Genomic DNA, 57,671 nt, shown 5'->3' on the forward strand with positions numbered 1-57,671 from the left:
GAGAGAATGAGCCTGAACATCCTTCAATCCGACTTCACGGAAGATGCCAGCCAACTCATCCCTTCCTGGAAAAAGCGCCAACGAATCAGGGAGCCATTTATACTGCTCATAACGTTTGGCGAACAATTTGCCGAGCATGGGCAAGATGTGTTGAAAATATGTGTAGTAAATTCCCTTGAACGGCTGCCAAGTAGGTTTGGACAATTCCAGACATACGACCTGCCCGCCAGGTTTGACGACTCGTTGCATCTCCTGTAACACGTGGCGCAGATCAGGCACGTTGCGCAGACCGAAACCAATCGTCGCATAATCAAATGAATTATCTTCAAAAGGTAGTTCCATCGCGTTGCCCTGAACAAGCTTAATTTGCTTTTCACGGGATTCTGATGTAATCTTACGCTCGCCAACATTGAGCATGTTCTGACTAAAATCGAGTCCTACGATGTGACCACTTTCACTTGCTCGTGCCATCGCAAGCGTCCAATCACATGTACCACAGCAAAGATCAATTGCCGTATCGCCGCGATGCATGTTCATTTTTTTCATCGTAAATTTCCGCCAAGCCTTATGTCTGCGAAAGCTCAGTATATCGTTCATCAAATCGTATTTACCTGCTATGCTTTCAAACACGCCATGAACGAATTGCTCTTTCGGCTTGGTGTCGCTTGATCCCATCACGTTCACCTAACCTTCCCTCACAACTGGGTGCGGACTATTTAGCAGCTTCTGGAAAGGCTCAAGCATGCGTTCAAATTCCTCGATCCCTGTATTTTGATCATCTGACAGGATATGCCTGATGTGTGTAACAGCCGTGCGAAGCTTGTCCAGTATCGCATCCTCGGCTTTGTATTTCAGAACAAGCTTACGCCATGCTTCAGTGTCAGTACCACTCCCTGAAAGCAATGCCTGCTCGTTCCGGTCCCCGTTACCATAAATATGCCAGAACATATATCCGAAACGGGACTTGTCCGGTTCTGCCCGCTTGCCCCATTCCTCCACCAAGGTATCACAGAGAGCAAATTTGTTGAGAAGCTGCTTCCAAATTTCCTGATCCTGTTCTGCTACAAGTGAAGTGAATGATAAAAAAAGCTCCTTTTTGAAACGAACCATCTGAGTTAAATACTGAGTTGCATCCAATCGGAATTGCTTCATTCCCCAGTACAGATTCATTTTCCCTGCGTTCACTTCACATACAGCATCACTCAGCTTCGAAATGGCCGTGATGCGGCCTGCCAGTGCAAGCAGCTGATAAAAACGACTGCTAAAATAGTCCCCAGCTAACACTTTCAGCTGTCTGGAACGCATCTCCTCCGGGCTCCGTATACCGGATAAAGTATCAATCATATCATGCGTATCCAGCCCCATCTGCACAAGCGAGGTTACCAATGCGTACAGTTCGTCCTCACTGGCATGCAGCTCCTGCGCATTCCGGTTCAAAAACACAAACATCAAACGGGTACGGCTGTCAGGAAAAGCCGGCATTTCCGTATGTTGTTGAATCATGTCGTATTCCACATATTTCCTTGCTAATTGGGGTACGCGATACGGTTTCATCCTAAGCCTCCGAGACATGACTTTCTGCTATACTCAAATAATTGCAATGCCTTATATTATATCACAATTTAAAATGATTCGCGACTAAAGTACTGTAGGTCCACCAGCAGAAACATCTAATCTGTATATACACCGTTAAACCTGTTTTGCCACATGGGCGTTACCGTAATGCGGAAACGGGACTTCAAATCCTCTGGCAATTCCGCGCCTTCCCGGCTTCTCAGCTGTTCCAATGCCTCGTTCGTCCACTCGTTCCGGCGTATATCGGATGCAAGCAGCAAATGACGTTCTCCTGACCATTCGTCCTGTGTCACCACCCGAAGCAGCAATTGCCGTACATTCGTCGTTCCGTAAAAGCTAAAAGCGGCAAGCTCCGCCATGTTTTGATAAATCTCTAGTGGGGCAGTTTCTTCCTTGGACAGCTTGACATCCAGGGTCAGGACTGAATGTTCCCAGCTTGCGCTTGCAATCGGTGTGGTCAACGGCAGCTCATTCAGCGTATCCACCAGATTGTCATCCGACAGCAGCACCCGTTGCTGAGGCGAAATCGTCGCCTGTGTCTCACGAACTGCTGCGGTTCCTGAGTCTAGCACCTGTAAGGACGGCAGCAACACAGCTGCTGCGATGGTTATGAGAATGGAGCCACCGAATACAATCCAAGGTTTCATCAGAGCCTCCCCTGACCTCTACCTCATAATGTGGGTTTGCTACGGTAAAGGTCCTCACTCTCATTCTACAACAAAAAAAAGCAGGCTATGCCTGCATTTTAATCCTCCGTATCTACTACCCCGTGCTTGGTCATCACAACGGCTTTGCCGCGAATTTTAATAGCAGAAGTATGATCCGTAAATTGGACGATCAGTACTTCGCCCTTGTCCAATTTTTCTGAATGATGCAAGCGTGTATCCTGACCTCTGGTCAGACCAAAAACCTGACATCCGTTGCTTTTCGCTTTAATTACGACGTACTCACTACTACCCGTCACGTTATCTTCCATGTCCTTTTCCTCCCTGAGAGCCGAAGCTATACTTTTTATGATGGAGATTCAAGCTTGTTTTGTCAACTACATGCTTCCTTCGCTACCTGCAACAATTAGCGTGTCCCGAGCCATACTATCCGTGCAGTCCCATCCATTAAAGAAAGGAACGGATCTGATGAAAAACTATCTTCCCGCCAATCTCAGTCCTGCCCAAATCGAACGACTTCAACAGCTGGAGCATGAATTTGCTGAGCTAACAGGTGAACCCCTAGTGCTGATCGCTTATGCCTCGCGAAACGGCAGAACAGCTTCCTCTTCTCCAGTCCATAGCACCTCTACCACGAAGTAAACAGGACAAAAAGAAAAGGCCGTGAATCAAATTCACGGTCTTTTCAGCGCATTGGGAATATGTAAGAAATCTTATTTAATTCCGTCTTTGAGCGCTTTACCCGGTTTAAATGCCGGAATTTTGCTCGCAGGGATTTCGATTTCTTCTCCTGTTTGCGGGTTACGTCCTTTACGTGCGGAACGTTCACGAACCTCAAAGTTCCCGAAACCTACCAGTTGCACCTTATCTCCGCTTTGCAGCGCTCCAGAGATCGCCTCAAATACTGCATCGATTGCTTTGGTTACGTCCTTTTTGGACAATTCAGTGCTTTCAGAAACCTGATTGATCAAATCCGTTTTATTCATAATATTCACCTCCCAATTCAAGTGTAGTCCAGCATTAAGGTTATCGGTGTTAATGACCGATATGAGGTCGCCTGTATAAAATAACCCGGGCGGCGTACTGCCTTCCATAATGTTATCATCTGTTTCCGTTTCGTCGTTAAATATACATAGAATATACCTAACCTCCGCAATATAGGCCGAAACTGGCGTTTTATGGCACCCTTCTTGCGTGGAACAAGGTTTATAGTAATACAGTCCACAGACAATTTCAAGTACGACGACGGTTTAACACGTAAAAAGTAACGGCCAGCGCAAGTACCAGCACTACTCCTTTGACAATATCATGGGCAAAATATTGCACATTCATCATCGTTAGTCCATTAACCAACACACCGATCAACACCGCACCAATAAATGTACCAATGACATTGGGTTTACCAGCACCAAAGACCGAAAAACCGACGAATACTGCAGCTACCGCCTCCATCAGCAAGGGGGAACCCGCGTCAATTTGGCCTGAGCCTACTCGCGAGGCATACAAAATACCGGCAATCGCCGCAAATACGCCTGAAGCAACATAGGCTAGAGTACGGACTTTTTTTACCCGTATGCCCGACAGACGAGCAGCTTCCTCATTTCCACCCGTTACATACATTTGACGCCCATGCTTTGTATAGGTCAAGAAGACATGCACCGCTGCCACAGCCAGCAACAGTAAAATAACTGAAATCGGGATACTCAACCATTTACCTTGCCCCAGCAAAAGAAATGCAGGAGATATCTCCCCCGGCGCCTTGCTGCCATCGGGAAACTGCATATGATTGTATATGGTATAGCCCTGGGCGTACGTTTTGTGAATCCCGCTTACAATATACATGATTGCAAGGGTTGCGAGCAAATCAGGAATACGCAGTTTAATAATCAGTAATGAATTCAACAGTCCTACCAAAGCACCGACAACCAGAGACACAATAATGACCACCGCAACAGGCTGCTCATACCAGACCATCAAAGAAGCTGAAACGACCGTTGTCAAAGATACTGTAGCTCCCACTGATAGGTCAAAACCGTCCACAATAAGTGACAACGTCACACCAATGGCAACGAAAGTCACAATGGCAATTGAGCCAAGAATGTCCATTAAATTATCATACGTCCAGAAATAAGGTAATGTAGATGAAAAAAACGCTAACACACCTATAATGACAACTACGGCACCGTAACGAAATGAGACGTTTAACCATTTTTCCTTCATGAATGCACCTCTTCACCGCCGCTGGCATACAACAGAAGCTGTTCCTGTTCCACTTCGCCCCGCGCAAATTCCTTTATAATTTTGCCATCATACATCACTGCAATCCGATCACCAATACCAATCCCTTCAGCAAATTCACAGGTTAGATAAATGATCGCTTTTCCTTGCTCCGCCAACTCGCCAATGATACGGAAAATATCACTTTTTGCCCCTATATCTACACCTTTGGTTGGCTCGTCAAAAACAAATACATCCGCTCCAGAATGTAACCATTTTCCAATCGCAACTTTTTGCTGATTCCCACCACTTAAATATTTAACATTCTGGCGGAGCGATGGCGTCTTAATACCGAGAGAGGCGACAATCCCATTACCGTTATTTCGTTCTTTATGCCGACTGATGAAACCAAGGACACTCAGTTTGCCCAAAAGCGGAAGGCTGAGGTTTCTTTCCACACTCTCCTCAATTAGCACCCCCTGCTTACGCCGCTCCTCAGGTATGGACACAATTCCTTGAGCTACCGCGTCCGCTGGCTCTTTCAATCGAATGGAGCGACCTTTAAAGGTCAGCTCTCCCTTATCCGGCTTGTCTGCTCCTGTAAGAAGTCGTGACAGCTCTGTCTTGCCTGCACCAACCAAACCCACAATAGAGAGAATTTCACCACATCGGACCTGTAAATCAACGCCGTGCACTCGTAATCCTTTGTGAAGCCCTTTTGCTTCCAATACCGCTTCACCAATCGGCACCTCTGTTTTTGGGAACTCCTCTTCAAATGTTTTCCCAAGCATATGCGTAACGATGTCGCCTACACTTAAATCAGAGGCAGGCCCCGTGAACACGCGCTCACCATCACGCATCACCGTAACATGGTCACTGTGTTCGATAACCTCCGGCAATCGGTGTGTGATGAGGATACATGCAACTCCCTCATCCTTGAGTGTATGGATTGTGCGGAACAAACGTCGCGTTTCTTCCTCGCTGAGCGGCGCCGTAGGCTCATCAAAAATGATGGTATTTGCTTGCTGTGTCAGAATGCGTGCAATAAGCACAAGCTGTTTTTCTGCCAACGTCAATTCAGACACATATCGTCTTACGTCAATATCTACCTCCAGACGTGCTAATGCCTCACGCGCTCGTCTGCGCATAGAACCCGGTGCAGCCCACCATCGACCATCAGGTGCAGATAAATCGTCCATTACAATATTTTCAGCGACAGTTAACTGAGGTACAAGCGCTGAATCGACCTCCTGATACACACAGTGAATTCCCGCTCTTTTGGCCTCCCACGGTGAACTAATGTTCAGTTCCTTCCCACCAACTACGATAGCTCCCTGATCGGAACGATACGCACCGGACAAAATCTTCATCAATGTGCTTTTCCCTGCCCCGTTGGCGCCCAGCAGAGCGTGAATTTCGCCACCCTGCACCGTAAAATCCACGGCTCGCAGCGCATCTACACCAGCAAACTGTTTGCTGATTTTTTTCATTTCCAATGTATATACTTGTGAACTCATGGTGCCCCCTCACGCCTGCTTATGATAAAAGCGCGCCGAAGCGCGCCTTTGCGTTATGCAAACATTTTATTTGGACGTTTCATATTCCTTCATCCAATCCTTATAGCCCTGCTCGCTTTGGCCCCATCCCTTCACATATTGGGACAGCTCGGATGTGGAAATTTGCTTATCTGGCAGCGCTTCGCGTTGCACATATACAGCCTTCAGTACAACTTTCTCCTCCGGATTATCCCCATGCAACTTCTGATATGCATAGCGCACTTGTACGCGCCCGATATCTGTTGGATCTACGGCTGCCGAGGCCACCCAAGGATTTTTCGGGTCCTGGATCATTTGCAAGTCCTCGTCGCTCATGTCAATGCCGTAGACTTTAATTTCCGTACGTCCCGCTTGTTGGATGGCACGGGCTGCACCTTTGGCAAACTCATCCCACGCCGCCCAGACGGCTGTAATTTCGCCCTTAGGATATTGCTTTAATACAGCTTCCATTTTGGCTTGCGTATCCAACGCAGGATTCTGAGCCGAACCAAAAGTCGCAATTTCTTTAATATCTGGATTGGATTTCAAAAATGCACCATAAGCAACCTGACGACGTTCCATCGGTGCAAATCCGGCAACCCATACTTTCACAATGTTGCCTTTGCCACCGATATCCTTTTTCATTTGCTCCAGCGTCAGCTCAGCCATGCTTTGGTCATCTTGGGAGAGCACTACCGCACCCGGAACATTGACGGCAGCATCAAACACGATAACCGGAATATTGCGGGAAATTGCCTTTTTCAGTCCTGTCTCCAGCAATGCATCACCGTGATCAGTCAAAATGACATCAAATTGCTGGTTAATCGCACTATCAAGCAGAGAAGCCATTTTAGCCTTATCGTTATCTGCCACAAACTTAGTCAGCGTACCGCCAAATTTCTTAACTTCCTCTTCCACACCTTGAACATACTGTTGCGAAAATGTGCCCGTGTTAAACTCCATGATCAACGCAACCCGTTTACCCTTTAGATTTAAATTGTCCGGTTTTCCGTTTGTTGTATTCGATCCCTCAATGCTTGTCCCTTGAGTGCCGCTCTCTGTTTTCGGCACGCCACATGCAGTGACCAGCAAAACCAGCACCAGTAGCATGATAGCCCCCAGCCCTAGCTTTTTGTTTCTTTGGAGCTCTTTTTGGATATTCATGATTTCATTTCCCCCTCGTTCAATCCACAAAATAATTCAAATTTGATACTTAATATATCGCTTTAAACCAAGTATGTAAATAGGTTTTATGAAATATAGAAAAAATTCCGACTACATATGACAAAATACGACAATTCCGCAAAAAAATTAAACAACCGCCCCCGATTGAATAACGGGGAACGGTTGCTGCATAGAGGTGTCTTTTTAGTTCTCTACTTGACAGGGTACGCCACAGGGTCGATTTTTGCTTATGCTTAAAATGTGAACATCATGAGCGGAGACTAGCCTGGAGATACAATCTCCTTGTCATTTTCAATATGAGGACGCTCTCATCTAACTTATTTGGAGCACTGCTTTACCAGAAAACTTCCGATCTATCAGTTGTTGGGCAATAGTTCCAATTTCCTTCCACGATGCCTCCACTTCGATCCTTGGTACTAACTGGCCTTTTGAAACAAGCTCACCTAGTAATTTCAGATCTTCCGCTGGCGAATAGCGATTTATCTCCTCTCCTAGAAAGAAGCTGTACAAGGTCCTACCCCCTAAGCCCCTGATATTAATCGTTGCGTAAGGTGAGGACGAATGTCCCATGGATACACAAATCCCTTCTGGCACAAGCTGAGGTAGTAATGCAGCTAGCGTATCACCACCTACTGAATCCAAAATTAGATGATAAGGTCCAAATGTATCAACCGATGAAATCGCCGTATCTCCAACGATAACCTCATTAGCACCAGCCTCTTGAACAAGTAGAGCTTTTCCCTTGGTTCTGGCTACACCTACTGTAAAAGCTCCTGATTGCGCTGCTAGCTGGTGTGCAAAAATCCCCACTCCGCCAGTCGAGCCAGTTATCAATATTCGCTTACCGAGCAGCATTCCTCCTTTTCTAAGCGTATAGAGCGCTGACAGACCGGCTACCGGTAAAGTAGCAGCCTGGGCGAAGGTAATATCATCGGGAAATTCAGCCAGTAATGAAGTAGGGGCAGCAACTTGTTCGGCCCATGCTCCCATTGGGAGAAGGCCTACCACACGGCTTCCTTGTTTCGGACCCGTGCCATCTTTGGCCTGCTCGATGACGATCCCAGCAAAATCCCAGCCTGGTCTGATCTGTCTTCCATTATTCCTTGCATCTACAACTTCACCCCGATTAAGAGAGAAGGCCTGTACTTGAACGATCGCTTCCCAAGGCTGGGCCTGTGGGGCGGCAACTTCCTTTATCGCGAAAAATCCTGAAGCAAACGGATCTGTTACAATTGCACGAACCATACGATCTCCTCCATGATTATCATTGAGAACCTCTTGTAAATAGCTCACCTTTTTCACAATGTAGTATACTGTAGGGAATCATCTGCACCAAGTGTAGAACTACACCTCATTATGAAAAGGATTGAAAAAGGATGACCATGCACAAGGACGAGGACTTCCAATATAAAACATTAAAAATCGTATTGGGAGAGATTGAAGCTGTTCGCATGAAACGTCAACGGGAATATACTGAGCTATCTCACCCGTTATTGAAACGATTTACTCAGCAGGAGCTTAATGATGAGGCATGTCCTACGTATAAAAATCTATTGGTTGGACGGTCTCGTCGAGTACCGGATCGGCAAACGATGATCCATATTGCTGAGTATCTGGAGTGCACTTCAGATGAGCGCAATGATCTACTCCTCGCCGCTGATTATCTTCCGATCCATTACGAATTGGAGGGACGGTCTCTGGAGCTGGCTCTGGAGCAAGCGCAGCAGATCATGAGTAATTTGCCATTTCCGGCAATGATCGTTACTCATACCTTAGATATCAAGGGGTTAAATGAGCCGTTTCGCCATTTATTTGATATCCCCTCCGATTCTTTTATGAATGGAAAACTGAATAAAGTTGATTTTCATTTTAACTCCGATTTTTCCATTCGTCCCCGTTCTACCTTCGATGCTGAGTCGTTCGAAGAGTGGGAGTCTCATGCTATTTACGGGATACAAGCTTTCAAAAGGTATAACATGTTTTCCCGATACGACAATTGGTATAAAAAGTTAATTGACAGATTTCAAAAATACGACGATCTTAATAAATATTGGAGTATGCAGCCAAAGGACTCATCAAATGAAGTTGAGCACTCTAAAATCATTTTGGCCAGAATGGGAGCCATGGCCGATTTAGCCCCCATTCGCTACAAGCAAATTCATCTTTCTGTAAGCAGCCACATGTATCCTGGAATTGAAGTGTACTTACCGATTGACGAACCTGGACGCAGAGTATTTGAATATTTGGGGTGTCCTGCCGAATGCCAGAACAACGCTTTTAATAAATAGCCAGTCAATTGCTATATCGATTATAAGAATCGTTCATTGCAAATTAAATAAGCCTCGGTGCTACGTTGAAAGAGACCAAATATGAAAATGACTACCAGGGTAATCACGTTGTGAAACTCATTAATCGGATTGTTACATTTGAACCTAAATCCCGCTAGGAGAAACGAAAAGCTCAATAAAAACAGAGGTAGTCTAGGACTTTATTTTCTCGTCCATGGCTACCCCTGTCTGGTTTTAGAGGTCAGTCTAATATTTTGTTTTTGCGAACCATAGAGAGCCAATTGCTCTCCACGGTATTTCTCTTATACATTTTTTTGGGTGTGGCTTAGCCTTAAAGAATAATAGCAATGAGACCGCCGGAGCCTTCATTAATGATACGACCCAGCGTTTCCTGCAGCTTATAGCGTGCATTGTCCGGCATCATAGCGATTTTACCCTGAATGCCTTCCCGTACAATGGAATGCAGCGAACGTCCGAAAATGTCTGACTCCCAAATTTTGATTGGGTCATTCTCAAAATCCTGCATCAGATAGCGCATAAGCTCCTCACTTTGCTTCTCTGTTCCGATAATCGGAGCAAATTCCGATTCCACATCCACACGGATCATGTGTATGGAAGGTGCTGTTGCCTTGAGCCGCACACCAAACCTTGTGCCCTGACGAATCAACTGCGGATCGTCTAGTGCCATTTCGGACAATGACGGCGCTGCAATGCCATATCCCGTTGTCTTGACCATTTCCAGCGCCTCGGCGAAGCGGTCGTACTCCCGTTTGGCATGGGCAAAATCCTGCATCATTTGCAGCAAATGATCCTTGCCGCGAATCTCTACCCCGACGACTTCGACCAAAATCTGGTCATATAGCTCATCGGGAGCATACAGATCAATTTCAGCTACGCCCTGCCCCATATTCATCCCGCTCAATCCGGCCCTGTCGATGAATTCATATTCCATAAACTGGCCAACCACTCGATCTACATCACGCAGACGTCGAATATCTTTAACCGTATCGCGGACGGAATTTTCATAATTGCTACGCAGCCAGTGCTCTTCGTTCAGTACCATGACCCAGCTCGGCAGGTTTACATTCACCTCATGCACCGGAAATTCATACAATACTTCACGAAGTACGCCTGTAACATCATCTTCCGTCATAGTTGCCGCGCTGAGTGTCATAACTGGTATATCGTACTTGGCAGCCAGCTCACTGCGAAGCTGGAGTGTTTCATCACTGCGCGGATGCGTGGAGTTGATAACCAAAACAAATGGCTTGCCAACTTCCTTCAACTCCTCAATGACGCGTTCCTCCGACTCTACATAAGAGCTGCGCGGGATTTCCGCAATCGTGCCGTCTGTAGTGACTACCACACCGAGCGTCGAATGCTCCTGAATAACCTTGCGTGTACCAATTTCCGCCGCTTCCTGAAAAGGAATGGGTTCTTCGAACCATGGTGTGGAGATCATCCTCGGACCATTTTCATCCTCGTACCCTTTTGCTCCTTCTACTGCATATCCTACACAGTCAACCAGACGTACATTCACGTCCAGTCCTTCCGTTACTTTGATCTGGACGGCATTATTCGGTACGAATTTAGGCTCCGTCGTCATGATCGTCTTGCCTGCCGCACTTTGCGGCAACTCGTCTACGGCGCGGGCACGGTCCGCCTCACTTGTAATGTTCGGCAGAACAATCGTCTCCATAAACCGCTTGATAAACGTTGATTTTCCTGTTCGGACTGCGCCGACGACCCCAAGATAAATGTCTCCTCCGGTGCGTTCGGCAATGTCTTTAAAAATGTCCACTTTCTCCAATGAAATCCCCTCCTCAAAAGTCTCCGAAGGAAAAATGCTTAAAGAGCATCCGCTTCGTGTTCAACCAACTGCTTGATCCCAGATGCGGCAGAACAGCCTTTAAAATGCCCGGAAGTCGTCCGCCGCCGAGATTCAGGAGACTGATGGAATCGGCGAAACGGCGTAAACTCGTACATGCATTTGGACTGATACCATCATATGTATCCCCTCCGTAAAATATGTTTAGTTTTTTAAAAAATAGATTACGACACAGCGATCATTGCAGAAACGATATTTTACGTTTGGGTCCACTCACCTAATATATGCGGGGCAAGACTCTCCCATGACTTCGTCGCTAGACTAAATAAAAAAAGGATGTTTCTCCTGACCGTTTAGAGTCGTCGGAAACCATCCTTTTTTATCTTCCTGATATAATCGGCATTACCACAGTTCATCATCCATCGCCTGACGCTCCAGTTGCCGCCTGATAGCCGCCTTAAGCCTATCCTCCGGTACGGTTACCTGCATATCGCCTTGGACACGCGCCTGGCAGGATAAGCGTATTCCCTCATCCAGTAAAGGTCCCAGCTTACGCTGCTCTGCATCGCTGGGTTGGCCTGCGAATTCAGCCCATTCCGGTGATATTTGTACCTTACACATCAGACAGGCTGCTTTTCCGTCACAACGAGTGGGAATATATACACCCGCTTTACGGGCAGCCTGAAGCAATGACGTACCCTGACCGACCTGTACGCGCCTGCCTGACGGCTTGAACATAATCTGCACATTCATGAACGGTCCTCCAGTCGTCTTTCTCCTAACACACACAGCTTATACTTCATTGCCCATCAGGATGACGGAGTGCAACTCTGGCCAAGGCAGAAGTTCTGCAAGCTTGTCCAATTGCTCCTCATTCCAAATATTACTGACTAGTAGCTGCTTCAGTACAATGATATGACGTCGCGGGTCGCGCTTCATAACATCTGCAATCGCTTTATATCGGTCGGGTCGATTTCGCAATATATTGAATAAAAGTTCATGACTGAGCGGCATCAGACGCAGTGAAGCACTCCCCAGCTCAAGCTGAACCCCAGCCGACCAAAGTAGTCGCTCGATCTCTAAGCGGTATAACGCTCCGCCACATAATACCTCAAATCCCCCCACCAACTCGACTGGAAAACCCTCCAAGTCATAGTGGCTCAGCAATGAAACGTAAGAGCCGCTACGGTCAACCTGCTGTCGATCTATACTCATACCCAAGGGGTGCGCATGGAGCTGCTTTGCAGCATGAATATCCGCATAAATATCAATGTCCCGAGGCAGGCGATCCAGTTCAACTTCTTGCACAAGTAGTGAACAGCTCCCCCCCAGCATCCACGGAACCGACACTTTTGACCAGCTATCAGCCAAGCTACTCAGCGCAACTGCCAGATTGTGAGGAAGCCTGTCTACTAACACTGATGATATTGCCTCCTTCAACATCGTTTCCTCCTTTGCTGTCTTTCCTTCCGTTTCCTGATGGGCATCATTATAACATGTTCGACAGGGCAGTTCGATATTTTGTGTACTGAAAAAGAGGTTAGCTGCTCCAAAATATAAAAAAAACCGCGAACCTTCCCGGTTCACGGTGAATAATACTAACCGGCGTGCGACCAGCGGTCTATTTTTTCATCATCATTTTCATCAACGCTTCCATATTGGAAGGATTCATTCCGCTCTTTTTGACGGCACCAACGATATCCCTTACTGTATCTTCCGACACCGGAATGTTGGCCATCGCAGACACCTGCTTGATAAGCTGACGCAGTTGCGCTTCGCTTTGAAGCGTGTCCGCCTTTACCGTGCCTGCCAGCTTTTTCACTGCATTTTCGGATATGTTTTTGCCACCTTTTTTGTTAATGGCCTTCAATGCATCTTTCGGAAAGTTTTTATTCACAATCTCCCCTCCTCCGCCATTGCTCAACTCAGTCTATGAGTGGCGGAGACAAAAGGTGATTAAGCGTACATAAGACATGCCAAACGCCTAACTAAAAAAGGCTATCTCATTATAGAAAAAATCTACCATGAGACAGCCTTTATATTATTAAAGCTCATCCGACCCTTAAGAATGCCATTGCTCCCAAGTTTGAAGTGGCATGACTTCCATCTCGGTCTTAGGATCGCGACCCATCAGCGCCTCAACGGCCTTACGGACGTCACGTCCTTCAAACAGTACTCCATACAGCACCTCTGTAATAGGCATCTGAACACCTAATTTTTGAGAGATGGCGTATGCAGCTTTTGTCGTTCGAATACCTTCTACGACCATGCCCATCGATTCTAGCACAGCATCAAGCTGCTGGCCCTGTCCCAATAGGGACCCTGCACGCCAGTTGCGACTGTGACGACTCGTTGCAGTGACCACTAGATCGCCAATACCAGCCAGGCCAGCAAAGGTTAATGGATTAGCACCCATCTCAACTCCGGCACGGGTAATTTCAGCCAATCCACGGGTCAATAAAGCCGCTTTGGCGTTATCACCGAAACCAAGTCCGTCTGACATTCCCGCACCCAATGCGATAATGTTTTTTAGCGCCCCAGACAGTTCCACGCCGAGCAAATCACGGTTTGTATAGACGCGGAAATAGGAGTTCATGAACAGCCCCTGTGCGGCCTGTGCAGCCTTCTCATTGGAGGAAGCTACAACGACCGTTGTAGGACACTTCTTCACCACTTCTTCCGCATGACTCGGACCAGACAGCACGGCAATATCGCCCTCCGCGACTTCCAGTTCTTCCGAGATCACCGTGGACATACGTTTAAGCGTTTCAGTTTCAAACCCTTTAATGGCATGCACTACCAGCATATCCTTGCTAAAATGAGCTTTCAGACTACGTGCTACCTGACGAGCAGCAGCCGAAGGAGATACGATAATCACTGCTCTAGCACCAGATACCGCAGTCTGCATGTCAGTTGTAGCTGAAATGCGATCAGACAAAATGGAGCCTGGTAAATAATGCTCATTCGTATGCTTCTCATTGATTTCAGCTGCTTGCTGCTCGTTTCTCGTCCAGACAGAGACATTGTTGTTATTGGCCGCAAGAACGGAAGCCAGGGCTGTTCCCCAACTCCCCGCGACCAGCACAGCTATTTTCTCAGACAAGACGATCTCCTCCTTTGGAGCCAAGCTTATTCTCATTCCCCCGTACCAGCTTGACTATGTTGGTACGGTGTCTCCACACAGCGAACAGACAAATGATTAGAGCCGTCCAGAATAACGGCCATGCATAACCAAGCACGAGTAATATCCAGGGGGTCAAAATGACAAAAATGAGCGATCCCAAGGATACGTAACGCGTCATTACGATTGCAAGTATCGCAATGATTCCGGCATATAGTGCGGGCAGTAAGGCAAGCGATGCCAATACACCAATAGCAGTCGCAATACCTTTTCCTCCACGGAAGTGAAAATATACCGGCCAGTTATGGCCCGCAATCGCCGCAATGCCGCACAAACCCGGTACCCAGGATGATTGTCCACCTAACCAGTGCCCTATTAGCACTGCAATAACCCCTTTAAGTACGTCCAGCAGCAGCACCAGAATAGCTGGGCCTTTTCCAAGCACACGCAGCGTATTCGTCGCACCGGCATTGCCGCTTCCATGCTGGCGAATGTCGATTCCTTTTAATTTTCCATACAGCAAACTAAAGCTGACAGAGCCAAGCAAGTAACTGAGTACGATGGCAACGATTTGTAAAATCAACCTATTCGCTCCTAACTTTCGTCAGACTTGCGCCGTGTAAAGATACGAATTGGAGTTCCTTCAAAATTGAAGGCGGCGCGAATTTTGTTCTCCAGATAACGCTCATACGAGAAGTGCATTATTTCTGGATCGTTTACGAATACAACCATCGTAGGCGGCTTAACAGCAACCTGGGTCACATAGTTAATGCGCAGACGACGTCCCTTGTCTGTTGGTGGAGGATTGATGGCAACCGCATCGGAAATTACATCATTCAGCAAATGTGTCTGAATACGCAACACATGCTGCTGCGCCACATGCTGTACAACAGGAAGCAGCTTTTGCAGGCGTTGCTTCGTTTTTGCAGACAAGAACACAATCGGAGCATATGTCATAAACAGAAAGTGATCGCGAATTTTCGTTTCAAACTGGTGCATCGTTTTATCGTCCTTGTCCACGACATCCCATTTGTTAACGACAAACAGTGATGCTTTACCCGCTTCATAAGCATAGCCAGCAATGTGCTTATCCTGCTCAATAATGCCTTCCTCGCCGTTAATAACGACCAGTACAACATCTGCACGCTCAATGGCACGCATGGCACGCATTACACTATATTTTTCGGTCGTTTCATAAACTTTACCACGTTTACGCATACCTGCCGTATCAATCAGCACATACTTTTGACCGTCTTTTTCAAAAGGTGTATCAATTGCATCACGCGTCGTGCCTGCAATGTCACTAACGATAACCCGTTCTTCTCCCAAAATGGCGTTAACCAGTGAAGATTTACCTACATTTGGGCGGCCGATCAAGGCAACACGAATAACGTCTTCATCATAGTGATCTTCTTCCAGCTCAGGCAAATTGGACGTAATGGCATCTAACAAGTCGCCTATCCCTGTTCCATGACTACCAGAAACAGCGATTGGATCACCAAATCCATAAGAATAAAACTCATAAATCAGATCGGCGCGACTGAGGTTGTCCACCTTGTTGACAGCTACGATGATCGGTTTACCCGAACGATATAGCATTTGAGCTACCTCTTCATCTGACTGTGTAATTCCTGCTTTCGCATCACTCATGAATACAATTACATCTGCTTCTTCTATTGCAAGTTCGGCCTGCATACGGATGGATTTTAAAATGACATCCTCACCATCAATCTCAATGCCGCCGGTGTCAATAATACTGAAGGATTTACCATTCCACTCCGATATACCGTATATACGGTCACGAGTGATTCCGGGTTTATCTTCCACGATGGACAAACGATCCCCGATAATCCGATTAAAAATAGTGGACTTACCCACATTCGGACGACCAACGATAGCCACAACGGGTCTTGCCATAAATTCACTCCTCCTGTCAATTCTTCCGCTATCATCATAGCAAAAAACATACCTATTGGCGATATGGTCACGTAACAACAATCGGCGAACCCTCTGGGTCCGCCGATGGTGTACGTTATGCTTATTATAAAATGTATTGATTTAAACTCATTTAAATTTGTTCAGCTTATCGCCAAAACGCTCGCCGAGCGTAATGCTCAGACCGGAATTATTGAGGGAAACGTTAGGATTATTCAGTTCCTCACGAGGTGCACGAGATGCACGTGGTGCTCTTTCTGCTTTAGGAGCAGCTTCAGGAGCTTCCTCAGTTTCTTTAATGCTCAGGCTAACACGTTTTTCGGAAGGATTCATTTCAAGAATTTTAACTTTCACTTCTTGTCCTTCTTCCAGAACTTCTTGTGGAGTTCCAATGTGTTTGTGGGAAATTTGGGAAATATGAACCAAACCTTCCACGCCAGGAGCGATTTCAACGAATGCGCCGAAGTTAACCAGACGTTTTACAACACCTGTTACGATGTCATTGTTGTTGAATTGTCCAGCAGCCGATTCCCAAGGACCAGGCTGTGCAGCTTTCATGCTCAGGCTGATTTTTCCTTTTTCAGGATCTACTTTCAAGACTTTCACTTTTACTTGATCTCCTTCAGAAACTGCATCAGAAGGCTTATCGACATGAGTCCAAGCAATTTCAGATACGTGAACCAGACCGTCCACGCCGCCAACATCTACGAAAGCACCGAACTGTGTAAGACGTTGAACCGTACCTACGATTTCTTGACCTTCTTTCAGCTCAGCCATTACTTTAAGCTTGTTGGCTTCGAATTCTGCTTCCAGAACGTCTTTTTGAGAAAGGATCACTTTGTTATTTTCACGATCCAGTTCTTTTACAACAACACGCAATGTGCGGCCTTTGTAATCACTGAAATCTTCAACGAAGTGACGTTCTACCATGGATGCAGGGATGAATCCGCGCAGACCTACGTCTACCACGATGCCACCTTTAACGACATCATTTACAACGACTTCAAATACTTCTTTGCTTTCGAACAGTTGCTCCAACTTTTCCCAAGCATTTTCACTGTCGATTGCACGTTTGGACAGAACAAGTTTTTCTTTGCCATCGTCGATGCTGATAATTCTAGCTTCAACCTCTTGGCCTACTTGTACTGCTTCTTCTGCGTTATCCAGACCAGAAGACAACTCGCGAATTGGAATAACTCCATCGTATTTATATCCAATGCTTACTACCGCTTGGTTATCTTCCAATTTCACGATTGTACCCTTAACGGTGTCACCTTTTTTCAGGGAGACGATTTGATCGAGCTCGTCTTGATTTGCCGCTTCAGCAGCTTCTTGATTTTTAATTTCTTCCGACATGTCAATACCCTCCTCAATTCAAAAAAAACCATTTATTTAAACCTGCGCATGGCAGAGTTCAAAACATAAATAAACTTTTGTTCTAGTTTTCCGAGCTTAGACACAATTCATGCAAGCCTTTCAGTTATTCGTAGGCTTACCCGTTTCCTTCATCGTGCGAATACGAGACATAATTGCTTCTGTTGCCAGTTCAAGCGGATCTCCTTCGATATCGGCACCCTTTTGGTAAGCGTCCAAATTGACAGGTTTACCGTATAACACTTTCGTTTTACGGAAAAGCTTGTAATCACCAATGATGGCGACCGGAACGGCAGCCGCTCCACTGCGTAGCGCAAAGCTTGCAGCACCCTTTTTACCGATTCCCCCAGCTCCTCTGGAGCCTTCGGGAAAGATCCCCATAACCTTACCGTCACGCAAAATGTTCAATGCCAGCTTAATGGATTCCTTACTTACACCACCGCGTTTGACTGGAAAAGCTCCCAGTTTCCCAATTAGCGGACCTAGTACAGGAACATTAAACAGCTCGGCTTTTGCCATAAAGTGAACCTTTCGCTTCAGCAAAATACCGACTGTAGGAGGGTCAAGATTACTAATATGATTAGAACACAACAGTACTCCGCCCTCGGCAGGAACATTTTCCCTGCCTACCGCCTCAAGTCTAAACAGAACGCGGTAAATGAGACGCAAAATACTGGCGCATACAGTATATATCATTGGCTGATCTCTCCATCCTTCTCCGTTAAGCAATAAGATACGATCGTATCAACGACATCCTGAATGCCCATATGGGTCGTATCGAGCACGATGGCGTCCTCACTGCAACGAAGCGGGGATACCTCCCTCTCCTCGTCAAGCTTGTCACGTGCCGCAATGTCACGTTCTAGCTGCTCCAGAGTGATATCATCAGTTTCGCTCAGTTCTTTAAAACGGCGAGAGGCACGTTCCTGAACACTTGCGGTCATGAACACCTTGACTTCCGCATCGGGAAGTACAGTTGTTCCAATATCGCGACCATCCATAACGACACCCTTGCGTGCAGCCATTTCACGCTGGTTTTCAGTCAAACGCGTACGTAAACCAGCAATACTTGAATACTGTGACACGTTGCTAGTCACTTCCATCGAACGGATCACAGTGGTTACATCTTCCCCGTTACAATAAACCTTTTGGCCTGTGGGGTCCGGTACTAATTCAATCACCAGCTCAGGTACATGCTGAAGCACTTTTTGTACATTTTCTGCAGGAATTTCCTTACACATCATGTACCACGTTGCTGCTCGGTACATGGCGCCGGTATCTACATATACATAAGAAAGTGCTTTCGCCACCAGGCGGGCCACTGTACTTTTCCCTGCACCAGCAGGTCCATCAATGGCTACATTTATTTTGTTACTTGAAGATACATGTTGCCTTGCCAACAGGGAATTCCTCCTAACCTAACCTCAAGAAAAAAGCAGGCATTGCCTGCGACGTGAAAATTATACCACACATTTATAGGCGATGCAAAATAAGCGACAGGTTACTAAAAAAGAAAAATTTCGGATGATTAAGATTTTTCCCTGAATTCCAGCTGCCGTTCAAAACAATATTTAATCAGTTTTTGGCGCTCCTGATCAGCAATTTTCTCATATTTCAGCATAATGAGTCTGCGGCCGTTTTCCATCTGCTGAATACGTACAATTTCAGATTGGAACGGAACATGCTCTTGAGTTCCGTTTTTATAAGGGACCAAAATCCAGCAAGATAATGATTCTCCTTCTTCAAGATGATGAGCTCCCTGGGTCTGAAAAGAAACGCCTCCGCCTCCCACATCATGCGTCTCTGCTACAAATCTGGACTCGTTCTCACCATGCTTTACCGCAATTTCCAAGTTGGCCTTAACCCGAAGAAAGTTTCGGCGCTGAATTTTGCTGATGCTGTCTGGAGCAGGTTTGTGGATGCGAACCATCCGGAGGATATCCTCTTTAAAACCCGTAACGTGGGTATTGAAATAATTTTTAATCCCACCCTCGCTCATAAAAAATATAGACAGCTCTTCCCCTAGAAACAATTTTTTCAAGTGTCCACTTGTTTGTGACATAGGAATTTCAATTAGAAAGTTCTGTGACTCCTCTTCCGCAATACGAGACTTAAATTCAAAAATCTCGTCCTTATGGTCAGTACCAGCCACTTGTATGTATAACACATCATTAATTTTGGGAAACAAATGATCCACCATCCTTGTCCATTAAAAGCTCTAATTAAGGTATATAATACCACGACTTTATGCCTATATTAAGCATTATATTTGTTCGAGCTATGACTAAAGCACAAAAAACCTCCTTCATGAAGGAGGTTTAGAGTGACTATTGATTCATTTTCATGTAATCAACTACGCATTACTTGCAGTAACCTGAGGTTCATCTGAATCTTTAACCTCTTCAATCGTTTCTTCCATCCCCGTATTGGCGTTAATGTATATCCGGTAAACGGAACCATTGATTTTACCACCAAATTCATAACACAGAACTTCATTCGAAAGTTCATTTTCAATTAAGGCTTTACGGTGGTAAGTTTCACGAAACTCAGGATTCAATTTTGCTCGTGCTGCGTTCAAATTCAATTTCGCTTGCGGAATGCGGCGGAGATGACTATGCTCATACACATAATCACTGGATTGAAAACCGATCACTTGTCCGTTATCAAGGCCTGATCTGACTGTGATTTTTTCTGGATAGATAATCACGTCCCCTTGTTGGCTCGCAAATGTAATGTTAGCTAAATTCCCGCTTTCATCATATGCAACTGGCTTCATTCCTTTGTAACCTTTTTGTTCAAGGTATTCACTAGCATAGCGAATCGCTTCATTACGTGTTGCTTTTTTAGGACCTACTGCCCTCATGTCATGATAAGAAATAAGCTTGCCGCCTTTTTTCGTGAAATCCATACTGGCCACGGGTTGCTTCTTATTTAGCAGGGTAGCTGTATAAGATGCCCATTCCGTTCCTTTACCGTTTTCTTGTACACGAATCTGGCTTTCTGGTTTTCCTGTAAACTGGGCAGCATTCCGCTTAATTTGCGCCGCATCCACGACCGGGAGATTCAATTTTTTCACTGAGCGCTTGTCATAGATACTTGCTACAGAAGGTCCCCAATCCAGTTCCTTGTAGCCCTCCACCTTTTTGTCCACCGTCTTGAAGCCATCAACAATGGTGTTATCCTTTGGACCCGTTTGGGAGCCTGGGGCAGCTTCCACATCCGTCCATCGCAAGTTTTTGCTAAGAACTTTTTGCCGGACTTCATGCATATTTTTCGAAATTTCTCTGGAATTTTTATATAACGTTTTTAGATTGGATATTTCTTTCTCATTCAAAGGCTCGTGATCCAGATCACGTACGGCAGTCTGATACGAAAATGTAGATACATGTGACAGCAAATCCTTGGCATGGTTAAACGGCATTACATTGAGAGGCAACTGATTGACCTCATTTTGGGCCTCACTTGTAATTCTCCACACGTTCATCAAACACTTGCGATGCATCGCGTGTGAAGTATTATGGACAGCAACCGCATTACCAAGTTGGGAATGCAATTGATCCATATGAAACGACAAATCATGAAACGCACGCTGATATTGATTTTCCGCTTTAATCGACATGCTTTTTGCCTGAAGAGACACCTCTTTTCTCATCTGGCTTTCCCGATAACCCCACACAAATGCTCCTATCATGAGCAGGGCAACAATCGGGAACAATACCGAACTAAGTCGCTTATACATATTGGGAGTCTCCTTTCTTCAATTACACTACCGATAGTGTGACAAGAAGAAAGCTCTCTTATGCATGGTTTTCCATGACTTCAACAATAAACTCACAGTTATCGCAAATGCAGCGTTTAAAGCCGGTCTGAATCTGTCCTTGCTCTATACGTCCTCTCAGCACAAAGCGTTCCCCGCATCTTTTACAATGAATCCTTACTTTTATGCGCAAAAAAAGACACCTCTTTCTCTAACAGGTTTGTCAGATCAGTGTGTCCCATTTCGTTACATATTAACCTTTTCTTCCCGCTTTAACAAGCGAAAAGGAGAACGGTTATTGGCTCGACTAATCTTCGCCATTCCTCCATACCATAGAAATGCCATAAGTGGAATGATAAACCAGATCCAGTCATGCGAAAATTTCGTTAAAATCAAATCGTATGCTCCGTGCCAGAACCATGGAAGCACCAATGACAGCAGCAACATGTATTTGCTCCTCAAGCCCTCTGAAAACTTAGCCTTCCCCATGTAGTAGCCCATCATTACGCCAAACATCGCATGACCGGATACAGGTAGCAATGATCTCATCAGCATCATGCTAACCGAAGCATGGCCCGCCCAGGCATATAACAGATTTTCAACCGTTGCAAATCCGAGTGAGACTGCGGCCGCATACAAAATACCATCATAAGGCTCGTCGAACTCGGTATGATTATAGATGATGTGATACAACAGAAACCATTTAAAAAACTCTTCCACCCCTGCTGAAATACCGAACACCTGGATTAACGTGTGATCCCCTAGCCAAAGCAGCAGCCCGCGTTGAAAAATCATGACAGGAAGAACCACCAAAAAGCCGAGCAAAAACACTTTAATAACCATGTGCAGTGGCTCCGAATCATACCTGTCCTTCAAGTAAAAATACATCAATAAGGCGAGACCCGGCGCTGTGGCTGCCGCTAAAACCGAAAACAGAAGCACCGATCATCCCTCCATAAAAATGAGTCGGCCCTGCTTTCAGCGCAGAGCCGACAAATTCACTTCGATATCACTTATAAAACAAATCAAGAACGGCTGTCAAAATGAGTGCAGATGACAGCAACTGCCTGTTCAGGAATGACCAGCTTACCATACTCTTCCAACATAGCTGGTGTAACGGATGAGCCTTCTCCAAATTCAGCAAGAACCGCGATTAAAGCCGCAAGCTTGGACTCCTCTACTTCTTCTGGTTCCAAATGCAGAATCCATTTTCCTCTATAATGATACAGCTTACCTGCTTCCGTAGTGTTGCTACGAAGCATATGAGCCGCTTCTATGAGTACTTCGAAATCGCTAAACGCGTAAACGATGGAATCGCTATGCTCCAGCGTGACTTCCATTTCGTAGACTTCCTCTGGAAGCTCCTCATCGGGACCCGAACCATACTGTTGATGGTCATATTTTCCCCGGGTGACGATAACAACCATTCCTTGAGCAGGAAGCGCAAAGACTTCGACAGCTAACGGTCCCGTGGCGTCGAAGCCCAGTTCGCTGTATGCCTGATCCATCATTTCGGTAAACAGCTCATGAACTCTTGGAATTTCTTGCCACATATCGTCTTTTTGAATACCGCGTTCGCTCAAATCGTCAAAGGTAAGGAAAATCCGTATCTTGTCCTGACTTAATCTTTCTATTTTCATACTGGACCCTCCTCCTGGCAGCCGAGTGTTATTAACAGATTATGATGCAATTATGATGCCTGTGATGAAAATGGTTCTATGTAATCATGTTATCATTTTATAATCGTAAATGCACGCAATAAAAAGATAAAAAAAAGAATCATTTGAACGGCTTTTACAAAAAAGCCGCAAAATGATTCGGAATAAAGGTTTCTGGGTTACAATCCCGGTACGGCTGTATGAGTTTCTTTCAAAATTTGCTCGACCTCACGTTTAACATCGGGACTTGTGCTGATGAAGTCTTTAATCAACTTCATATTCTCTTCTTTGTTCTTGGCAGTATGGGCGTTATGAGCGGTTTTATCTGTTTGTGAATGATTGTCTTGATCCTTACGGGTGTCTTCTTTATTGAGCGTAATCTCGCCCATTCCGGGGAATGCCGCGTCCATCATTTTAGTACGGGCTTTCTGCACTAAATTGCCGCCTTTTTTTCCACCCATGTCCATAGATAAGCCCAACATGTTGCGGTTGCGGGAGATCAAAGAGCTTGCGACAGCGCCCAAGACGATTCCCAGGAAAAATGAAGATGTTTTCACAATTAGAACCTCCCTTTGTGGTAGAATCAAGCATAGTGTTCGTCAGTAGTGACAAACTCATACGGTATAAAATACAGGAAGGTGAGATGAAATAATGGGTACAAAAACAGCAGCCATTTTGTTCACCGCATGTCTGCTGCTTAGTGCTTGCACTGCAACCAAGCCGGAATCTGCGGCAACAAGCAACCAGCAGGATTCGGCAGCGTCTGACTCAAGTAACAGCGCTAAAGATCAGAGCAACGTCTCTTCCCCAAAAAGCAGCAGTAAGCAAGCAGGCAGTGATGATCATAACTCAGCGGGTAAAACCAATGCACAAAATGATAAAACCAGCGAAAGCAACGAAACAGGAGCTGCGACATCTGCAACATCTGCAACATCTGCAACTACCAATAACAAAATGTATCACTTGGATAAAGCCTACAATGTAATCCCTAACCAACAAGGTACCGAAAAAAAAGTCGTGTTACTGACCTTTGATGATGGTCCTAAGGAAGCAGCCATGATTAACAAAATCATAGATGTACTGGACAAACACAAAGCGAAAGCGATTTTCTTCGTAAACGGTTACCGTGTAAAAGAGCATCCTGAGTTACTCAAGCTTATCCATGACCGTGGGCAGCCCATCGGCAACCATAGCTGGGATCACATCGTGCTGAAGAATAAATCTGAGCCCGAGGTCAAAAAACAGATTGAAACAGTACAAAAAGCTGTTAAAGACATTACAGGACAAGCCCCTGTATTCTTCCGTCCCCCTCATGGTGCAGGCGGAGACGTAGGTCGCAAGGTCGCTAAGGAAAACGGTCTCCTATACATGACATGGTCCGTCGGTTCTCTGGACTGGACAATGAAAAAGAATCAGCCTAATAAAACGGAGGCACTCCTCAAAAACGTAACAGAACAACTTCATCCAGGCAGCAATATTTTGATGCATGAACTGCCATGGACAGCTGAGGCGCTGGACAGTATATTGACGCGTCTTGAGCAAAAGGGTTACCAATTTGTCGATCCGCAAGGCATTGAGGTTCCTGCCAGCTAATAGACACTTGCGTATACTCCGGATTAACTATAGATGATGCAATAAAGGCCTCCATCTCCGCTATTCATGCGGAGATGGAGGCCTTTACCGTATCATTACGCGCCTTGACCTAAGCACAGACGTCCATAATAACTTTATATTACCAAAGCATTTCACTGATGGGTGGTGCACCCTTGATGCCCCACCACAGTAACGCTGCAGTAATCAGCACAAAAAGAGTGCTCAAAAAATTTAAAAACCACTTACTTACCCGAATACGGCGGGACGGAAACATTTCCGCCCGCGTTCGATACTCACTGGCAGGAGTGTCATTCTCCATCGTCACAGCAACTTCTGGTGCAGCGGCAACGTGAGCCAATTCTGGCACGGGCCGTGAAGCACGGGAGCGAACTGGTTTAGATTTTGACCTGTCCTCCTCCTTGCCTTTGCGACCATTTCGACGGCTACCATAGGTCTGCACTCTGCTAAGTTCCTGATTCATTCTTCATACCTCCGAAAACGTAACGCTAAACCAGATATAAGGTCAATCACAAAATGACAAATGATCGGTGCCCACAGACTACCGGTCTGCACATATATGTAGCCCAATCCATAACTGCTAAGAAAAACCCAGCCAGTGGGAATCCAATGCCGTAAATATCGGATATGAATCACCGCAAACAAAATGCTTGTCCAATAAGGACCAAAGCTGTACTGAATCGCACCTCTGAACAAGAGTTCCTCACAGATGGAGACGATAGCTGCTATACAAATAATATGCCAAACCGGACGATTTTGAAACAGCATTTGGTTAATACCACCGTCATCCATAGCATCCTCAGGCATAATCCGGGATAGCAACAGATCCACAAGTAACATAGCGGCGGCCAAGCCCAATCCCCACCATAAGACGTGCAGAGTGTTCGGCAATGCAAATAGTTCTAACACATTTCTTTTCTGAAAAATAATCCAGATTGCGCCAATCAGCAGGGTCAGCCCCTGAGTTAGATACAAATTGTAAAGCAGCAAGCGGTCATTCAATTCATGAATTTGCGCTCTTTTCCATTTCACTTTAAGCTTTTTCATAGTTAGTTAGTCCTCTGCATAGTCTTCTTTAGCATCATAGCCAAAAAGTCGGACGGATTCAAGAAGACTTAAATCTTAATTTTCCGCATTCTGTAGCTATATATCTAGCCGGCTATCCACACATGTCGCATGTCCTATTGACATGCCCATGTAAGCCATGATACATTATGAAAAAATTATTAGCGACAACAACAATGATGGAGAAAAGGTATTGATTTCGTCCTCAGAGAACCGGTGCTTGGGTGGAAGCCGGTGACGAAGTAACTACTTTCAGCGCTCCTGAGTTATTGCACCGAGGTCTGGGGAATATTTCCCGGCATTAGATGCAATCGGCAGAAAACCGTTATCCTTTCGGTCATTTTATGACCGCTGAAGGCAGTCCATTGCGAAATGGCTGCGAATTAGGGTGGTACCACGATAACTCTCGTCCCTTACTATGGAGATAGTATGTGATTCGGGAGTTTTTTTGATGCCCGAAAACCGCAAAGTGTCTCCGCATAAGACTTTTGGTCGTTAGTTTGGTGCATAATGCTATTCCATCCCTTTTCTGCGTCAATGCGTTATCACACTAGTATTTCACACCGCTCTCCTGTACTTTTAGAAGCATTTCAAGTTTTTTCATGTTCTTTATGGAATGTATTTCAGTTTGAAGTACATCCTGTCCATAAAAGAAGTTAACTTTGAGGAGGAAACCAAATGTTTAAAGTGTTAGTATCCGATCCGATCAGTGACCTGGGCATCCAGCAACTGATGGATGCAGACGATGTCACGGTGGACAAGAACACAGGTCTCAGCGAGGATGAATTGGTTCAAATTATTGGTGACTATGACGCATTACTCGTTCGAAGCCAAACTCGGGTAACCGAACGCATCATGACGGCAGGTAAGAACCTCAAGGTTGTAGGGCGAGCTGGGGTCGGAGTGGACAACATCGACCTTGAAGCAGCAACACAGCGCGGGATTATCGTTATTAACGCTCCTGACGGCAACACGATTACGACATGTGAGCACACTTTTGCGATGATGATGGCTCTAGCACGTCATATTCCACAGGCGTATGCCAAAACCATTGGCGGTACATGGGATCGTAAAACATTCCTCGGTGTCGAACTGCGTAACAAAACACTTGGAGTCCTCGGCATGGGACGTATCGGCAGTGAGGTGGCTAAACGTGCCAAAGCATTTGGCATGAGCATCCTCGGCTATGATCCATTTCTAACGGAAGAACGCGCTGAGAAGCTGGGCATTAAGCTGGCGAGCGTGGACGAAATTATCCGCAACGCAGATTTTATGACCGTACACACACCATTAACACCGGAAACGAAACATATGATTGCTCGTCCACAGTTTGAAGTGATGAAAAAAGGAATGCGCATCATCAACTGTGCCCGGGGCGGAGTTATCGATGAAATGGCTCTTGTTGAAGCCATTGATGAAGGTATCGTTGCCGGTGCAGCCTTTGACGTATTCGAATCAGAGCCGCCAGCACAGGATCACCCATTCCTGAGTCATCCGAAAATTATCGTCACACCACATCTGGGTGCCTCAACTGTCGAAGCTCAGGAGAATGTAGCTATCGATGTGTCCGAGCAAGTGCTGCATATTTTGCGTGATGAGCCTTTTAAAAATGCGGTCAACATGCCTCCAGTACCATCCAACGTCATGACGCAATTGCAGCCATATTTCTCGCTTGGAGAAAAGCTGGGCAGCTTTGCCGCTCAGATCACGAATCAGGCTGTACGTGAAATTCAGGTAGATTACGCTGGTGATTTGTCCTCTGTGGATACACAGCCGCTGACACGTTATATTTTGAAAGGTGTACTTAGCCGTCATCTGGGCAGCGATGTGAACATTGTAAACTCTGTACATCTGGCCAAAACACGTGACATCCATCTTGTCGTGTCTCAGGCGCCCGCCACCAAGGGATTTACCAACCTGATTACCGTTACACTCAAAACCCAGAGCGGCGAAGAGCAACGTGTATCTGGCACCCTGCTGGCAGGCTATGGCGAACGTATTGTTCGGTTGAACCAGTTCCCAGTAGATGTGGCACCGGAAGCTCATTTCCTGCTCATCTCCCACAATGATAAACCAGGCATTATCGGTCGTGTCGGCACCTTGCTTGGGGAGAACGGCGTCAATATCGCTTCCATGCAAGTAGGGCGTAAAATTGTCGGCGGAGAAGCCATCATGATCTTGACCGTCGATAAAGCCGTGCCTAAAGATGTGCTGGTTCAACTCGTTGGTTTGCCAGAACTAAATACTGCCCAAGAAGTAGTGCTAGATTAGTTCCAGACAGTATTGAAAAGTCCAAGGTTTATAATAAAGAGAGGCGCCTGGCTACCCAGGCGTCTTTTTCTTATACCGTTATCTATCATGAGAGCAATTATCTTGAAACAGGATGTTCCACGTTGAACAAGATAAATGTTGATTTTTCAACAAAAAGCACCCTCTTCCGAGGATGCCTGCAAACCGGGGTATATCAGTTGGGGCTTATAAGCCTGTTACAGACCCAGCTTTGTTTTGTTGGAGATCGGCAGCAAAATAGTAAATTCCGTCCCTTCCCCCAATGCGCTGGCAGCAGAGACAGAGCCTCCGTGAGCCTCTACAATATTCTTGACAATAGCAAGCCCCAAACCAGTCCCTTTATCCTCACCACGTACTCTGGCCTTATCTGCCTTGTAGAAGCGGTCGAAAATATAAGGTAGATCCTCGCTGGCAATGCCTACACCTTCATCCTTAATCCGAATACGGATTAACTCATGCCGTTCTCCCAAAATTCGATCCGCCGCAATAGTAACCTTTTTCCCGCCGGGTGTATGTCTGAATGCATTATCCAGCAAATTGGTCAATACCTGCTCCAGTCGGTCTTCATCTGCCTCAGGCAGCAGCAAACGTTGGCCTTGCTCATGGTAATCGAGTGTCAGTCCCTGTTCCTTCGAACGTACCGTAAATTTACGATGAACACGCTCGATCAGCTCATTCACATCCACTTCCTGTCGGTGCATGTCTGTATGACCAGCCTCCATTCGGGCCAGATCAAGCAGATCTTTGACTAATCTTCCCATGCGTAATGATTCATCATGGATGACCTGTACCAGCTCCTCGGATTCTTCAGGTGAACCCGCCATACCATCCAGCAACGCCTCGCTGTAGCCCTGCATCATAGATAAAGGTGTACGGATTTCATGAGAGACGTTGGCCACAAAATCACTCCGCATCTTCTCAAGCTTCACTTCTTCCGTAATATCTCTGAGCACAGCTACTGCACCGCGGATTGCATTATCCGTATACAGAGGCGCCATCTGCACCGACCAGGAGCCCTTCTTGACATGGATATAGTCTCCGACATCCTCTCCCCTGTCCATAACGGTATGGAACAGAGACTGCAAAGGCTCAGGTACAGAAGCTCCAAACTCCTCCAGATCACGCTCCTGCCACTCCAGCTTTTTCCAGATATCCAACAGACTTTGTGCCGGCGGATTCGTCAAGATGATTTGTCCGCTTCTGTCGAAGGTGATTACTGCATCAGACATGCTTCGCAGTACACTGGATAAATGGTTTTTTTCCTCATTCAGACTGCGGATCGTTGCTTCCAGTTCCGTAGACATATGATTAAAAGTTTTCGCCAGTTCTCCAATTTCATCACTGGTCACCAGCGAAAGCCGAGTATCATACCTTCCCTCACGAATCGCATTCGCCGCCTGAATCAACAGCTGCATAGGCTGTGTGATTTTAGTAAAAAGGAATAGGGCAAAAAAGGTCGTCAATAAAAATCCGACAATGCATGTATAGGTGAACAAATGCTTGATTTCCGTCGATTCATACGCCGCAAAATTTCTGTTGATGTACGGCAATAAAAAAAGCCCTAGAAAAATAAGCACAGAGCCTACAAGACAAATGATGGTGATCCACAGCTTGCCTACCAGCGATCTCCAGAAGTTCACGTTATTTTGGAACCTCCAGCTTATAACCTACGCCCCACACGGTCGTAATCATAGCCGCTGCCTCTGGCGATACCTTATTCAGCTTTTCACGAAGCCGTTTCACATGCGTATCCACAGTGCGCAGATCACCAAAAAATTCGTAATTCCAAACGTCTTTCAGCAGTTCTTCGCGCGAGAAGACTTTATCTGGTGACACCGCCAAATAATGCAACAGCTCGTACTCTTTAGGCGTGAGACTGATTTCAATCCCGCCCGCAGTTACCCGGTGCGCATCATGCTCAATGATAAGATTCGGAAAAACAATACTATTGCTTGGTACCGCCTCTTTCGTTAAAAAGGCAGTTTCCGACGAACGGCGTAAAATCGCCTTCACCCGGTAAATGACTTCTCGCGGGCTAAAGGGCTTAACCACATAATCATCGGCTCCGACTTCAAAGCCTTGTACACGGTTCACTTCCTCGCCTTTGGCAGTCAGCATAATCACAGGTGTAGCTTTGGTCTGACGCAGCCGTGTACATACCTCAATTCCATCCATCCCCGGAAGCATTACATCGAGCAAAATAATGCTGTAATCGCTTGCAGTCGCTTTTTGGAGGGCAATCTCACCATCCTCAGCTTCGTCAATTACATATCCTTCTTTTTCCAGATACATCCGCAGAAGGCGGCGAATGCGTTCTTCATCGTCTACAATTAATATGCGGTTGCTTTGTTCTGACATATTCCCAGCCCCTTCGCTAAAAAAAGCATTCTCTCTATTTTACTATTTTCCTGTGCTTGGTCAAACTTTACTCTCATCCAACAGTCTCTTTACACCAAAAAGGCCGGGGTTATGACCCCCGTCCTGTCCGTTTCTTTTTCGTGTTGTCTGATTTGGCAAGTTGAATGAGACGGTTGATTTCGTCCTTAGTTAGGGGTCTGGTCAGACCGCGCTTCAAGTTTTGTAGTAAAAGATCTCCGAAGGCAATCCGCTTGAGTCTGATGACTGGGTGTGAAATGGCCTCAAACATCCGTCTTACCTGGCGATTTCTGCCTTCATAAATGGTAATCTGGATCACAGACTCCTTACCATTCGGATCTACATCTTTATATTCTACCTCGGCTGGTGCAGTAATGCCATCTTCCAGCACGATTCCTTTTTTCAGCTTGTCCAGCTCAGTACCATGCGGAACGCCTTTGACTGTTGCCACATATGTCTTGGGCACATGATGCTTGGGATGGGTGAGCAGATTGGCGAACTCGCCATCATTGGTAAGCAACAGCAGCCCTTCGGTGTCGTAATCGAGACGTCCTACCGGATATACGCGTTCCTTAACGCCTTTCAGATAGTCTGACACAATTTTACGGCCTTCCGGATCGGAAGCACTCGTAATAACTCCTTTAGGTTTGTTCATCATCAGATAGATTTTTTTCTCGGTTTTGATCGGGCGTCCCTTTACCGTAATCATATCTTGATCAGGGTCTGCCTTCGTTCCCAGTTCAGTTACGATAACCCCGTTCACTTCCACGCTACCCGCCTGAATAAGCTCCTCACATTTACGTCTGGAAGCTACACCAGCTTGGGCCAATATTTTCTGCAATCTTTCCATGTTCGCAAATTCACCTCATGCTAATGATACCCATCCATGAGCAAAATCACAACCCCCGTTCAAAAAACGATACAGAAATTAAAATATAAGCAGGCAAATCGCAATGGCTGCCACAAAACCAACCACATCTGAAAATAGTCCTACCTTCAAAGCATACCGTCCATTGCGGATACCTACCGCACCAAAATATACAGTTAGCACATACAGCGTCGTATCTGTGCTGCCCTGAATCGTTGAAGCGATCCGACCGATCATGGAATCCGGGCCATAGGTGCGAATTAGATCCGTCGTGAACGCAAGTGAACCTGTGCCCGTCAATGGACGAAGCAAGCCTAAAGGCAATACCTCACCGGGTACGCCCCAGTGCTTAATCCATGGCGTTACCCAGGAGATCAAATAGTCCAAAGCGCCGGATGCTCGAAAAATGCTAATCGCCACCATCATACCTACGAGATGAGGAATAATGCTGATGGCGGTAGAAAAGCCGTCTTTAGCTCCATCCACAAAAGAATCGTAGACAGGCACCTTTTTGGCATATGCATATAAAGGAATAAAAGCGAGAATAACCGGAATAGCCCAAGTTGATACGAGGTTAATAAAATAAAGCATGCCTCCCTCATCCTTTCCAAGTGGTGTCCCTGCCCTTGGCAGCCTTGATTCCCGTTCGCGGAACGGCAGGTGAAGATACGGACGACGTTGTTGAAGAGGCAGCAGATGTTGATGCTGGTGAGGTGAGTGGCGCCAAGGATGTCTGGGACGGCGGAATCGCTGGAGGACGGCGGCGCAATTCTCGACTACGGTACCAACGGTCCGCCGCAATTGCGGCAAAGGTGGCTATTGCGGTCGCTACCAGTGTTGTACCAACGATTTCTGCCGGATGTGCGGAATGAAAATTAAGCCGTATCGCGATCAACGTCGTAGGAATAAGCGTAATACTGGCTGTATTCAGGGCGAGCAGCGTACACATGGCTGGTGTGGCGGTTTGCTTATCTGGATTGAGCGTCTGCAACTCTTGCATCGCCTTGATTCCCATCGGTGTGGCTGCATTCCCCAGACCCAGCAGATTGGCGCTCATATTGGACAAAATGTAACCCATAGCGGGATGATTACGCGGAACATCAGGGAAGAGAAAGGCAACCAAAGGAGAAAGCAGCTTGGATATTTTCTGTAAGAGCCCGCCATCTTCAGCCAGCCTCATCATGCCCATCCAAAACACCAGCACACTTATCAGTCCAAAGCACACTGTAACCCCCGTAGTTGCCCCGTCAAAAGCCGCTTTCGTCACCACCTCAATATTACCCTGCGCGGCAGCAAATACAAATCCAATACAAATCAAAGCCACCCATATGAGATGAATCATGGCTGATTCCTCCTTTACCCAATGATGTGACACGTGCAGCTCTATTTCGTGCTTGCCCTAGGCTCCAAACAAATTTTTAAGAATTTCGTTCCATCTGCTCGTCCAACCTCGTTGCTGAGTATTGTTAGCAGGATCTTGTGCAGTTGGAGCCTCCTGCCGTGGCCGTACGGTACTTTGAGCAGGCAGCTTACTCCCTTTTTCATACACAGGAACGGAACCAATAAGTTCACCATCCAATAGGAATTCGACCCGTCCTCGTAAGCCAAAAGATATGTCCGCTCTGTCTACAGAGGCGGAATTTTTATACAACACTAGTCTTTTGTGCAACTGGGTCTTCTCACTATCATGTAAAGGATATGCAAAGCTTGTACCTGTTAATAGTGGGTAACCATCGATAGGTTGCTGCTTGTCCGTAATCGGAATGAGCGGATAATATCGAAATCCGTAATCAAGCATACGGGCATGATCGTTCCAATCGTCCCCGTCATTCAAGGTAACAGCAGCGAGCTGGCGACCGTCCCGTGTGGCCGAACTGACCAGACAGCGAAACGCTTTTTTGGTAAAGCCTGTTTTCACCCCGTCAGCTCCCTCATACAGCCGCAGCATTTTGTTTTTGTTGTGCCATGAGTAGTCCCAAGAATCGTTGGGATTCGGTGCTTTTTTCAGTTCTGTTTTTACGATACGGGCAAAAGTTGGATTATGCAGCGCATAAGCAGTAAGCCGGGCCATATCATTGGCTGAGGAATAATGTCCCTCGGCATCCAGCCCGTGCGGATTAGCAAAATGTGTATGGCTTAGCCCAAGCTGAACCGCCTTGTCATTCATCAAATGGACAAATCCCTCTTCTGTCCCCCCCACATGCTCAGCAATGGCAGAAGCGGCATCATTACCAGAACGGAGCATTAAGCCGTACAGCATATTTTCCAGCGACATTTGTTCACCCATTTGCAGAAAAAGCGAGGACCCTTCTTTGGCATACGCCGTTGGACTCACCTTCACCCGGTCCTGCAAGCGTCCATGTTCAATGGCCACGATCGCTGTCATAATTTTGGTCAGGCTGGCAATACGTAGCTCCCGGTCACCCTCGGTAGAATAAATGATTCTTCCTGATGTGACATCAATTAAAGAAGCAGCCTGTGCATGGGTTCCTAATGCGGGCGGTGCTGCTTCTGTTTTTATCGCTCCCCGAACGGGCAGCGGACTTAGCAACGTAAGCGGCAATGACGAAATAATCAGAAGTACCAGCGGCAAAACAAATGCGCGTGCCTTATTCAAGAAATGGCTGTGGTCCGCGTGGATGTGTTGCTTTTTTTTAAACATTTGGATTCCTCCGGTTTTGAGCAAGTCTTGTACCATTCTATGTCCAAGCTGTTCAAAGTATGTCCACCTTTATAACAGAAAATTCCTTTACAGGACAGCCATTAGCTGCTCCTTTTTCGCTTTCTTTCTACACAAACTAAGCAACATCCCTCCCTGAATACATATATATTAGTTACTAAACGTTAAATATGGATCGAGGGGTTATAACATGCAGCGACTACAGTTTGAAATGATTTTAAGATCGCGGATTGTAGAGTCCGCAGAAGCATTACACCGTAGTGGTGTATCCTTTGCCACATTTTCTACCGCACGTTGCAACCAGCAATTTTGGGATTTAACGAAAAAAGGTGGCTTTCAGATCAAAGCAGGTGTCACACCAGCACAGGGGATCAGAGATATCTTTTTAAACGGTCATCAATACGCTTTTGAATGTGCAACAGCTATGGTTATTGTGCTGTACAAAGGAGTGCTGGATTCCATTTTGGAAAGTGAGTTTAATCGGATTTTTGCAGATATGCTGCTGTATGACTGGCACTATGACAGCGACCTCAGGCTCATACAGCAGGAAGGAAGTCATAAAGCGGCTCCCGGCGATATTCTGTATTTCAACAATCCGGATGTGTCGTCTGAAACATTGGAATGGAAAGGAGAAAATGTCGTTAAGCTGAAGGAAGACTTGTTTTATGGACATGGGATTGGCATCTTGCCGGCGAAGGGTATTATCGATTCCCTGAATCAACATCGTCGACCGGAAGCCACGGTATCTGCTTATTTGACGGATGAAGTGATCTATCCGGACTTCATCTACCTATCCCAGTTTGCTGCCGAAGGAAATCGAAAAAATGAAATCTCGCTGCATACTTTGTATCAACAGGAATACAGTCACCATATACATGCTGTCATTGGGGGAAGGCAGTATATTCGGGGATAGGGCCAAGTACAAGCAGAAAAGAAGGTATTCCTTAGCCTATACTCGGCTTTGGGATACCTTCCTGAGAGAACGCTTTTAATTTCAATAACTTTTACAAGTAAGCCGGGCCAGAATTACTGTGATCCGTAGCAACATCTACAGGTACCTGTGGGGGTGGAGTCTGCAAGTTGCCGCCTGCGTTCTGGAAGATAGACTGAACCTTATCAATCAGGTATGGCGTGGAGTCAATGAGCTTCTCAATCAGATGCGTTTGATTGTCCAATGGAACGATTTGTGCCCCCTGTTTGCCAACAACCAGAAAAGCAATGGGATGAATAGATACACCACCACCGCTACCGCCTCCAAAAGGATGCCCTTCCTTCCCGCTATGATTACCCGACGCCGAGGAAGTATGAAGTGCCTCTTCGTCTACGTTAAAATCACTTCCTCCGGCAGCGAAACCAAATCCTACCTTACTGATTGGCAAAATAACGGAACCATCGGGTGTTTCCACTGCGTCTCCTACAATCGTATTCACATCTACCATGGCTTTGATGTTTTCCATTGCGGTTTGCATGAGCCCTTGAATCGGGTGATCTGACATGATTTATTCCTCCTCTGCTTATCTCAAGCGTAGACTGCCTTTTCTTTCGCTATTGTGCGCAGGGGTTCAAGGAAATATGTATGTCATTCGATAGTTCAGAAAGGATTGAGTCTCACCTCACTCCACTGTTTAACTTTCACTGGTAGCTTGAGGATCCTCAGTTTTTTTGGAAAAAACCCGTTTCCACGCCTCCGGTCCACCCGGAACGCGCCATATACGATAAGCTAACGTGAGCATGGAGAAAATTAAATAACCGAGCGACATATTTGCTTCACAGGTCAAGGTGGTAGTAAAACGCAAGCGATCCACCCAATAGGGCACGACAAACAGCTTCGGGATACAGTCCACACGTACAAAGCTGGTAGCAAAACCGATCAAGGTCGTTTTCAATCCCCATAAAATACCGGTTGAGGTAGCTGTATAAGCCGCATCAGCAAGACTTATATTGGTAGACCATTCCATTTTGGACAACGTCACATGCGCCAAGGTATGTCGCAACCATCGATGTAAGGATTTCGTTCCCTTGAGCAAAACCCGTATATCATGTATAAATTGCTTTATTTTTTCTGTATCAATATTTCCGCTATCCACGGAAGCATCCGTTTTATGTATGTTTTTATTGCGGTCAAGCCGATAGAGAAGCCCTTTTTTTAAACCTGTTATGAGAATGGCCGGAATATCGTAATTCATTTTAATCATCCCGTATAGAAATCTGATCTCTAGATGCGCCCGATCATCATTGTCATGTTTGGCAATATCCAGCTTCAATCGAATACGAGAGAGCAGAATAGCCAGCACAAATAATATAACGACGATGATGGCGATACTGATCCATTTCCACACTGGCGAGTCCTCCCTACCTTTTTGCTATAGATATCATGGCAAAAATAGTATGACCGTTCGCCGGAAAATCATGCATCTTAAAATACCAACAGCCAGCCCCCAACTATGTGAGGACTGGCTGTCTGTTTGAGCTTTAAATAAGTAAGCCGCAAGATCCGAAGCAACTTTATTGGGATTCAAGATCCAAATCGTGGGCCGCAGGCTGGCTGCTCTCCAGACGCTCGAACAATAATTGAGTCTCTTCCTCCAAATTGTCCGAATCCTCGAACAACTCCGGTTGCGGTAGATCTGCCAAAGAGCCCAGACCGAAATAATCCAAAAATGATTTCGTCGTTCCGTACAATATTGGCCGTCCGATGGCTTCAGCTCGACCTTTCTCTTCAATGAGCTCCTTGTTGACCAGTGTATGTATGGCCCGCTCGGATTTGACACCCCGAATCTCTTCGATTTCAACTCTTGTAATGGGCTGGCGGTAGGCAACAATGGCCAGCGTCTCCAAAGCAGCTTGAGACAGTGAGGCACGTGCCGGAGAGTATGCGAGCTTTTCAAAGTAAGGTGCATGTTCGGATAAAGTTGCAAGCTGATAATGACCGGCAATACGGACAAGTTGCAAGCCCCTTCCCCCCTGCTCCATGTCCTGCTTCATATCTTCCAAGCACTGTTCAACCAGTTCTTGCTGCTGCTCTACAATGTCGGCGATCTGCTTGGTGGACAACCCTTCCTCTCCTGCGAGAAACAGCAGTCCCTCAATAATTGATTTCAGCTTCAGATAATCCATTAACCCGTAAATCCCCTCTCCACTCCATTACAATATCATCGAAAAGCTTCTCCTGATAACAGAAAATTTGTTTCATTTTCATCAGTTCAAGGATAGCCAAAAAGGTCACAACCACCTCATGCCGATACATATCCTCATGCATCAGCTTGGAGAACAGCAGCCGTCCTCCGTTCCCCAGCATCTCTAACGCCCCGATAACTTGTCGGATACGGTCCTTGACTGAAATTTCGTCTCGATGAACACGGGTTACCGTCGTACGTCGTTCTGCTTTGCGCAAAGCACGCTGAAAGGCCGCGACCAAATCGCTTGCATGCAGCCCATGCACCGGATTTGCGGGTTCAGTGGGCAGGAATGCGCTTAGATCTTCTGGCTCCTTGCCATAAATTAGACTCCGCTCCCACTCACGTTCACTTAGATGGCGAGCAATCCCTTTATATTTACGATACTCCACCAGCTTGCGGACCAGTTCCTCACGTGGATCATAATCCTCTTCCTCATAAAAATCCAAATCGTCATATTCCATCACAGGTGGCTTGGGAAGCAACAATTTACTCTTAATAGATAAGAGCGTCGCCGCCATCACCAGAAACTCGCTCGTAATGTCCAGTTCCAGCTCCTGCATACTGTGCAAAAAAGCCATATACTGATCAGTAATATCGCTAATCGGGATATCCTGAATGTCGATCTCGGCTTTATCAATCAGATGCAACAGTAGATCCAGCGGACCCTCGAATGTTTCCAGCTTGTAGTTTACGACTGTCAATGTGCTTCCCCCTGCCTTACTCCAATCATCATTCAACAATACCTTTCCCTATAGCACTTATGCTCTACGTTATCAATCCCTCTTTCTGTAGTATATACGTCATCGCCTTGCTTAACAATCCAATCCCTTTTCACCTTGCAGTTTATACCGTTCTATTCAGCTATTCCTATAATTAAAATTGCTTGCCGAGATTGGCCATTTCAATCGCAGCCAATGCAGAATCCCAACCTTTATTACCAGCCTTCGTACCTGCTCGTTCAATAGCCTGTTCAATGTTTTCTGTCGTCACTACCCCAAAAATAACAGGCACTCCCGTTTTCAGGCTGCTTGCTGCCACACCCTTGGCCACTTCATTGCAGACGATATCATAATGTGAAGTAGAACCACGGATGACCGTACCCAGCGTAATTACGGCATCATATTTGGCGCTTGCAGCCATTTTTTGTGCAATCAGTGAAATTTCAAATGCACCCGGAACCCAGGCTACATCAATTTCATCTTCCTGCGCACCATGTCGTTGAAGGGCGTCAATTGCGCCGCTTAACAGCTTGCTCGTAATAAACTCATTAAATCTGCCCACCACAATACCATATTTTAAACCGTTCGATACGAGATTACCTTCTAGAAAACGTGCCATGTTTAATCAACCTCTCATAGTTTAATTATTTAGGGACTTCGGATAATACTTCAGATTTACTTGGAACTGAGATGTATTTTTACAATGACAAACGACGACGGTAGTCCACCAAATGCTGAATACTGATCAGCTTCAATTGATGTCGCTTGGCGACCACTGCCAGATCAGGCAGGCGGGCCATTGAGCCATCTTCCTTTATAATTTCGCAAATGACCCCAGCAGGCTTGAAGCCACTGAGTCGGGCCAGATCAACAGCCGCTTCAGTGTGACCAGCACGCTGCAAGACACCACCATCGCGAGCAATCAGCGGGAACATGTGACCAGGCTTGCGGAAATCACTTCCTGTGACTGCTTCGTCTGCCAAGGCGCGTACAGTCAAGGAGCGCTCGGCCGCTGAAATACCCGTTGTTGTCTCCATATGATCTACCGATACCGTAAAGGCAGTACCGTGGAAATCTGTATTTTGCTCTACCATAGGATGCAATTCCAAAGCTTCGGCTCTTTGTCGTGTGATTGGCACACAGACCAACCCGCGACCTTCTGTAATCATGAAATTAATGACCTCAGGCGACGCTTTTTCAGCCAAAGCGATAAAATCGCCTTCATTTTCGCGCTGTTCATCATCCACTACAATAACGACTTTACCGTTTTTTAAATCCTCCAACGCTTCTTCGATGGAATCCAAACGAATCTCTTCGTCATGTTCCAACTCGCCATGCTCTATGACGTTCGCCATTGCACTTGTTTGGCTACCTCTATCCATAACACTTTCCTCCTTATGTCTTGTGCCACGAATGCTCCTAAACAGGCTTACCATTCAATATCAGGCAAAGCCGTGTTTCGCCAAATAGTCCAAACTGAGAGGAGCTTCTTCTACTCTCTCCGCCTCCGCTGCACCTCTGTAATTTAAAAGCTGTTCTACATATTTGCCCAAAATATCACATTCGATATTGACGGTATCCCCCTCACGTTTGGCTTGTAAGGCCGTTTCGGATAAAGTGTGGGGAATAATAGATACGGCAAAGGTATCTCCCGTACGCTGTGCGACTGTGAGGCTGATACCATCAATTGTGATTGACCCTTTGAGTAGAATATATTTAAATAATGTTTGATTTTTAGGCTCAACTTCGAACACAACTGCATTCTGGTCTGATGTCACCCCTCGAATCGTTCCCGTCCCGTCCACATGTCCTTGCACGATGTGTCCTCCGAACCTTCCACTCGCCGTCATCGCTCGCTCCAGATTGACTCGGCTGCCGGATCTCAACTCTTTCAGATTAGTGCTACGAAAGGTTTCCGGCATCACATCAACCTTAAAGTCTTTCGAACCAATCCGTATCGCCGTCAGGCAAACGCCATTAACCGAGACACTGTCTCCTATTTTCAAATCGCCCAACACCACGGAACCCGAAATCCCCAGCACCATCGCTTCACCGCTTTTGGAAATAGTTTGAATGCGACCCACTTCCTCAACTAATCCGGTAAACATGTCTTCACTCCTTTCCACTACATTTCAGTTTATCCCTAATTCATCAGCTATAAGCGCAAAAAAACCCCAGTTCGGATTCAATCCGTCATGGGGGTGATGAGAGTCACATTTGTAGTATACAAGCGCAGTTCATATGCATCTTAAGACGACATGAAATCATAGGTTTGCCAATAGAAAGCATGACTGAGGATACAACCAAATACGCTCAGAACACCCATCAAAAAGAAAGCTTAAGCAAGCTATCGCCCGATGCTGTCCTACAACGAAATAAGCCGTACGCACAATTGGGTATGCTAAAAATCGGCACATGTCACGTCATGCACATGCGCTTCGTATCCTTCTCCCATCCAGACTATACTGTCGGTCCCGGATTTGCACCAGGTCCACCTTCTGCCGATCATTCAGCATCCGGGTCACGGACTAAGCCATGCTGTTTCTCACAAAAACGATCCACAAACATGTCATCACCGCCGGTGGGGAATTTCGCCCCGCCCCGAAGGATCTTGCTCTTATTTAATTGAATTAACATTAAACTTGTTACGTATATTAGCACCGACTTCTAAAAAAAGCAAGTTATCTAATAGAAGCGCCTGCTTTGGTTTTGACATATTGGCTGGAGAGTTCTTCAAACCAGGTTTTATCATTCATATGAAGCGCCAAGTCAATCAGATCGGCCAGTTCCTCGACTCCCAACTCTGTTGCATGATCAAAGGTAATTACGGCTGAAGCAACAGGTCCCCGCCCTTCCTCAGAACATGCCTCATAATCCAGTCGCACATCAACATGTCCGTCAATAAACTCGCATTTCAGAAAATAAATAATTTCACACATTAAAATGGGGCGTACCTGTGTTTCTAACACGCAATCCATCACCTTGGCAGAATAGTGCTGGTTCGTCAGCGTGAATTTGTGTTCTGTCGCTGCCAGCGATGCCCGTCCAAAATCGTCCGTAAATTTTAGTTCTACTGGCTTGATGTTCATAACCTTAGGGATCTGCTTCTTTATAATTTCGATTATTTCAACTGTATTCAGCTTAATCATTACCTGCACCTCATTGCATCTTAAAATTCAGAAGAAAACTTTTTAACGTGCCTCTTATAGGCCTCCACTCCTATATCGGAAATCATTACCTGTTTTTTTATGCTTGAACCCATAAACGACAAAAAAGATTCTTTGCGCAATAAGCGCAAAGAATCTTGATCGAACCACTACAGTAACAGCGGCTAACAATGCTAATCGATGATTATGCAAAAAACAGAATTATAGCTCTGAAATTTCATGTTTCTTTTTCAGGGTAGTCCAGCGACGCTCAATCTCCTGCTCAAAGGTAGCCAGCGTAGCCTCTTCCTTGAGAAGATGCTTCGTTTTACCCATTAATTTCAACCATTCTGCAGCTGGAATCCGTTTTCCCTTGTCTTCCGGATTATACGTAATCGTCGTACTGCCTTGCTCTATTTCGTACAAAGGAAAGAAACAGGACTCGACTGCGGCGCCCACAATGCTGGTGCCCAGTCTGTCTTCGGATTTCCAATTCAGCGGGCAGGCGCACAGGATCTTACCATAGGCCGTACCCACGTTGTTCGCATACCATTGAGCTTTGGCTGCTTTACGCAGCATATCCTGCGGATGACTTTCAGCTGCTGTAAAAGCATACGGAATGTTACAAGCAGCCATGATTTGCACGGTATCCTTGTGATGCCCTTGCTTTCCTTTTTGCATTTTCCCTACACCCGACGTACTGGTCATGTGACCGAGCGGAGTGGAGTACGATTGCTGTGAACCTGTATTCATGTACCCTTCGTTATCATATTCCAACATGATCAGCTTATGATTACGCAGAGCCGCACCAATCGCAGAACCCATACCAATATCCATCCCACCGTCACCACTGATCATGATAAAGGTCGGATCGTCCGACATCTCAATTTCATTGCGGCGCTTCATTTCCATATAAGCTTCCAGCGCTCCCGAAAGTGTAGCGGCCCCGTTTTGAAAAAGATTGTGGATCATCGGTTGTTTGTGTGATGTATATGGATACCCTGTCGTCGTCACATATACGCAGCCTGTCTGGAACAACACGACAATATCCCCTTCAATACCTTTGAAAAACAGTTCCAGCGCAGACAATGCCCCACATCCTGGGCAAGCCCCGTGACCTGGTGTAAGACGGCGTGGTTTGGTTGTCAACGACCGCAGGGGTGGTACCTTGACTTTGAGCTTCCCGGTCGCCTCGTCCGGCGTAACCTGAATCAGACCCGTACGGTATGCATTGCCACGTGGCGGTTGCATAACTTGCGGCATCACCTTGTCCGGTGAACCCGGATTAATTCCGTAATAATCAAAGGGCTTCTCGGCTCGTCCGGCCTCTGCCGCCTCAATCGCAAGCTGGAAGAACGCCTCTGCATCTTCCGCATAAAAATCCTTGCCGCCCAAGCCAAATATACGACTCAACACGAGTGTCCGGTTCAGCGGGTCCTCCTGCAAGGCCGCTTTAATTTCATGCGTTAAATTACCGCCGTCTGCCCCATACGAATCTGCACGTTCACCTACCAGCAGCGCCTTGACATCGCGTAATGCTTCCCGCAGTTGTGCGGCTGGGAACGGTCGGATGATATTCGGACGTATCACACCAGCTTTAATCCCGCGCGCGCGGAGTTGATCCGCCACATCCTTGGCTGATTCAGCCGCCGAATTCAACAGGAATACCGCGACCTCAGCATCCTCCATATGATACAGATCCAAAATCGGGTATTCCCGACCGGATAAAGCGGCATATTCTGCTGCTACCTGCTCATATACTCCTTCTGACAGCTTCAGTGCTTCGGATAGCTGAACATGATTATTCGTCAGGTCATCACCGTTCATATGCGCACCCACGGTAACAGGATGATCAAAATCCGTAATATTCGGATAATTCAAGTTCGGGTTAGGACCTACAAAACCGCGCACGGTCTCAGCATCGGCAAAATATTGCACTTTACGTTTTTGATGGGACGTATAAAAACCGTCATATGCGACCATTACAGGCAGCCGAACATCGCTATGCTCTGCGATTTTTAGTGCCATGATGTTCATATCATACACAGCCTGTGGTGTACTTGCCGTCAAAATGACCCAGCCTGTATTCAAACCATAGTACAGGTCCGAATGATCCCCGCGAATATCCAGGGGACCACTAACAGCTCGTGTCACCAGATTCATAACCATTGGAAAACGGGTACCTGACTGAACAGGTAACTGCTCCAGCATGTACAGGAAACCTTGCGAACTAGTGGCGTTCACAACCCTCGCTCCCGCTGCGGCAGCTCCATAACAAATCCCTGCCGATCCGTGTTCTCCGTCTGCTGCAACCAGCTTAATATTATGCTGACCTCTCGTTCTCATCTGATCCAGATATTGCGCTACCTCGGTAGATGGAGTAATCGGGAAATATCCCATCATATGATAATTAATCTGCGCAGCCGCCGTAGCTGCCATTTCATTACCGGATTCGAACGTTGTCACTTGCGCGGCGCCTGTCTGTTTGAGTTCTTCCTCCAGTTTTGCCATTACGCACGCCCTCCTTCATATGCCGGAAATTGGTGGGCAACTCGATTCTGTTCCGCCCATCCCCATTGTTCGCGACGCGAGCTTAATGCCCCCGACGGGCAAATATCTACACATTTCAGACATCCTTTGCAATACTGGTAATCAATTCCTTGCAAAAATGGCATCATTCTTCCGCGTTTGTCTGCTTGCTCTTCCCATACAAAACAGTAATCCGGGCAAATCGAATCACACTTGGCACAATGGGTACATTTATCAGCTTCATATTCAGGCACATATCCCTGACGTGAACCACTAACATCTCTCGTCATGCTGTTTCCCTGAGTTGCAATAACGCCCCCCAGTAGTTGGGTTTCGTATCCCAGCAATGGCTGCGGACGTTCAAAAACCCGATCCTCTGCGTCATCAGTAACCGGATATACGTGCAGTTCCATTTCATCATAACCACGGTTAAACGTACGCAGATTAGGTTCCACTAACAGTGGATTTTTCTTTTCAAAGGTACTGCGTATAACCGATCTCATCGCTTCCGGGTCCAGGAAATCACAGACACGGAACAAGGCACCGAGCATGGACGTATTTAGTTTGGTTCGCTCTTCCAGTGCGATGCCCATCGCATCCACCACCGCTAATGTACCGGATACCAGTCCCAAATCAGCCCGTATTTCTTCTGCTGGACGTGTGGAATTAACCACTACAATCCCATCCGCTGGCAGTCCGCTGATTACATTTACCGTTTTGTATAACGTTTCATGGAAAATGCCTACCACATGCGGTTGCTCAATCGGACTGTGATCCCGAATATCGACCTCCGGCTCACAGAAGCGGACGAAGCTTTTAACCGGAGTTCCCTTTTTTTCCGAACCGTAGGACGAAAAATTTGAAGCATTCAGCCCCAAACCAAGCACCCCGGTTTCGGCCAACATTTTGCCAGCCAGATTAGCGCCGAGTCCACCAATGGATTCCAGCCGGATTTCAAAAAATCCGAGTCGATTTGTGCGCGTTAAAATAGACAATGTGATAAGCCCCCTTCTTTTCCAATCCTTACTGAGTTTGAATACTCATATAAAATAAATGGAAAATGCATTCTTATGAGAAGGCTATCACAACACTTACTTTTCGAATGTGATCTTACGCACTGTAATGCCTACGTGATTGCGAAAATCAATAAACCGTCAAACAAAAGACAACAAAAGCCGCCCTGTCCAAAGACAGAACGGCTTAGGTGCAACGCTATTTAAAAAAGATCATGTAATTAACGGTAAAATTACACGTCAAATACTTTAACCTCTTTCATTTTGTCGCCTTGTTTTACAGCATCAATGAATTCCATACCTTTGGTTACTTTACCAAATACAGTATGTACTCCATCTAAATGTGGTTGTGGAGCGTAGCAGATAAAGAATTGGCTGCCACCTGTGTTGCGACCTGCATGAGCCATGGACAGAACGCCTTTGGCATGCTTTGTTGTATTCGTAGCTGTTTCACAGTCAATCGTGTAACCAGGACCGCCTGTACCGTTACCGATTGGACAACCACCTTGAGCCACAAAGCCCGGAATGACACGGTGGAAGCTCAAACCGTTGTAATAACCGCTGTTTGCCAGCTTTTCAAAGTTAGCAACGGTGTTTGGAGCTTCTTCTGGGAAAAAGTCAATTTCGACGATACCGCCGTTTTCAAGATCTATTCTACCTTTTTTCATTGTTTGTATCTCCTTTTCAACCTGTTTTGAGAACTAAATAACATCAAGTTCCAGTTTACTATGAATTGCCGCGCTTAGCAAAGTCTTGTCCAAAAAAAAGGGCCATTGTCCCCGGTGTATTATTACCGACTCAATGGCCTGCTTGATCTTACAATGCTAAAATCAGGACGAAACCGTAATCTTGGCGTTAGGCTGAACCGCCGGACTGGCTTGATCACGAATCAAGCGCTGTGGCACAACATCGTTGCGTACGATATCCTCGTAGGTTTCCCGACGCACCACCAACTCGGCCTCACCGTTGTTGACAAATACAACTGCTGGTCGACGTATTCGGTTATAATTACTCGCCATCGAGTAATTGTAGGCTCCGGTTGAGGCAACAGCGAGCAAGTCGCCGCTATTTATACGAGGTAGTTCTACATCCCAAATAAGCATATCGCCGCTTTCGCAGCATTTGCCCGCAATGGACACCGTCTCTTCGTTCGTATCCTGCGCTCGATTAGCCAGCATCGCTTCATACTTGGCCTGATACAGTGCAGGACGTGGATTATCTGTCATCCCGCCATCTACCGAGACATATTTACGTACCTGCGGAATATCCTTGATGCTTCCTATCGTATATAAGGTCGTGCCTGAATCGCCTACAATACTGCGTCCCGGCTCAATCCAAATTTCTGGAAGTTCATCGTAAAGTCCTGAAAAATAGGTTTTCACCGCTTCGCCGATAGCCTGCACATAGGTGGATACTTTCAGCGGTGTGTCCTCCTCTGTGTAGCGAATGCCAAATCCCCCACCCAGATTAATCACTTTGAAAGAAAACTGAAGCTGTTCTTTAATTTCTCTGGAAAAAGCTGCAACCCGTTCAGCAGCCATTTGAAAGCCATTCACTTCGAAAATTTGCGAACCGATATGAGAATGCACCCCTAACAGGTTAAGATGGTTCAGCTCGATAGCCTGTTCCACTGCTTGGCGTGCTGTACCATTCCCAATGTCAAAGCCAAATTTCGAATCTTCTTGACCTGTGGCCATATATTCATGCGTATGCGCCTCAACCCCTGGTGTAACACGCAGTAAGATATTCACCTGCTGTTCTTTCTCGGAGGCAAGGGCCTGCAACAAATGCAACTCCATTTCGCTATCAACGACGAAGCAGCCAATTTGCGCATCTAACGCCATTTCAATTTCTTCCGGTGTTTTGTTATTGCCGTGAAAATGGATTCGCTCTGCCGGGAACCCTGCTTGTAGCGCAGTAAACAATTCTCCACTGGAAACTACGTCAAGCGACATTCCTTCTTCAGCAGCTAAAGCACACATCGCCATAACACAAAACGCTTTGCTTGCATAAGCAACTTGAAACTTCAATCCGGTTTCACGAAAAGCTTCTATGAATTCCCGGCAGCGCCGGCGGACTAACTGTTCGTCAACAATATATAGCGGCGTGCCAAAACGCTCTTTCAAAAGCGTTGTATCACAACCGCCGATCTCCAAATGTCCATTGCTGTTAATTTTACTGCTTCCATGCAAATACATGTTCTGGCGCCTCTCTTTCTGGAACAAGCTAGTCATATTCCATCGAATGTTTACACCAGTATAGCAAAAAAAACATCAAGAACAATGGATTTTTATGCAGATCATTTATATTAATGCTCCTGTCCATTGCCTGAGTTCGAATCTGTGTCGGCATCCGTATGGGGCATACGCGTATTGTCCCTCGTTTTGTTAGATGACGGGCGGTTAGGCGCATCTAGTACAGGCATACGGAACAAGATGGAAGCTAACGCTTTGGCATTAAAAGGAATGAACGGCCACAAATACGAAGAATTATATGACCGATGCAGCGTCAGCATCAAAATGATCAGTGTCGTACCCACGACAAAGCCCGGTACGTGAAAAATTGCAACAGCAACCAGCAGGAATAGTCGAATCAGTCTATTCGCCAACCCCAGCTCATAGCTCGGTGTTGCGAACATTCCTATGGCAGCGACAGCCATATACAGCACGACCTCATTCACGAAAAGTCCCGTCTTAACCGCTATATCACCGACCAGAATCGCTGCGATCAAGCCCATAGCGGAAGCCAGTGGTGTCGGAGTATGCACAGCCGCCATTCGCATAAGATCGACCCCTAGTTCTACAATGATAAACTGGGCAATCAGCGGAAGATGTGCTTCCTTTTGAGGACCAATAAAATCAAGAAACGCCGGTTTTAATTCGGGATTGATGACCATTAGCAGCCACATCGGAAGCAGAAACATCGAGGCGAATATACCTATAAAACGTACCCAGCGCAAATAACTTCCCATAAAAGCGGTTTGCCGATTCTCTTCTGCATGCTGACACAAGTCAAAAAAAGTGGTAGGCAAAATCATCACGCTGGGTGAGGTATCGACGAAAATAACGAGCCTTCCTTCCATGATATGCGATGCCACGACATCTGGTCGCTCCGAATATCGTACTAATGGATATGGATTCCAACCTTTATTGATAATAGTCTCCTCTAATTGCTTGTCGGCCAGCGGAATACCATCCAAATTAACATTTTTAATTTTGTCTCGTACAGTATCCACCATCACCTTATCCACAATATCGTCAATGTAACCCAAACATACGTCTGTTCGGGTTCGACGTCCGACCTGCATAGCCTCAAATTTAAGCCCTGGGTCCCGCAAACGCCGGCGCACCAGACCTACATTGGTAAGCATTGTTTCAGTAAACCCGTCGCGAGCACCGCGCACAACCCGCTCCAAAGAAGGTTCCTCCGGATTACGCACCGGGTAATTACGAGTATCCAGAATAAGGGAAAAACGCTCGCCTTCCATGAAAAAGGCACTCAGTCCCGTCAGCACCTTGTTAATGACCACAGACATCTTATCCGTCTTCTCCACCTGAATATGTGGAATAAAATTTTCAAAATACGCTTGTAGTCCATCCGAAGAGAGATCATCCGGCGTCAGATAGGTGAGCCGCTTTAGCACTTCAAGCATGATCTGATCCTTCGCAAAGGAATTTAGGAACAGATATCCGGTATGACGCCCACCCAGTGTCATTTCCCTGAATACTACATCAAAGGTCTCCCCCAAACCTAATACTGTTTCAAGTGTATTCTTATTATCCTTCATCCTCGGCGATATATCATCTTCGGCCTGCCAGTAGCGAACGGACTCCTCTACGTTATCAGACCGCTCACTCTCTTTTTTGTGTTTAAAACGTGCTGATTCCTGCGCCTGCTTTTTCTGCCATGGACTCAACTCTTCTCCGCCGGTATGGTTTTCCTTTCCAATTCCCCCGTCTTCTTGATGCTGCTCCTGATGCTCTTGATCCGCTCTGTGATCCATATTCCTTGCCCCCTTCGCTTTCGTTGTTAACGGTTGTATACAAACCAGTCAAATAAGGAACCTGTCACCTTGCCAAGCACCATTGCCATCAACAGACCGAGCATATACACGGTCATGTGGAGTCGCTTGGCGAGTATAGGCAGGAGATTCAATACCTCCGTTAGAGCCGCGGCGAGCAAGCCAATAAACACTCCGCAAAATAACCCAGGTATCCATGTAAATATGCCCGGTAGTGGCAAGCAAATGTTCCAAAAATCGACCACAGTTCCCAGTACTGAGCCTACAATCATTGCCTTTTCGTATGCACGTGATTTTTTATACGTACGGGTAAGTTGTGCTAATCGCGGCATGATATCCAGCACAATAAAAAAAGCAATTACACCGCTACCCACCGCAAGGCCCCCAGCAATACCTAAAATAATCTGAAGTGCAGCCTGTACAAATATCATGGTTTCTTATCCTTTGTCTGCAGAAGGGCCATCTTTTCATATTCCTCTGCCACAACATACTGATCCACATTTTCCTGATACAGATACATTTCCACCTCCAGCGGCGTCGGCTCCTCGTTCCAATTTTTCTTGAACAAGTGATTAAAAAAAACGATCATGCCAAAGCCGATGCCGATCGAGTAAGCAATTTGAAACAGGTACGGATGCTCATCCTTATGTCCCGTAATCATCTCCACAATCCGAACCTGTACCTCCATCATGCTAACGTCGGCATGAAAATTCATAATTGTCAGCGCAGAGCCAAAAAACAGAAGCACCCATACCAAAACAAACAGTATTTTGGACGGCTTACGGGGTTTCTCCACAAGTTCCACAAGTACATGCGGCTTCCCGAGAGATTCAACTACGACCCCCGGAATATGATCTCTAATTTTTGCTATAATCTGCAGCATGTCTATCAGTATCAGATTACCGTCCTGGTGCTGCGGCCGCTTGAGAACAAGCTCAAGCAAATCCTTTTCCCATTCAGGATTAGTCAGCAGTTGGGCTACATCACCCAAATGTAAATCCTGCCCTTGTATCATGCGGACACGGCTGCGGAGCCGCAAGTAGACAATAGGAGCTACTGTAGGAGCCGGACTATGAGTCATCCGATCCCCTCCTTATCCTCGTAATTATCGATTAGTATGGAACGAAGCAAGGAAACCTATTCTGTGTATTGTCTTTTATCCCACGCAAAAAAGAGTACCCCTTGCCATTAAAATGGCTTTGGAATACCCTTTAGTAATACGTAAGCATAAGGATGTCACTAAGATCCTGACTGTTATTATTGGGCAATCTGATCGCGGATCAGTTGTAAAATCTTTTTTTCCAGCCGTGATACCTGCACCTGAGAAATACCAAGCCGACTCGCAACCTCTGATTGAGTCTGATCCCGGTAGTAGCGCAGGTACACAATCAACCGCTCCCGCTCAGATAGTCCGCCAATGGCCTCATTGAGTGCCAGCTTGTCGAACCATCTTTCCTGTGATTCGTCAGCAATCTGATCCATAAGTGTAATCGGATCACCGTCATTTTCGAACACCGTTTCGTGAATTGAAGTAGGCGGCTTATTGGCCTCCTGCGCAAAAACAACATCCTCCGGTGTCACTCCCAGCTCATCAGCAACTTCCTTGACTGTAGGCAGGCGGTTGAGTCGTTTGGATAGCTCGTCCTTCATTTTGCGGACCTTATTGGCCGTTTCCTTCAAGGAACGGCTAACCTTGAGTGTACCGTCATCACGCAGAAACCGTTGAATCTCACCGATAATCATCGGTACTGCATATGTTGAAAATTTGACTTCGTAGCTGAGATCGAATTTATCCACCGATTTTAACAAGCCGATGCAACCAATTTGAAAAAGATCGTCAGGTTCATACCCCCGGTTCATAAAGCGCTGCACGACAGACCAGACGAGCCGGATATTACTATTGACCAGTGTCTCACGAGCCTCATTATCACCAGATTGACTCAGTGCAATAAGCCGCTTGACTTCCGCATCCTCCAAATAGCTGTGCGAAGTTTTTTTTCCTCCTGCTTCCATAGGATCAACTCCTAATTATATAAAGCTTTCTTGGATTCAATCCTTTTCTTCATCCGGACCGACGTGCCTCCGCCCGGCTCACTGACTGCTTCAAACTCATCCATGAAATTTTCCATAATCGTAAAGCCCATGCCGGAGCGTTCCAATTCAGGTTTGGACGTATATAGAGGTTGCTTGGCTAGCTCTATATCCTCAATTCCTCGCCCTGCGTCCTCAACAACCAACGTGATCACGTCCGCTTCAATCCCAACTTTGATCGTTACGACACCTGACGGATCGCTGTCATAACCGTGAATAATACTGTTTGTCACCGCTTCAGACACCACGGTTTTCAAATCGCTCAGCTCATCCATTGTGGGATCAAGCCTGGAAATAAAGGCCGCGACAGCCACACGAGCAAATGCTTCATTCTCCGATTTGGCAGCAAACTGCAAGCTCATGAAATTGTTTCCCGTGCCTTCTCTCATGACACAACCTCCAGTTCCGTGAGCGCATTTCCCTCATTGTCATATATGGGCATGATTTTGAACAGCCCTGACATATCCAGCAGTCGGTGTACTGGCGGATTGACATCACAGACTGCCATTTTTCCGCCCTTTTGCTTGATCAGTTTGTACCGTCCCAAGATAACGCCAAGGCCAGAGCTATCCATAAACTGAAGATTCTTCAGGCTGAGCACAATATGCTCGCATTGCCGGCGCTGAATCGCCTCGTCCATTTGCATACGGACCATGTCCGACGTATGGTGATCAAGCTCCCCAGACAGCCTTACAATCAGTACCCCCCGGTGATGCTCCATTTCAATTTGCAGGTTCATGCTTACTCACTCTCCTCCCGGTCTTGGACAAGGATTTCTACGTAGCCGCAGACGATTCCTGCCCTCCGACAAAACTAGAAGAAAACCCCGTAAAATCTACAAAGAAAATAGGTTCGACATGGTACGTTTAAACAATTTCCACCATCCGGCCTTTTCGATAGCCACAGGCGAAGTGATATTAAACTCCTTAAGCCGTTGTCCATCCTGATAGACGACCAGCTTACCGATTGGGTCACCAGCCCGGACAGGAGCTTTGAGGCTTGGGGCCAGTTGCAATTCATGACGCAACGTTTGTTTGTTGCCACCTTTTTTCACCAGTACACTGTAAGAACGGTCAGCCTGAATTTTCAGCTCTGGCAATACGCCTTTTTCAACTTTTACGCTGCCCAGCAATTCACCCGGCTTGTATATGGATTTCATTGTATATTGAGAAAATGCATAGTCGAACATGGAAGATACTTCATTGTTGCGTATCTTCGTATTTGGCTCCCCGAGCACCACAGCTACGACACGCAAGCCATCACGCTTCGCAGTAGCGGAAAGACAGAACTTTGCTTCTGCCGTATAGCCTGTTTTCAGCCCGTCTGCTCCAGTATAGAAACGGACAAGCTTATTCGTATTCACCAGCCAAAAGGGTTTGACTGAGGATTTGCGCAAATAGTCCTGATAGGCTCCCGTATATTTCGTAATTTGCGGGTATTTCAACAACTCTCGGCTCATAACCGCAATATCATGCGCAGAAGAATAGTGATTCTCTACGGGTAAACCGTTGCAATTGGCAAAATGCGTATCCTTGAGCCCGAGCTGCTGCACCTTCGCATTCATCATCTCGACAAAAGCCTGTTCAGATCCTGCAATTTTCTCAGCCATCGCCACAGAGGCGTCGTTGCCGGAAGCCATTGCAATTCCCTTCAGCATCTCATCGACCGTCATTTCTTCACCGGGCTCCAAGAAAATTTGCGAGCCTCCCATTGAAGACGCATATTCGCTGGCCCGAACTTTATCGGTCAGCTTGAGCTTGCCATCTTGAATAGCCTCCATTGTCAGCAACATCGTCATAATCTTGGTGATGCTCGCTGGAGGAAGCTTTTCACGACTGTTTTTTTCATAGATGACTGTCCCCGTATCTGCATCCATCAGGATCGCCGAGAGAGCCTCGGGAGCCAGCTCAGCCGCTGATCCCTCTTTGGTTTTGCTTTCAGGTCTGCTTTCTTCGGCCCAACCGCCGACAGGGACAACAGTCATGGCTACCAGGCAAGCCAGGATGAACGCCACCACTTTTTTCTTCACAATCGGTTCCCTCCTCAACATATTGGCGTAAAGCACCGGAGCCCATTTACTTAACTCTCCGGCCTATTCGCGTGCTGCTAACCATTGTCGTCAGAATGAAAGAAAAATATTCCATATGAATAAAAACATCAAATAGCACCAAGCTGAGTCAGCATGGTGCGCATATTCCAATATATAAATGACAGAACATCTATCGTCTGTGAAATAATTGTTTAAATTCGGCTTATAGTGAGATATGTGATTCCTCCACCGGGTAGAATATCCATCGTATTTTGACTGAACACCCGTATATCAATAAAAGAATTCGCTTCCAATCTAAGTTCCATAGCTCCACTCAATGCACTATAGTTCAGTCCGCCAATTACCCTATCATCGAGATACGCATAGGCGGAACTCCCGGCAAGCTGCTCATCATTCAGATGAAGTGCAAGCCGTGTACGATTGCCATCCACTTGAGGATCGGTCGAAATGTAGACTTGTATTCTGTATTTCCCAGCTCGCTTGGCTCGCCATCGGCTATTCACCGCATCGAATTCGATCAGCTCATCATGGTTGATTTGATTAAACTTCACCTTCTGCCAGCTACCTGCGGGAAGATTTTGCCTTGCTCCCAGGTAGGCTTTAACAAAGGTTTCGTCCAAATGCTCAATCCCGTTGTTTGAGTATTTCTCGACAAGCAGCAAAGCCTGCCCTGTCCCATTATTCTCGCCATAACGATTATTGCTATAGCTAAAATCCAAATGTGAGCGAAGTGTCACCTGCTGTGTGGAAGAGCTACCAGAGAAAGAAATAAGCTGCTTTAGATTACGGGGATACCCTCCCACCTCGTCCACCAAAACTTTTTTGCCAATGACCACATCCACAAAATAGTTACATACGGATTGGGTGTCATCGAATTTGTCCGCTATCGCTAAAATGGAGTCACGCAAGGCCACATTTTTTGTTTCTTTGGTAGCACCAATTTGAATAAAAGAAGGCACTGTCATCTTATGCTCTCTGCTTAGTCCCTCAAACCAGCAACCTATAAATTCAGCGTTCATAAAATCATTAATTAGAATGGGAATATCATTGGAGCTTCCATCCTTAATGTGCTGGCTAGCCAAAAATCTGGCCCCATTGGAGCTATTCAGATCCAATGCCGTATCGTTCCCCAATGTAAAAAGCGCTATGCTAGTAAACTGTGAACTTCTGTTCTGCAAGTGAATCCCTGTTTTATTGTAATTAATCTCCGTGCATTTAAATAAATTCACATCACTTTCATAGCCCCAAAAAGCCGTTTCAAAATGCTCAATTAGGACGTTATCCAGGACAACTCCGCCACCCTTCCAATCCTGAATACCCAAAGTACCTTTGCCATAATATCCACGCTTCACTGACTGCGAAAACGGATTATTTAATGTGCCTATGTCAGCCCCCTCGTACCGGATCGATAAGTCATGAAACTGCACATTTTGATATCCGCTAAACGATGGTAGACTTTCATCTCCAATTTGAAAACAAGGACCCGTACCATAATATTCAATCGACGTAACACCTTTGCCTTGTCGGTATCTGCCCTTATGAATGCCAAAAATGCGCACACCCTGCTTGCGAATCTGTAAGGTAGAGGTTATTTTGTATCGTCCACTGGGGATGTGAAGAATGGAATAATCGGGGGTCTTATTAATCAATTCCTGTAAAGCTGCCGTGTCATCCTGAATACCATCACCAGCAGCTCCAAACCAGCTTACGTTTACACTTCGTTCAATGAATTCTTTTTCAATGGTTTTAAAATTTTCATTTAATTGCTGCGGCGTTAACTCTTTGCCCGTACCACTCAAATTCAACTTCAAACGGTCTGTAAAATGATCCGCCACCCGAACACCCCCATGTTTAAAAACGTAAAAAGTTCCTTTTTTGACCAAGCCGAAGAATTCTTCATTTTCTTAGCATGGACTGAGTATATGCACAAGAGGGCTTGCTCTAGGCTTGAGAAAAATGAAAATAAATATTTTATTATTATTGTACAAGAAGATACGTTTTGTATATTATAGATACATAATGTATCCAGGTGGTGAAATCGTGAAACATGTACTTACAGTAGCTGGTTTACTGGCTTTTTCGATTCCTTATGCTTGTCAGGGTTTGTCCCCCAGAGTTATCACGATTTCCGTGCTTATCCTGTTGTTCAGCTATACCATGCTACTACCTTCACTCAAGTCATTGATCGCAACCTTAGCCGACAATCCGTTACTGACTCTACTCACGCTGTACATCGCTGCCTCCTGCTTATGGGCTGAACAAGAACAGACCTCTTCCTTGCTGATGGTTCTCAAATTCCTTGCCTTCTCTACCTTTGGGCTCTATTTGGTCACCCATTATACAACTCAGGGCTGCATTCGCCTCTTAGTCGTTACGTTAAGTATTTTGAGCATACTCAATCTACTCGCCGTTTTGCTCGTTCCCTCCTTTGCCATTCATGGTGGAGTAGAACATACTGGGCTATGGAAGGGCATCTCTGGTCATAAAAATACACTTGGAACTCTCTCTCTGTTAAGTTTTGTTTCACATGTCATTTATTTTTTCAGGGGTAAACGTAAAGTTTTGCATATTGGCTTTATCTTACTCAATGCCCTATTGCTCATCGAGTGCCAATCTACCACCTCTTTGGTACTGACATCTTCGCTCTTCGTATTTATATTGTTTATACTGCTATTCAAGAGAATCCGAAGCATTGCGTTGCGCGGTTTCTTCATTAGCTGTTCCTGCTTGCTCGTTCTTTTGGGTTTGGTACTGACCTTTACTTATGGAGATGCGATTGCGTCGGAATTCGGAAAAACAACGACCTTAACTGGAAGAACGGAAATCTGGCAGGGGATTGGTGGTGCTATTCAGAGCCATTACTGGTTCGGACATGGTTACGGCTCCTACTGGGCAGCCCGACCCAGTATCTATGCGAACGGCATCCGATTTGATCTGACAAGCAGCCATAGCGGTTTCCGTGATCTGTGGATCGATGTGGGCCTTACAGGACTACTGGCAACAATTACACTCGCCATAACAACTTTATTTAAATTCAGAATTGGCAAAGCAGATATGTATACATGGCTGACGGCAGTGGTTTTTTTCCTATTTATCGTATTGAACAATATAACGGACAGCCGTTTCCTGAACTCGCTAGCCATTTACTGGATCATTTTTATGGTTATTGTGATCAAGGTGCAAGAACGACATAAACTGGCTGTAGCAGAAAAAGCGAATTCAACTGCATTGAGCACACCACCTCTTCATTAGGAGATCATACTCAGCTCAACCGTTGATGTAAAAAAGAACCCCATATCCACGCCATCAAAAGGCGATCGGATATGGGGTTCTTGGGATATATGTCCACCGCTTCGGTTGAACATGATCCCCAATCTACATTTGTGGAATAATCGCTAGCACAAGTTTTAAAAATTGCTCACGTACTTTCTCTGCTGTCTCCATCACTTCACCATGGGACAAAGGCTGATCCAGAATGCCTGCGGCCATATTCGTGATACAGGAGAAGCCCAATACCTCAATACCTGCATGACGGGCTACAATAACCTCAGATACGGTCGACATACCCACCGCATCTGCACCCAGTGTACGCAGCATAACGATTTCAGCAGGCGTTTCATAGTTAGGCCCCAGCAATCCAGCATATACACCTTCTTGCAGACTGAAGCCCTGTTGGTTAGCCGTTTGCTTGGCAATTTCACGCAAGCGGCGGCTGTACGCCTCCGACATGTCTGGAAAACGAACGCCTAGACCAGCATCGTTCGGTCCGATCAATGGATTTTGTCCTGTCAGATTAAGATGATCCGAGATGACCATCAGATCGCCTGCTTCGTAGGAAGTGTTTACACCACCTGCTGCATTCGTCACCAGCAGACTTTGAATCCCCAATTGCTTCATCACCCGAACTGGGAAAGCCGTCAGCTGCGGGCCATATCCCTCATACATATGAAAGCGCCCTTTCATCATGACGACAGCGCGACCTTCAATCGTGCCTAACAGTAATTCTCCCTCGTGACCTTCTACCGTCGATACAGGAAAATGGGGAATATCCTGATAAGGAATACTAATTCCATCCTGAATTAAATCGGCCAGAATACCGAGACCTGATCCCAGAATAAGACCAATCTCTGGACGTATTCCGCTCTTGGCACGGATATAATCTGCTGCTTCCTGAATTGTAGCTTGGTTGGCTGTTGACATTAATATCTCTCCTGACTTGTACAATCGTAAAGTTATAGTCATTATCACATTTTCTATGAAAGCAAAGTATCGTTACGTTCGATCTTTGCTTTCATGAGAAGTGCGGTTGCCGCCGTGCGGGTGATGCTTTTCATATACTTCCTTCATATTCCGTCTGGCCGTCTGCGCATATACCTGCGTCGTTGACAGATCAGCATGACCCAGCATTTCCTGTACAGAGCGTAAGTCCGCTCCGCCCTCCAGCATATGTACCGCAAAGGAATGCCGCAACGTGTGGGGCGTGATATCCTCGCTTATGCCTGCTTCCTGGCCGTACTTCTTAATCATTTTCCAGAAGCCCTGTCTACTGAGACGCTGACCAGATACGTTCAGGAACATGGCTTCCTGCTCTACCTGAGCTTCTTCACCCTGCCCGGATCTCAGCAATAATAGACGCTGCTCGTCCATGTAGGCTTGTGCCCACTGTGATGCCTCACGGCTGATCGGTACAACACGCTCCTTGCCTGCCTCGCCGCCACAGTGCACAAAGCGCAGATCGGTGCGGACATCACGCACGTTTAGGGCAATCAGCTCCGATACACGAATGCCAGTCGCATACAGCAACTCCAGCATCGCCTTGTCTCGCACCCCTTGCGGGGCAGTCACATCCGGCGCGTCCAGCAAACGCTCTATCTCATCCTGCGTTAGCACCGAGGG

The 57,671-nt window shown here is 46.2% G+C and carries 60 protein-coding genes, 1 riboswitch and 1 other annotated feature (2 of these 62 cut by a window edge); of the genes, 6 read left to right on the plus strand and 54 right to left on the minus strand.

Going from position 1 to position 57,671, the window contains the following annotated elements; genetic code table 11:
- From JOE49_RS20655 to mtrB, 4 genes are all read right to left on the minus strand, one after another.
- On the minus strand, window positions 1–675 hold the 5' portion of the coding sequence (locus JOE49_RS20655; protein WP_023989173.1) for a demethylmenaquinone methyltransferase. Its footprint begins 54 nt before the window's first position; the window shows 675 of its 729 coding nt (coding positions 1–675); its start codon is at window positions 673–675; its stop codon lies beyond the left edge, outside the window.
- Between the two features lie 9 nt (window positions 676–684).
- Window positions 685–1,554 carry a heptaprenyl diphosphate synthase component 1 gene (locus JOE49_RS20660; RefSeq protein ID WP_028540634.1) on the minus strand — a complete coding sequence of 290 codons (870 nt, stop codon included), beginning with the start codon at window positions 1,552–1,554 and terminating at the stop codon, window positions 685–687.
- A 116-nt stretch (window positions 1,555–1,670) separates the two neighbouring features.
- Window positions 1,671–2,222 (minus strand): hypothetical protein, encoded by a 552-nt coding sequence (locus JOE49_RS20665; RefSeq protein WP_023989175.1) that lies wholly within the window; start codon window positions 2,220–2,222, stop codon window positions 1,671–1,673.
- Between the two features lie 98 nt (window positions 2,223–2,320).
- The gene (gene mtrB, locus JOE49_RS20670; protein WP_013310730.1) at window positions 2,321–2,551 is read right to left on the minus strand and encodes a trp RNA-binding attenuation protein MtrB; all 231 of its coding nucleotides are present in this window, start codon (window positions 2,549–2,551) and stop codon (window positions 2,321–2,323) included.
- A 37-nt stretch (window positions 2,552–2,588) separates the two neighbouring features.
- Between mtrB and JOE49_RS20675 the strand changes: the two genes are divergently transcribed.
- Window positions 2,589–2,882, plus strand: coding sequence for a hypothetical protein (locus JOE49_RS20675; RefSeq protein ID WP_034095056.1), 294 nt, complete (start codon window positions 2,589–2,591; stop codon window positions 2,880–2,882).
- Window positions 2,883–2,953: 71 nt separating this feature from the next.
- Here JOE49_RS20675 and JOE49_RS20680 read toward each other — a convergent pair whose 3' ends face one another.
- From JOE49_RS20680 to JOE49_RS20700, 5 genes are all read right to left on the minus strand, one after another.
- Window positions 2,954–3,226 (minus strand): HU family DNA-binding protein, encoded by a 273-nt coding sequence (locus JOE49_RS20680; protein WP_013310732.1) that lies wholly within the window; start codon window positions 3,224–3,226, stop codon window positions 2,954–2,956.
- 247 nt (window positions 3,227–3,473) lie between these two features.
- Window positions 3,474–4,460 (minus strand): ABC transporter permease, encoded by a 987-nt coding sequence (locus tag JOE49_RS20685; RefSeq protein WP_209942703.1) that lies wholly within the window; start codon window positions 4,458–4,460, stop codon window positions 3,474–3,476.
- A complete protein-coding gene (locus JOE49_RS20690) occupies window positions 4,457–5,974 on the minus strand; it encodes a sugar ABC transporter ATP-binding protein (protein ID WP_209942705.1) in 1,518 nt (505 codons plus the stop codon). Before JOE49_RS20690 ends, JOE49_RS20685 begins: the two co-directional genes overlap by 4 nt.
- 66 nt (window positions 5,975–6,040) lie before the next feature.
- A complete protein-coding gene (locus JOE49_RS20695; RefSeq protein WP_209942706.1) occupies window positions 6,041–7,156 on the minus strand; it encodes a sugar ABC transporter substrate-binding protein in 1,116 nt (371 codons plus the stop codon).
- Between the two features lie 333 nt (window positions 7,157–7,489).
- The gene (locus JOE49_RS20700) at window positions 7,490–8,422 is read right to left on the minus strand and encodes a zinc-binding dehydrogenase (RefSeq protein ID WP_028540632.1); all 933 of its coding nucleotides are present in this window, start codon (window positions 8,420–8,422) and stop codon (window positions 7,490–7,492) included.
- A 131-nt stretch (window positions 8,423–8,553) separates the two neighbouring features.
- Here JOE49_RS20700 and JOE49_RS20705 point away from each other — a divergent pair, with 131 nt between their 5' ends.
- Entirely contained in the window at window positions 8,554–9,465 is a 912-nt protein-coding gene (locus JOE49_RS20705; protein ID WP_209942708.1) for an MmyB family transcriptional regulator, read from the plus strand.
- A gap of 331 nt (window positions 9,466–9,796) precedes the next feature.
- Here JOE49_RS20705 and spoIVA read toward each other — a convergent pair whose 3' ends face one another.
- The 15 genes from spoIVA to JOE49_RS20780 form a co-directional block, all read right to left on the minus strand.
- A complete protein-coding gene (gene spoIVA / locus JOE49_RS20710) occupies window positions 9,797–11,275 on the minus strand; it encodes a stage IV sporulation protein A (RefSeq protein ID WP_023989182.1) in 1,479 nt (492 codons plus the stop codon).
- A gap of 420 nt (window positions 11,276–11,695) precedes the next feature.
- Entirely contained in the window at window positions 11,696–12,046 is a 351-nt protein-coding gene (locus JOE49_RS20715) for a 2Fe-2S iron-sulfur cluster-binding protein (protein WP_028540631.1), read from the minus strand.
- Between the two features lie 39 nt (window positions 12,047–12,085).
- The gene (locus tag JOE49_RS20720) at window positions 12,086–12,736 is read right to left on the minus strand and encodes a hypothetical protein (protein ID WP_053325674.1); all 651 of its coding nucleotides are present in this window, start codon (window positions 12,734–12,736) and stop codon (window positions 12,086–12,088) included.
- A 178-nt stretch (window positions 12,737–12,914) separates the two neighbouring features.
- Complete coding sequence (locus JOE49_RS20725; protein WP_013310741.1) at window positions 12,915–13,190, minus strand: stage VI sporulation protein F; 276 nt, start codon at window positions 13,188–13,190, stop codon at window positions 12,915–12,917.
- Window positions 13,191–13,355: 165 nt separating this feature from the next.
- Complete coding sequence (locus JOE49_RS20730; protein ID WP_023989185.1) at window positions 13,356–14,396, minus strand: NAD(P)H-dependent glycerol-3-phosphate dehydrogenase; 1,041 nt, start codon at window positions 14,394–14,396, stop codon at window positions 13,356–13,358.
- Window positions 14,389–14,997 carry a glycerol-3-phosphate 1-O-acyltransferase PlsY gene (gene plsY, locus JOE49_RS20735; RefSeq protein WP_025723065.1) on the minus strand — a complete coding sequence of 203 codons (609 nt, stop codon included), beginning with the start codon at window positions 14,995–14,997 and terminating at the stop codon, window positions 14,389–14,391. The genes JOE49_RS20730 and plsY overlap by 8 nt, the downstream gene beginning before the upstream one ends.
- An 11-nt stretch (window positions 14,998–15,008) precedes the next feature.
- Window positions 15,009–16,331 (minus strand): ribosome biogenesis GTPase Der, encoded by a 1,323-nt coding sequence (gene der / locus JOE49_RS20740; protein ID WP_013310744.1) that lies wholly within the window; start codon window positions 16,329–16,331, stop codon window positions 15,009–15,011.
- A gap of 147 nt (window positions 16,332–16,478) precedes the next feature.
- Complete coding sequence (gene rpsA / locus JOE49_RS20745) at window positions 16,479–17,705, minus strand: 30S ribosomal protein S1 (protein ID WP_013371699.1); 1,227 nt, start codon at window positions 17,703–17,705, stop codon at window positions 16,479–16,481.
- Between the two features lie 120 nt (window positions 17,706–17,825).
- A complete protein-coding gene (locus JOE49_RS20750; RefSeq protein WP_013310746.1) occupies window positions 17,826–18,419 on the minus strand; it encodes a lysophospholipid acyltransferase family protein in 594 nt (197 codons plus the stop codon).
- Window positions 18,416–19,123 carry a (d)CMP kinase gene (cmk, locus tag JOE49_RS20755; protein ID WP_023989187.1) on the minus strand — a complete coding sequence of 236 codons (708 nt, stop codon included), beginning with the start codon at window positions 19,121–19,123 and terminating at the stop codon, window positions 18,416–18,418. Before cmk ends, JOE49_RS20750 begins: the two co-directional genes overlap by 4 nt.
- 128 nt (window positions 19,124–19,251) lie before the next feature.
- A complete protein-coding gene (locus JOE49_RS20760) occupies window positions 19,252–19,911 on the minus strand; it encodes a flagellar brake protein (RefSeq protein WP_023989188.1) in 660 nt (219 codons plus the stop codon).
- A 165-nt stretch (window positions 19,912–20,076) separates the two neighbouring features.
- A complete protein-coding gene (gene ypeB / locus JOE49_RS20765; protein WP_160790658.1) occupies window positions 20,077–21,462 on the minus strand; it encodes a germination protein YpeB in 1,386 nt (461 codons plus the stop codon).
- 264 nt (window positions 21,463–21,726) lie between these two features.
- On the minus strand, window positions 21,727–22,422 hold the full coding sequence (prsW, locus tag JOE49_RS20770; RefSeq protein WP_028540627.1) for a glutamic-type intramembrane protease PrsW: 696 nt from the start codon (window positions 22,420–22,422) through the stop codon (window positions 21,727–21,729).
- An 83-nt stretch (window positions 22,423–22,505) separates the two neighbouring features.
- Window positions 22,506–23,120 carry a genetic competence negative regulator gene (locus JOE49_RS20775; protein ID WP_013310751.1) on the minus strand — a complete coding sequence of 205 codons (615 nt, stop codon included), beginning with the start codon at window positions 23,118–23,120 and terminating at the stop codon, window positions 22,506–22,508.
- Between the two features lie 197 nt (window positions 23,121–23,317).
- Entirely contained in the window at window positions 23,318–23,695 is a 378-nt protein-coding gene (locus JOE49_RS20780; RefSeq protein ID WP_160790602.1) for a hypothetical protein, read from the minus strand.
- A 94-nt stretch (window positions 23,696–23,789) separates the two neighbouring features.
- Here JOE49_RS20780 and JOE49_RS20785 point away from each other — a divergent pair, with 94 nt between their 5' ends.
- Window positions 23,790–24,731: a polysaccharide deacetylase family protein gene (locus JOE49_RS20785; RefSeq protein ID WP_160790601.1), complete on the plus strand. Its 942-nt coding sequence runs from the start codon at window positions 23,790–23,792 to the stop codon at window positions 24,729–24,731.
- Between the two features lie 139 nt (window positions 24,732–24,870).
- Here the strand turns inward: JOE49_RS20785 and JOE49_RS20790 are convergent, their stop codons facing one another.
- Together JOE49_RS20790 and JOE49_RS20795 are read right to left on the minus strand one after the other, a co-directional pair.
- Window positions 24,871–25,212 (minus strand): hypothetical protein, encoded by a 342-nt coding sequence (locus JOE49_RS20790; RefSeq protein WP_023989193.1) that lies wholly within the window; start codon window positions 25,210–25,212, stop codon window positions 24,871–24,873.
- Window positions 25,209–25,796, minus strand: a complete 588-nt coding sequence (locus JOE49_RS20795; protein WP_025723057.1) for a type II CAAX endopeptidase family protein — start codon at window positions 25,794–25,796, stop codon at window positions 25,209–25,211. The genes JOE49_RS20790 and JOE49_RS20795 overlap by 4 nt, the downstream gene beginning before the upstream one ends.
- A 185-nt stretch (window positions 25,797–25,981) precedes the next feature.
- Window positions 25,982–26,231, plus strand: a binding site (T-box leader).
- Window positions 26,232–26,492: 261 nt separating this feature from the next.
- Between JOE49_RS20795 and serA the strand changes: the two genes are divergently transcribed.
- Complete coding sequence (gene serA, locus JOE49_RS20800; protein WP_028540623.1) at window positions 26,493–28,085, plus strand: phosphoglycerate dehydrogenase; 1,593 nt, start codon at window positions 26,493–26,495, stop codon at window positions 28,083–28,085.
- Between the two features lie 215 nt (window positions 28,086–28,300).
- Here the strand turns inward: serA and JOE49_RS20805 are convergent, their stop codons facing one another.
- The 6 genes from JOE49_RS20805 to JOE49_RS20830 all read right to left on the minus strand — a co-directional run bounded on the left by JOE49_RS20805 (window position 28,301) and on the right by JOE49_RS20830 (window position 34,009).
- Window positions 28,301–29,743 carry an ATP-binding protein gene (locus JOE49_RS20805; RefSeq protein WP_023989196.1) on the minus strand — a complete coding sequence of 481 codons (1,443 nt, stop codon included), beginning with the start codon at window positions 29,741–29,743 and terminating at the stop codon, window positions 28,301–28,303.
- Between the two features lies 1 nt (window position 29,744).
- Window positions 29,745–30,461, minus strand: a complete 717-nt coding sequence (locus tag JOE49_RS20810; protein WP_013310758.1) for a response regulator transcription factor — start codon at window positions 30,459–30,461, stop codon at window positions 29,745–29,747.
- A 109-nt stretch (window positions 30,462–30,570) separates the two neighbouring features.
- Window positions 30,571–31,329, minus strand: a complete 759-nt coding sequence (locus JOE49_RS20815) for a pseudouridine synthase (RefSeq protein ID WP_013310759.1) — start codon at window positions 31,327–31,329, stop codon at window positions 30,571–30,573.
- Window positions 31,330–31,407: 78 nt separating this feature from the next.
- The gene (locus tag JOE49_RS20820) at window positions 31,408–31,938 is read right to left on the minus strand and encodes a spore maturation protein (RefSeq protein ID WP_023989198.1); all 531 of its coding nucleotides are present in this window, start codon (window positions 31,936–31,938) and stop codon (window positions 31,408–31,410) included.
- A 7-nt stretch (window positions 31,939–31,945) separates the two neighbouring features.
- Window positions 31,946–32,689: a nucleoside recognition domain-containing protein gene (locus JOE49_RS20825; protein WP_023989199.1), complete on the minus strand. Its 744-nt coding sequence runs from the start codon at window positions 32,687–32,689 to the stop codon at window positions 31,946–31,948.
- Between the two features lie 57 nt (window positions 32,690–32,746).
- Window positions 32,747–34,009 (minus strand): D-alanyl-D-alanine carboxypeptidase family protein, encoded by a 1,263-nt coding sequence (locus tag JOE49_RS20830; protein ID WP_209942710.1) that lies wholly within the window; start codon window positions 34,007–34,009, stop codon window positions 32,747–32,749.
- Between the two features lie 208 nt (window positions 34,010–34,217).
- Between JOE49_RS20830 and JOE49_RS20835 the strand changes: the two genes are divergently transcribed.
- Window positions 34,218–34,940 (plus strand): protein-glutamine gamma-glutamyltransferase, encoded by a 723-nt coding sequence (locus JOE49_RS20835; protein WP_209942712.1) that lies wholly within the window; start codon window positions 34,218–34,220, stop codon window positions 34,938–34,940.
- A 91-nt stretch (window positions 34,941–35,031) separates the two neighbouring features.
- Here the strand turns inward: JOE49_RS20835 and ytfJ are convergent, their stop codons facing one another.
- From ytfJ to JOE49_RS20935, 20 genes are all read right to left on the minus strand, one after another.
- Window positions 35,032–35,523, minus strand: coding sequence for a GerW family sporulation protein (gene ytfJ / locus JOE49_RS20840; protein WP_023989202.1), 492 nt, complete (start codon window positions 35,521–35,523; stop codon window positions 35,032–35,034).
- Between the two features lie 129 nt (window positions 35,524–35,652).
- On the minus strand, window positions 35,653–36,366 hold the full coding sequence (locus JOE49_RS20845; RefSeq protein ID WP_209942714.1) for a DUF2953 domain-containing protein: 714 nt from the start codon (window positions 36,364–36,366) through the stop codon (window positions 35,653–35,655).
- Window positions 36,367–36,532: 166 nt separating this feature from the next.
- A complete protein-coding gene (gene scpB / locus JOE49_RS20850) occupies window positions 36,533–37,144 on the minus strand; it encodes an SMC-Scp complex subunit ScpB (RefSeq protein ID WP_160790625.1) in 612 nt (203 codons plus the stop codon).
- The gene (locus tag JOE49_RS20855; RefSeq protein ID WP_034095057.1) at window positions 37,113–37,907 is read right to left on the minus strand and encodes a segregation and condensation protein A; all 795 of its coding nucleotides are present in this window, start codon (window positions 37,905–37,907) and stop codon (window positions 37,113–37,115) included. Before JOE49_RS20855 ends, scpB begins: the two co-directional genes overlap by 32 nt.
- Window positions 37,908–38,079: 172 nt before the next feature.
- The gene (gene ribH / locus JOE49_RS20860) at window positions 38,080–38,544 is read right to left on the minus strand and encodes a 6,7-dimethyl-8-ribityllumazine synthase (protein ID WP_209942716.1); all 465 of its coding nucleotides are present in this window, start codon (window positions 38,542–38,544) and stop codon (window positions 38,080–38,082) included.
- Between the two features lie 79 nt (window positions 38,545–38,623).
- The gene (ribB, locus tag JOE49_RS20865; RefSeq protein WP_029517303.1) at window positions 38,624–39,307 is read right to left on the minus strand and encodes a 3,4-dihydroxy-2-butanone-4-phosphate synthase; all 684 of its coding nucleotides are present in this window, start codon (window positions 39,305–39,307) and stop codon (window positions 38,624–38,626) included.
- Between the two features lie 60 nt (window positions 39,308–39,367).
- A complete protein-coding gene (ribE, locus tag JOE49_RS20870) occupies window positions 39,368–40,033 on the minus strand; it encodes a riboflavin synthase (RefSeq protein ID WP_053325682.1) in 666 nt (221 codons plus the stop codon).
- Between the two features lie 331 nt (window positions 40,034–40,364).
- A riboswitch (FMN riboswitch) is annotated at window positions 40,365–40,538 on the minus strand.
- Between the two features lie 68 nt (window positions 40,539–40,606).
- Window positions 40,607–41,074: an IDEAL domain-containing protein gene (locus tag JOE49_RS20875; protein WP_013310772.1), complete on the minus strand. Its 468-nt coding sequence runs from the start codon at window positions 41,072–41,074 to the stop codon at window positions 40,607–40,609.
- A gap of 219 nt (window positions 41,075–41,293) precedes the next feature.
- Window positions 41,294–43,582 (minus strand): thiamine pyrophosphate-dependent enzyme, encoded by a 2,289-nt coding sequence (locus JOE49_RS20880; RefSeq protein WP_028540618.1) that lies wholly within the window; start codon window positions 43,580–43,582, stop codon window positions 41,294–41,296.
- Window positions 43,582–44,595, minus strand: coding sequence for a 2-oxoacid:acceptor oxidoreductase family protein (locus JOE49_RS20885; RefSeq protein WP_023989209.1), 1,014 nt, complete (start codon window positions 44,593–44,595; stop codon window positions 43,582–43,584). The genes JOE49_RS20880 and JOE49_RS20885 overlap by 1 nt, the downstream gene beginning before the upstream one ends.
- Before the next feature lie 251 nt (window positions 44,596–44,846).
- Window positions 44,847–45,281 (minus strand): peptidylprolyl isomerase, encoded by a 435-nt coding sequence (locus tag JOE49_RS20890; protein ID WP_013310775.1) that lies wholly within the window; start codon window positions 45,279–45,281, stop codon window positions 44,847–44,849.
- A 162-nt stretch (window positions 45,282–45,443) separates the two neighbouring features.
- A complete protein-coding gene (gene lysA, locus JOE49_RS20895; protein WP_209942718.1) occupies window positions 45,444–46,811 on the minus strand; it encodes a diaminopimelate decarboxylase in 1,368 nt (455 codons plus the stop codon).
- Window positions 46,812–46,921: 110 nt separating this feature from the next.
- Window positions 46,922–48,616, minus strand: coding sequence for a spore germination protein (locus JOE49_RS20900; RefSeq protein ID WP_028540616.1), 1,695 nt, complete (start codon window positions 48,614–48,616; stop codon window positions 46,922–46,924).
- A gap of 26 nt (window positions 48,617–48,642) precedes the next feature.
- Window positions 48,643–49,065 (minus strand): stage V sporulation protein AB, encoded by a 423-nt coding sequence (locus JOE49_RS20905; protein WP_023989211.1) that lies wholly within the window; start codon window positions 49,063–49,065, stop codon window positions 48,643–48,645.
- Window positions 49,062–49,715, minus strand: coding sequence for a stage V sporulation protein AA (locus tag JOE49_RS20910; protein ID WP_053325683.1), 654 nt, complete (start codon window positions 49,713–49,715; stop codon window positions 49,062–49,064). Before JOE49_RS20910 ends, JOE49_RS20905 begins: the two co-directional genes overlap by 4 nt.
- 176 nt (window positions 49,716–49,891) lie before the next feature.
- A complete protein-coding gene (gene sigF / locus JOE49_RS20915) occupies window positions 49,892–50,647 on the minus strand; it encodes an RNA polymerase sporulation sigma factor SigF (RefSeq protein WP_023989213.1) in 756 nt (251 codons plus the stop codon).
- Window positions 50,648–50,658: 11 nt separating this feature from the next.
- On the minus strand, window positions 50,659–51,114 hold the full coding sequence (gene spoIIAB / locus JOE49_RS20920; RefSeq protein ID WP_023989214.1) for an anti-sigma F factor: 456 nt from the start codon (window positions 51,112–51,114) through the stop codon (window positions 50,659–50,661).
- Window positions 51,111–51,464, minus strand: coding sequence for an anti-sigma F factor antagonist (spoIIAA, locus tag JOE49_RS20925; protein ID WP_013310782.1), 354 nt, complete (start codon window positions 51,462–51,464; stop codon window positions 51,111–51,113). Before spoIIAA ends, spoIIAB begins: the two co-directional genes overlap by 4 nt.
- Before the next feature lie 96 nt (window positions 51,465–51,560).
- Window positions 51,561–52,754: a D-alanyl-D-alanine carboxypeptidase family protein gene (locus tag JOE49_RS20930; RefSeq protein WP_209942720.1), complete on the minus strand. Its 1,194-nt coding sequence runs from the start codon at window positions 52,752–52,754 to the stop codon at window positions 51,561–51,563.
- Window positions 52,755–52,966: 212 nt separating this feature from the next.
- Window positions 52,967–54,610: a glycosyl hydrolase family 28-related protein gene (locus JOE49_RS20935; protein WP_209942721.1), complete on the minus strand. Its 1,644-nt coding sequence runs from the start codon at window positions 54,608–54,610 to the stop codon at window positions 52,967–52,969.
- A gap of 205 nt (window positions 54,611–54,815) precedes the next feature.
- Between JOE49_RS20935 and JOE49_RS20940 the strand changes: the two genes are divergently transcribed.
- The gene (locus JOE49_RS20940) at window positions 54,816–56,027 is read left to right on the plus strand and encodes an O-antigen ligase family protein (RefSeq protein ID WP_028540613.1); all 1,212 of its coding nucleotides are present in this window, start codon (window positions 54,816–54,818) and stop codon (window positions 56,025–56,027) included.
- 123 nt (window positions 56,028–56,150) lie between these two features.
- Here JOE49_RS20940 and JOE49_RS20945 read toward each other — a convergent pair whose 3' ends face one another.
- Window positions 56,151–56,975: a purine-nucleoside phosphorylase gene (locus JOE49_RS20945; protein WP_013310786.1), complete on the minus strand. Its 825-nt coding sequence runs from the start codon at window positions 56,973–56,975 to the stop codon at window positions 56,151–56,153.
- A gap of 72 nt (window positions 56,976–57,047) precedes the next feature.
- A protein-coding gene (gene xerD, locus JOE49_RS20950; RefSeq protein ID WP_209942723.1) for a site-specific tyrosine recombinase XerD crosses the window boundary here: on the minus strand, window positions 57,048–57,671 show its 3' portion. Its footprint extends 321 nt past the window's final position; 624 of the gene's 945 nt are visible here — the last part of the coding sequence; the start codon falls outside the window, past its right edge; its stop codon occupies window positions 57,048–57,050.

The organism is Paenibacillus sp. PvR133 (assembly GCF_017833155.1).
GTDB classification, from domain to species: Bacteria; Bacillota; Bacilli; order Paenibacillales; family Paenibacillaceae; genus Paenibacillus; species Paenibacillus polymyxa_B.

What these genes read in the sequence shown, in the direction of transcription:
- JOE49_RS20695 (WP_209942706.1), bottom strand. Translation starts at nt 7,156, where the DNA reads ATGAATATCCAAAAAGAGCTCCAAAGAAACAAAAAGCTAGGGCTGGGG.
- JOE49_RS20825 (WP_023989199.1), bottom strand. Translation starts at nt 32,689, where the DNA reads ATGATTCATCTCATATGGGTGGCTTTGATTTGTATTGGATTTGTATTT.
- ypeB (WP_160790658.1), bottom strand. Translation starts at nt 21,462, where the DNA reads ATGTATAAGCGACTTAGTTCGGTATTGTTCCCGATTGTTGCCCTGCTC.
- serA (WP_028540623.1), top strand. Translation starts at nt 26,493, where the DNA reads ATGTTTAAAGTGTTAGTATCCGATCCGATCAGTGACCTGGGCATCCAG.
- ribH (WP_209942716.1), bottom strand. Translation starts at nt 38,544, where the DNA reads ATGGCACGTTTTCTAGAAGGTAATCTCGTATCGAACGGTTTAAAATAT.
- JOE49_RS20720 (WP_053325674.1), bottom strand. Translation starts at nt 12,736, where the DNA reads ATGTTGAAGGAGGCAATATCATCAGTGTTAGTAGACAGGCTTCCTCAC.
- spoIIAA (WP_013310782.1), bottom strand. Translation starts at nt 51,464, where the DNA reads ATGAACCTGCAAATTGAAATGGAGCATCACCGGGGGGTACTGATTGTA.
- JOE49_RS20680 (WP_013310732.1), bottom strand. Translation starts at nt 3,226, where the DNA reads ATGAATAAAACGGATTTGATCAATCAGGTTTCTGAAAGCACTGAATTG.
- JOE49_RS20660 (WP_028540634.1), bottom strand. Translation starts at nt 1,554, where the DNA reads ATGAAACCGTATCGCGTACCCCAATTAGCAAGGAAATATGTGGAATAC.
- JOE49_RS20790 (WP_023989193.1), bottom strand. Translation starts at nt 25,212, where the DNA reads ATGAATCAGGAACTTAGCAGAGTGCAGACCTATGGTAGCCGTCGAAAT.
- JOE49_RS20750 (WP_013310746.1), bottom strand. Translation starts at nt 18,419, where the DNA reads ATGATATATACTGTATGCGCCAGTATTTTGCGTCTCATTTACCGCGTT.
- JOE49_RS20690 (WP_209942705.1), bottom strand. Translation starts at nt 5,974, where the DNA reads ATGAGTTCACAAGTATATACATTGGAAATGAAAAAAATCAGCAAACAG.
- rpsA (WP_013371699.1), bottom strand. Translation starts at nt 17,705, where the DNA reads ATGTCGGAAGAAATTAAAAATCAAGAAGCTGCTGAAGCGGCAAATCAA.
- JOE49_RS20685 (WP_209942703.1), bottom strand. Translation starts at nt 4,460, where the DNA reads ATGAAGGAAAAATGGTTAAACGTCTCATTTCGTTACGGTGCCGTAGTT.
- JOE49_RS20905 (WP_023989211.1), bottom strand. Translation starts at nt 49,065, where the DNA reads ATGATATTTGTACAGGCTGCACTTCAGATTATTTTAGGTATTGCTGGG.
- JOE49_RS20795 (WP_025723057.1), bottom strand. Translation starts at nt 25,796, where the DNA reads ATGAAAAAGCTTAAAGTGAAATGGAAAAGAGCGCAAATTCATGAATTG.
- JOE49_RS20830 (WP_209942710.1), bottom strand. Translation starts at nt 34,009, where the DNA reads ATGTTTAAAAAAAAGCAACACATCCACGCGGACCACAGCCATTTCTTG.
- der (WP_013310744.1), bottom strand. Translation starts at nt 16,331, where the DNA reads ATGGCAAGACCCGTTGTGGCTATCGTTGGTCGTCCGAATGTGGGTAAG.
- JOE49_RS20890 (WP_013310775.1), bottom strand. Translation starts at nt 45,281, where the DNA reads ATGAAAAAAGGTAGAATAGATCTTGAAAACGGCGGTATCGTCGAAATT.
- JOE49_RS20880 (WP_028540618.1), bottom strand. Translation starts at nt 43,582, where the DNA reads ATGGCAAAACTGGAGGAAGAACTCAAACAGACAGGCGCCGCGCAAGTG.
- JOE49_RS20910 (WP_053325683.1), bottom strand. Translation starts at nt 49,715, where the DNA reads ATGACTCATAGTCCGGCTCCTACAGTAGCTCCTATTGTCTACTTGCGG.
- scpB (WP_160790625.1), bottom strand. Translation starts at nt 37,144, where the DNA reads ATGGATTATCTGAAGCTGAAATCAATTATTGAGGGACTGCTGTTTCTC.
- JOE49_RS20900 (WP_028540616.1), bottom strand. Translation starts at nt 48,616, where the DNA reads ATGGATCACAGAGCGGATCAAGAGCATCAGGAGCAGCATCAAGAAGAC.
- JOE49_RS20665 (WP_023989175.1), bottom strand. Translation starts at nt 2,222, where the DNA reads ATGAAACCTTGGATTGTATTCGGTGGCTCCATTCTCATAACCATCGCA.
- mtrB (WP_013310730.1), bottom strand. Translation starts at nt 2,551, where the DNA reads ATGGAAGATAACGTGACGGGTAGTAGTGAGTACGTCGTAATTAAAGCG.
- ytfJ (WP_023989202.1), bottom strand. Translation starts at nt 35,523, where the DNA reads ATGTCAGATCACCCGATTCAAGGGCTCATGCAAACCGCAATGGAAAAC.
- JOE49_RS20875 (WP_013310772.1), bottom strand. Translation starts at nt 41,074, where the DNA reads ATGATTAAGCTGAATACAGTTGAAATAATCGAAATTATAAAGAAGCAG.
- JOE49_RS20700 (WP_028540632.1), bottom strand. Translation starts at nt 8,422, where the DNA reads ATGGTTCGTGCAATTGTAACAGATCCGTTTGCTTCAGGATTTTTCGCG.
- JOE49_RS20810 (WP_013310758.1), bottom strand. Translation starts at nt 30,461, where the DNA reads ATGTCAGAACAAAGCAACCGCATATTAATTGTAGACGATGAAGAACGC.
- JOE49_RS20815 (WP_013310759.1), bottom strand. Translation starts at nt 31,329, where the DNA reads ATGGAAAGATTGCAGAAAATATTGGCCCAAGCTGGTGTAGCTTCCAGA.
- JOE49_RS20820 (WP_023989198.1), bottom strand. Translation starts at nt 31,938, where the DNA reads ATGCTTTATTTTATTAACCTCGTATCAACTTGGGCTATTCCGGTTATT.
- JOE49_RS20675 (WP_034095056.1), top strand. Translation starts at nt 2,589, where the DNA reads ATGATGGAGATTCAAGCTTGTTTTGTCAACTACATGCTTCCTTCGCTA.
- spoIIAB (WP_023989214.1), bottom strand. Translation starts at nt 51,114, where the DNA reads ATGAGAGAAGGCACGGGAAACAATTTCATGAGCTTGCAGTTTGCTGCC.
- JOE49_RS20775 (WP_013310751.1), bottom strand. Translation starts at nt 23,120, where the DNA reads ATGAAAATAGAAAGATTAAGTCAGGACAAGATACGGATTTTCCTTACC.
- lysA (WP_209942718.1), bottom strand. Translation starts at nt 46,811, where the DNA reads ATGTATTTGCATGGAAGCAGTAAAATTAACAGCAATGGACATTTGGAG.
- JOE49_RS20785 (WP_160790601.1), top strand. Translation starts at nt 23,790, where the DNA reads ATGGGTACAAAAACAGCAGCCATTTTGTTCACCGCATGTCTGCTGCTT.
- ribE (WP_053325682.1), bottom strand. Translation starts at nt 40,033, where the DNA reads ATGTTTACCGGATTAGTTGAGGAAGTGGGTCGCATTCAAACTATTTCC.
- JOE49_RS20715 (WP_028540631.1), bottom strand. Translation starts at nt 12,046, where the DNA reads ATGAATGTGCAGATTATGTTCAAGCCGTCAGGCAGGCGCGTACAGGTC.
- sigF (WP_023989213.1), bottom strand. Translation starts at nt 50,647, where the DNA reads ATGGAAGCAGGAGGAAAAAAAACTTCGCACAGCTATTTGGAGGATGCG.
- JOE49_RS20835 (WP_209942712.1), top strand. Translation starts at nt 34,218, where the DNA reads ATGCAGCGACTACAGTTTGAAATGATTTTAAGATCGCGGATTGTAGAG.
- JOE49_RS20705 (WP_209942708.1), top strand. Translation starts at nt 8,554, where the DNA reads ATGACCATGCACAAGGACGAGGACTTCCAATATAAAACATTAAAAATC.
- ribB (WP_029517303.1), bottom strand. Translation starts at nt 39,307, where the DNA reads ATGGATAGAGGTAGCCAAACAAGTGCAATGGCGAACGTCATAGAGCAT.
- JOE49_RS20945 (WP_013310786.1), bottom strand. Translation starts at nt 56,975, where the DNA reads ATGTCAACAGCCAACCAAGCTACAATTCAGGAAGCAGCAGATTATATC.